This window comes from Pedobacter sp. Leaf176 (assembly GCF_001424305.1).
GTDB lineage: Bacteria > Bacteroidota > Bacteroidia > Sphingobacteriales > Sphingobacteriaceae > Pedobacter.
The window spans coordinates 634,384-688,994 of sequence record NZ_LMPD01000006.1 but is presented as its reverse complement, the minus strand read 5'-3'; the positions used below and the strand labels follow the sequence as shown (position 1 = coordinate 688,994).

The following is a 54,611-nucleotide window of genomic DNA, read 5'->3' as shown; positions in this document are numbered from 1 at the left end:
TAATTAAGACGCAGCTGTCCCTAAAACGTTGCACACAAAAACCCCGTATTATACCAGCAAACATAACCGATAGACCAACGCCAGTAATTCCTAGACGAACTAATGCGAATCTCCAGCCAGATTGGCGTTAATCTATGGAATTAAATCAGGGCAGGCCTGTTTTTACACACAATTTGAAGCAAGTCAACCAGGACCAACGCTTCTGGCATTTGATCAGGTTTTCTTACGCTTCATGAAAAAAAGCTTAGCAAAGCTGGGAAATATTTTAAAATCAATCTTAATTGGTTACCAAAGCCCGAAAGGCGGGGTTTCGTAAGCTGAAGTAGGCTCTGGAGTTAAGAGAACAGTTAATGCTGTAGATGGGTTGATTATAAACCGCGATTTTACTGCGGGTTAGTCTTTGGAGTTAGGTATTCTTTTAGTTTGTAAGAAATTATCTGCTGCCATCCTTGCTCAAACCTATGCGGGGAAAAATGGGGGTCATTTGGGAAAGTTGCCAAGCCGGTATGGGTAAGTTTGAGCATTGTACAATGCCTATCCGGGAAAAGTTCAAAGGTTACCTCTGATAGGCCAGTATAACCTACATAACTCCAGCTGTGCGCGAGCTTTTTGCCGGTCACTACTTGGCTGACCTCCCAACGCTTCTGATAAGCAGACCCATCATGATAAAATTGCATCTCGAAACCAACAACAGGCTGAAAGCTTTTAAGTTGCGGAAAGTACCAGACTTTCATTGCATTAACATCGGTCAATGCTTGCCAAACATGCTCGGCGGGGGTGTGATAATATTCCTCCAATACAAAGGGTTCGTTTATATTCATACTTAAGTCAAGGTAGTAACAAAGAGGTTTCGCTGGGGAGGCGAGCTAATTGAAAGCCTGCCTGAACTCCAACGGCGAAGCCTTAGTCTTGGTTTTGAAAAGCCTGCTAAAGGACTGCGAATGCTCGAAACCAAGTTTGTAGGCTACCTCACTTATGGTAAGGTTGGTTGTGGATAGCAGTTCCTTGGATTTTTCGATCAGCTTTTCGTGGATATGCTGCTGTGCGTTTAGCCCGGTGAGCGAACGCAGCATATCACTTAAATAGTTTGGGGTATAATTCAACTGCTCTGCCAGGAATTGTACACTAGGTAATCCCTGATTGACAGGGCCACTTTCCCTGAAGTAATTGTCAAGCAATGCTTCAAATTGCTGAAGCAGCGCATTGCTGCCCGCCTGCCTGGTAAGGAACTGCCGTTTATAGAAGCGTTTGGCGTAACTCAAAAGTAATTCTATTTGAGCGATTACCACTTCGTGGCTGAAATCGTCTATCCGGCTATTGAGTTCTTCTTGAATGATGGTGAATATGGATGACACGGTCGTGCTTTCCTGCTCAGAAAGATGTAGGGCCTCATTTGAAGCATATGAAAAGAATCCGTATTGTTTTATCTTGCCTGCAAGGGGATAGCCCTGGATGAAATCCTGGTGAAAGACCAGCGAATAGCCTTCGTTACCCTTATAGATAGCTGTGCTGCCGACTATCTGGTTAGGAGCGGTAAAAACCATACTGCCTTCATCAAAATCGTAGAACCCCTGGCCATATCTGAACTGACCGCCTAATTTGCTTACAAAAGATATTTTATAAAGCGTTGTGACATAGCTCACCGGCAGCCTGCTTAGGTTGACCCGTTCTTCCCTGGTATCAAGCAAAGTGATCAGCGGGTGCGTAGGTCCGGGGAGGTCCAGTATGTGGTGTATTTCGGCGATTGATTCAAGCTTGACTACTTTTGGCATGTCTTTTTTCATCTTGATGAAGGTAATAATTATGACCAGCAATTATTTCACTTGCTGGTCATATTGATGGATAGGGTTAATTTGAATCGTTAATCGGAACTACCAGGGCATTTGACCCTCAGGGCCGGTAAAGCCTCCGGTTGGTCCGTCAGTTTCCAGGGCTACCCGAACAGGTTCACGGGAGCCCACTTCTAAGCTATCTGTACCCTGAAAATTATTAAGCGCGGTAGCCGTATAACCTGGACTGGTAGCATTTACTTTGATATTTTCTTTTTCCAGTTCCAGGGCGAAGGCCAGCGTAACTGCGTTTAAGGCCGTTTTAGAAGCTGCGTAAACAATGCCAAAATGTGCTCTTGCCCAGCAAGCCGGATCTGATATCCAGGTAAGCGAACCCAGGCCACTCGATACGTTGACGATGCGTGCAGCGGATGACTTGCGCAGCAAAGGCAAGGCAGCCTGTGTCATAGCAATAACGCCGAATACGTTGGTTTCCCATACGGTGCGTACTTCATCCAATGATACATTTACCGCGCGCCCCGTACGCATAAGTTCCTCAGTGCCTTTTGGCGATGTCCCGCCATGGGAAATTCCAGCATTGTTTACCAGCAGGTCTAGGCGTCCGTGTTCGTTTCCGATATGTTCCATTGCTGCCTGGATGGTCTCTTGCTTTGTTACGTCCAACTGGATGGCTTTGGCGTTCTCACCGATTTTCCCGGCGGCTTGTTCTCCATTTTCCAGTTTACGCGAACCTAGATAAACAATGTATCCATTAGCGGCGAGTGCTTTGGCAATTTCGTTACCTACCCCCTGGTTAGCGCCCGTCACTAATGCAACTGGTTTGTTTGTTGATGCTATTTTGTCTTCCATAAATTTTGAATAACTATTGTTTAGCAAAATTCTTCAATGTATTTCATGTAATTGTAACCAAACCAAGGACCGTTGTAACCGAATCAATTCAAAACACTCGAATGAGTTGAAAAAGTTGCGATTATTAGAAAAGTCGAGGATTGAAGTATATGATGTTGTGCCGCTGCTTTGTTCCTTTGTCTTGGATGTCCCTTTGTCTTTGCTAGCACTTCCGGCCGTATTTTAGTTTGTTAATAGCTTTAGAGATGGCTGCAACAGATTCATCCATGAACCCGGTTACGAAATTGAGCCTGACCTTTATCTAAAACGGGTTATGGTTTTAAGTTGGTTGTCATTAGTTATTATTAGCTAAGGTTTGATTTGATTAACTTTGCCGGATGGAAAATGAAATTCCGGGCGTAAATATGGAGGAGCTGCGGCTGCAAGGCTTTAAGGTGCACCAGCTGCCAACCAATGTTGATGTGCCGACAGTGCATGGGCGGAGGGATTTTTATAAGATGGGCCTGATAACAGGTGAGATGACTATCGGTTATGGCGACCAGGTACTGGAAGTGCAGGATACCGTGCTCTTTTTCGTCAATCCGCGGGTGCCGCGGACCATGCTGCGCCGCTCCCGGGATACCACAGGCTATGCGTGTATTTTCACGGAAGCTTTTATGCCAGCGATCGTCAAGAAATCCCCCTTATTTAACACCATCCAAAACCCGCTTGTCCGGCTAAACATGGAACAGGCCGGCTTAATGAAGGCTATCTTTTTAAAGATGCTCGCCGTTCGGGATGGCGACTATCTTTATAAGAGCGAACTGATCAAAAGCTGCATCGAACTCATTATTCATGAAGCCTTGCTATTGCAACCGCCCGGGGAGCCGGCCTACCAAAACGGCGCGATCCGGATGACTCATTTATTCCTGGATCTGCTGGAAAGACAATTTCCTATCGAGCATACCAGGGAACCGCTTCGGCTGCGAACCGCCCAGGATTTCGCTGGAAAACTGGCCGTGCACGTTAATTACCTGAACCGGGTTGTTAAGGAGGTGACCGGAAAGCCGACCTCGCTACATATCGCTGAACGCATCGCAAATGAGGCCAGAGCCCTGTTGCAGCATACAGATTGGAGCGTAGCGGATATTGCCTATGCGCTCGGTTTTGCCTACCCGACTTATTTCAATAACTTTTTCAAGCGGGTGACAGGCCTGACTCCTAAATCACTACGTAAGGTTTGATAATCATACTTATTGGTTTGATTATCATTTAAAGGCCGGGGGTTTTAGCCGGAACTTTGAGCTATGAAAATATTAGTTACAGGTGCCACCGGAAAGGTGGGCAGCCGCTTTGTTCCGCGGCTATTAATGAAGGGTTATAATGTACGTGTTTTAGTGCGAGATGCTGCTAAAGCCAGCGCATTGGCTGCGCTTGGCGCGGAAGTGGTGACCGGTGATCTGTTTAATGCAGGTAGTTTAATGCCGGCAGTAATGGGCGTAGATGCGGTGATCCATTTGGCAGCTTTGTTCCGCACGTTCACGGATAATGAAGGAATTATTAAAACCAATCATGCCGGTTCGGTCGCCTTGGGGGATGCCGCAGTTGCGGCGGGTGTGAAGCGCTTTGTCTTTGTTAGCACCAGTAATGTATATGGTTCGGGCTACGGGCACCCGGCTCGGGAGGATGATGTCGTAAATATTGATGACCCGCGGGCCTACGCCTCCAGTAAGATTGCGGCCGAGCAGGAATTGTTAAAGAAGGAAATGGATGTGCGCATATTGCGTTTAGGCTTCGTTTATGGAGACAAGGATCCACATATTGAAGAGATTATACCGCTGTTGAGCAAGTGGAAACGCCATTCCGGATCCCGGATGCACATGGTGCACCATCTGGATGTCGCTCAGGCTTTGATCATGCTGCTGGAAAGAGACGGCCTTAATGGGGAAATATTCAATATTGCTGATGATGCACCAATCACCTTGTATGAACTCGCGGAGTCGGTAGGTAAAGCCGCTGAAGCTTTCGGAACAGTTGAAACGCCGCTGGCAGATCCTTTTGAAGGGATTACGGACATTTCCAAGCTTCGCAAGACAGGTTTCCGGTTGATGGTACCAAGTTATTATGTGGCGCGCGATCTGGATATTTTATAACTGTAATATCTACTTATTGATGGAATATACGCAGCCTGACAGCAAATCAATTATTAGAAAAATTACAGTATCAATATATGACCGGATAATGAACATTCCGATTGCGGCAAAATGAACAATTGGAATAAAGAGCGAACACCAAAAACAAGCTAGATTTGTATTGTGAAAGGTGAGAGCGTCACAAGCGATAGATTACCTTTAGTAAAGGTGAGGGGTAGACATTAATTTGTTTACCCTTTTTATTTGGCGACAGTCGGCCGCCGTTTAATCGAACTGGACGCCTTTCACCAGGCGCCCAGTAACGCTATTTATTCTTTATCTAGTGTATCTGGATCTGAGTTGAGCGATTTCCTTTGGTCCGACGGCTAATTCCTGTTGCATAAAGTTTTCTATGCTCCCGTACTGTTGCTTCAGCTGACTAAAAAAATCCCGGAGTAGTTCAGGTCTCAGAGCAAATTCCTTTTCTACCTCCTCTGTGCTCATGCCACTTAATTTTGCCATTGGAGCGAACATTTCTTTATTTGCTTTAGCCAGATAAATATTTGATGCTAAATAATCCGCTTCTATGGTTTGCTGGGGAACCTTTAAAATATACAGCAACAGTGCTGTTGCCATTCCGGTGCGGTCTCTGCCTCCTGTACAATGATATAATACGGCTTCTTTCTGATCAACGGTGAGTAACTTCATAAATAACGAACGGTAACGGTCACCAGCGTACTTTGCCCCGTCTATCCCGTACATTTTCTCCAGGAAGTTACCTTGTTTTAAAAGGCTAACCAGTTGCGCTGCATCAGGAATATTTTCGCTGCCGGCAGGGCTCAGCGTGTAATCGGTATCCTGCGGCAAGCGATCAGCCGCCAGTGCAGCTTCCCTGGTTCCTCTAAAATCGACCACCGTATGTATTCCTTTTTTGTCCAGTAACTTTAAATCAGCATCGGTGAGTTTATTTATTGCAGCACTGCGATAAACCTTCCCCCAGACCACCTCTTTTCCATCAGTAGTTTTATAACCGCCGATATCTCGAAAATTTGCAGCGTTGACCGGTACAATTCTTTTACTGCTGTCCGCGAGTTGTGCCGCAGCTATCGCAGGTATAAAAGCCGCGATTGCAAGGATAATTTTTTTCATAATTTCTAATAATTAGTTTTTATTTAAGTAGCTTGTTTATTTTAAAATATCCAGACGAATTCCGGCTTGTCCCCGGCGGCCATAGGATTCTGATGAAGTTAAACGACGCCTGTCCCCCATGTACATTTCAACGGGTGAATTACTTAGATTATTAAGCTCCACAAAAGCTTTTAATCTTTTGGTTACCGAAAAGGTCGCCGATGCATCGATGGTAAAATTCGCGGCAGACCAGATGTAAAAGTCTGGACCCAACTGCTGATTTATGGTTTCAACCGAACTGCCTCTATAGTTTCCGGCTAAACGAACCATGACGCGGTCGCGTTCATAGAACAAGATGGTATTAAACAGATGTTTGGATTGGTTGGGCAAACTGGTTTTATCCATTAATTGAGCGTTACCTAACCGGGGTACCTGGGTTTTTGAATCAATGAATGAATAATTAACTTCTACACCAAATCCGCTCCAGAACCCTCTTAAAAAATTAAAACGTTTGTTAATTCCAGCTTCAATTCCAAATAGCTTCGCCTTGTTTAAGTTTTTAGCCTGGGTTACCAGAAAGTCACTTCCGCCAACGCTTTGCATATTTACATCGGTGAAGATGATATTTGAGATGTCCTTATAAAATAAACCTCCTGATAGAATGCCAATGTTGCTGAAATAATATTCACCCATTAAATCATAATTATTGCTGAAGGTAGGCTTCAAATCAGGATTACCCTGAGATATGGTCATTGGTACACTTGTGGTATTGGTTGATCCACCAGGAGTCATATCACCAAAATTTGGACGTACAAATGACCGGGTATAAGCAGCACGAAGATTGGATTGCTCACTTAACTTATATTTCAAGTTGAGCATCGGCAGAAATGCATTGTAGTTGTTCTCTACTGTTGAAGGGCTAACGTTAACCACGCTGCCAGAGGTGGTGGACTTCATGCCATCCAAAGTCGTCTTCGTATATTCATTCCTTATTCCTGCTATAATTTTCAATCTTTCTGTGGCGTCCATTTCTGCCATAGCATAACCTGAGCTTACATCCTCATTTCCCGTGTATAATGCGGTTGGATTTGTCTTGGAGGTCGCATCAACAATACCATTGGCCGATTGGAAAGCTGTTCCAAACATATCAAATAGCTGTTCTTTAACTAAAGGATTTACGATGTACTGGTCGTAGTTTCCATTCATATTGCCAAAGAAAGTGGTGCCTTTGGGGAAATTAGTGGTTTGCAGCGAAGACAAAGATCGAAGCGCGGGAGCGTTAGGTACACCTAAAGCGGCGCCGGGCAGGAACACAAAATTAGAACCGAAAGTGCTGATTCTTTCCTTTGTGCGGTATTTACCTCCAAATTTAAAATGCACTTTCGAACTTGCGTCTACCTTTAAATTAAGCTGTGCGATCTGGTCGTGCTCACTATTATCTAATTGAGAGATAACCAGTTGGGAAAGCAATAATTTATCCGCGCTCATGACCTCACCGGCGTCCTTCACCCCGGATTGAAAATCTTCAGATGTCCCACCCACGCCATTCGGGGAATCAAAACTCCAGTAACGTTTTCCATCGCTCGACAGATTACTGAATCCACTGGTAATTCTTTGTCGGAAAGTAGCAATTGGTAAACCTTTACCAGCTGATGTTGGCGGGGTCTCCAGGTAGTATCTTGATTTATGATTGCTATAACTCCAGTCCAGTTTAATGAGCGGTGATAATTGGTTTTCTCCACCAACTTCAAGGCCATTTAGTGCGGTCTGGTAATGAGAGTAGCGGTAATTATATTGATAGCGGCTGTTGGTATAATCAATGTAGGATTCATAAACCGGTCGTATATCGTCAAATTTATTAACCATTCCCCTAAAAAAGATTTTATGCAACGGCGTGATTTTGTATTCCGCGCCAACATTCAATCCTTTTGTTTCACGCTCACCCATGTAGCGCTTAAACAAGACTGTATTGATTGATTTTTTTTGCTGAAGATTTGCCAGCCCTGTATTATACGAGGTTACAAATTCATCAGATCCCCATTGTCTGCTCCAGATAGCACCAGCTACGATAATTCCAAGCTTATCGTTTAGAAACCGGTCACCGTATACTAAAGAGCCGTTATAGGTGCCGTTTTTACTGAAAGTGTTGTATCCGCCGGCTCCGCTGACATTTAATGTTCTTTTAGTAGGTGCCGTTCTGGTGACGAAGTTGATTGACCCGCCAATCGCATCGCCCTCCATATCCGGAGTGATGGCTTTAGCGACCTGCACGTATTGAATTATTTCTGAAGGTACGACATCCAGCACCGAGGACCGGTTGCCCATAACGTTTGAGCTTGGTAGGCGATTTCCATTAAATAATGTTGATGTCCAGGAAAAAGGTGTTCCCCTCACTGCTGCCTGGTCTGCCTCTCCGTGGTAGCGGGCAACCGCCACCCCTTGCATACGCTGAACCGCTTCAGCAGCGTTACGGTCTGGCAGTTTACCAATCGCATCAGCAGCCATTACGTCCATTATCGCGTTTGAATTTTTTTTGATGCTGTAGGCCTTGGCTTGTGAGGGAGCCATGGTTCCCCTGATAACCACGTCGCCAAGAGAGCGCTTCGTATCGGGTACCATGGTTATTAATCCGATATCATTAATGCCTCCGGTTAATTTGAGTGTAACCGTTTTTGATGCGTAGCCTATATAGCTGATCTCAATGGTCACCGACCCCGTATCTGGTGCCAGAAGGGTAAAAACGCCCTGCAAATCCGATGATGCCGCCCTTTTAAAAGTCTTACCATTAATGTTTGCTCCAGGCAATGAACCTGCTTCACTTACTATGGTCCCCTTAATGGTCTGGCTGAAAGCAGGTAAGGTTATAAATAATAATGCTATTACAACGATTAATCTCGTATGATTAAAGTTTGCCCGGGATCTGAAAATAAATTTTGTTAACATGATTATTGGATTGTTTTCGGCAAATGTAAGCCGGTAAAATTGACCAATCGACCGTCTCAACGGACGGTTAGGCCTTTGAGCGTGTCAATAATTTTTTTGGCACTCCCGGTAATTGAAAATCAGCCATTTAACACTTGTCATCATTATGTTACCGGGTATTTGTTCATAAACACTTAACATTCATCTAATAAGCAAAACCTATTTTTGAATTCATAAAGCTGTTATATGAAGTATATTATCGCCATTGGAATATTTCAGGCACTTGCAGCGGCTACATTATTATGGCGTAGCAGAATTCGTGACGATGCCGACGGTTTATTGATTGCATTAGCTGTTTGTATTAGCATACATCTTTCTATAAAATTCATTATCTACAATTTCGTGTCAGATACTGAAATACTGGGAATGATGAATACTTTTATATGGCTCTGCTATCTTCCTATACTTTGCCTCTATACAATAAAAATTTCCCGTCCGGATTTTATACCCGCGTCAAAATGGTGGGTTTTTATTCCCTTTATCGTAGGCGCCATCGGATTTTTCTCAGTAGCCAGTGTATTGGCTACTAATCCGGTTGCGGGTCATCAGGTTTTGTTCTGGTACAACACGATAACATTATGGACAATCATCCCCTTGGATGCTTTTCTCGCATGCTGGATAATTTATTTTGCCAAAAACAATATTGATGAATCAAATAGTGAACGAAACCTGATTATTCAGCTAGCTTATTTATTTCTGGCGACCAGTTTCGTGAGTATAATATTAACCGTTTTCCAACCCTTTGGTCATGACTATAATTACCTGGGCAGGAGCGTGGTGTATACGATTCTTATTGTTATTTGCATTAGAATAATCTCCTATAAATATTATGCCTTGGCTCGGATTACAAAAAAATATGTAGTAAACCTTCACGAAGCCCATAATCAACTTAACTCCGTTCCAGTTCAGTCAGAAGAGCTCGATTACCAATTTTTTGATGAACAGGACAACAGTAAGAGAATTCTTGTAAAGGAGCGGGATGACTTAGAGTCTTTCCCGGATGCGCCTCAGCAAAAGAAAAGAGCGCTATTACAAATCGATGAAATGTTAAGCATCGTTTTAAAGCTTGAGAACGCGATGGCAACAGAGGCTTATTTTAAAGACAGTGAGCTGACCTTAGATAAATTAGCGTCATATACAAAAAATAGCAAGTACCACATTAGTGAAACGCTTAACCATTACCTGCATAAGCCTTTCTACTTATTTGTAAATGAGTACCGCATTGAATATGTCAAAGAACAAATGAACATCCTGGCTACGAAGGATTATGAAATTAATATGCTCTCATTAGCTTATGAAGCCGGTTTCAATTCTAAATCTTCATTCAATAGGTACTTTAAAGAGATAGCAGGGGAAACGCCATCGTCCTATTTCAAGAGGATATCTGATATTGGTAAAGTAGTTATCTGTCACTGAACAAGCATTAAACGAAAAGTAGGCGAAACAGTTAATTCGCTGTAATCCAGTTATAATTGTTCGTTTTCAATGTAGTCCTTTAGGTTAAGATAGTTTAGGTTAAGAAAGTCTTCGGCTTATCGGGGTGCTCATCTTGCCAAAGTCATTTTATGTTCGGAAGATTTTCATTAGGATTGCTCTATTCGCTCTTCTAATTCACGGTTAGTTTTGAATCCGCATGCCTTCGAAGGATTTGATTGCTGAGGAGTATGATCATAAAAGTGCAGCATCTAATTTATTGCACAGCCACCTGTAAGTTGGAAATTTTAAGGTACAATATCCAATTTTGTAGCTAGTAATCCTTAGTTACGTAATCAGTTCGGTCTTCAAAGATTCATAGGCACTTAGCAGTTCTGCAATAATTTTTCTTCTAATTTTTCCCTGCTATTAGGAAATGTGCTGTTGATAAAGGAGTTTTTGCTCCCTTTCAGTCGATGCTAATAGCTTTTAAAGAAATATCTCGGTTTATAGATGATATTGAGCTAACTGTTTTTAGATAATTTTCTTCCTGTTATAGGAAATCAGATGATCTAATTAAGTTTTAATACAATGCATCAATATTGATACATCTTCAAGGATTTAGCTTTTTGATTATTTACTTTATCGCTAAAGAGATATTTCAAGGTGGTTTTGTAAAATTTAAACTCGAAATTTTCCGTTGGTAACCACAAACCAGAATGGTCGTGGAGGTAAAAAATCCATTACGCTTTTGGGATCATTTTTCTTAGCCTGTACTTTTAGCCCACACACAAATAAAATTATGGGTAAATTACTTCAGGCAGTTTTGCTGGCGGCGTTATTGATGGGGTTGAAAACAGAAGTGATGGCACAGGATTTTACGGTTAAAGGAAAAGTAGTGGATACCTCAGGAGTGGGGTTGCCAGGGGCAGTGGTGAGAATTTACGATAACAAAGACAGTTCTGCGGTTTCTACCGATCCTGATGGAAACTTTTTTTTCAGAAACCGATCGGGAAACCCCTTTACGCTCTCTGCGGGTTATATTGGATATAGCGCCTTCAAAGGTTCATTTGAATTCAAAAGGGATAAAGAACTATCAATCCCGTTCATAGAACTCAAGGCTTTGTCAAATACTTTGGATGCAGTAGTCATTTCCGGGACTCCGCCCGTTAAAATTTCTGAGGATACCGTTAGTTTTAATGCAAGAGCTTTTCCTGTAAGGGAAGGCGACGGTGTTGATGAGATGCTTAAAAGACTACCTGGGATAGAGGTTGATAAGGATGGTAACGTAACAAGTCAGGGCACTCCGGTCACTAAAATTCGGGTAAATGGTAAGGACTTCTTCGGAACTGATGTTGCCACGGCCATTAAAAATCTGCCCGCAGATATCATTAAAAACCTACAGTTCATAGATGACTATGGAGATCAGGCGCGTCTTACTGGTATTAAATCTGGCGAACCTGAAAAAGTGCTTAACCTAACGATTCAAGAGGATAAAAAGAAAGGTTATTTCGTGCGCGCTGCTGCAGGAGTGGGAAATTTGGAAAGATATAACCTCAATCTGCGTGGAAATAGCATTAAAGGAGAGCGTCAGCTTTCGCTTGATGCTACCCTCGCAAATGCCAACGTAAGGGGAGGAGGCGGGGATGGTATTACCACCCGAAATAAATTGGGATTGAATTACAAGAATGAATTCAGCAAAAAGCTGTCAGCAGATATAAGTTACAATTTTGATAACACCAAAAATTCGACTATAAGTTCCACCTTTACCCAAAGTTTTTTACAGGATAGCTTATTAAATGCAACCAGTCGCATTGAGGACGCCAGAAGTGATAACACGACCAGGAACAACCGCCACGCGCTTGGCGGTAATCTGGAATACAAAATCGATACGTCTAACTATCTTAAAATTTCGCCCAATCTTTCATTCGAACGAAACTCCGGGAATAATTTCAGCACTTCCCTTACCAGTCAGGATTCGCTAGCCACCGACCGGTTAGGCTCATCTCTTAGCAATGGGGAAAGCATTAATCTTCGCACCAACATCTTTTATAACCACAAATTTAATAAGCATGGTAGAAGTCTTACTGGCTGGAGCAATATTGCCTATTCGAATGATGAAAACAGCAGGACCATCAATAACAGGTATATCAATATTGATAATAACATCATAGATACCCTCATTCAAAATCAGAATAACGGGCAGGCTGGGAGTAACATGCAATTTAATTTCGGTGCATCCTATATGGAGCCACTAAGTAAACATGATTTTGTTGAGATAAATTATAGCTACAACCACTCTGCTAACAAAAGCTCACGCGAAGTATTTGATATTAATCAAGGAGCGCCCATATTTAATGCTGATCTAAGTAATTTATATGATTATCAGTTTACCACCAATAGGTTCGGCCTAAATTTTCGGCATGTTGGAGAAAAATTAAAGTATACGATTGGACTGAGTGCTCAGCCTGTTACCCTCAAAGGAGAAAATTTGAGCAGAAATATAAGTACTTTGAACCAGACGTTCAACTTTATTCCTTCAATGCGATTTAGTTATAAATTTTCACAGCAGCGCTCTTTAGAACTTAACTATCGAGGCAGGAGCAACCAACCTAGCTTTCTGCAATTACAACCCATCAGCGATAACTCAGATCTACAGAATATTGTTACGGGAAATCCTGACCTCTTGCCCGAATTCATCCATGGAGTAGATATGCATTATAAACAGGCCGACTGGAATGCAGGAAAAGTGGTGTTGGCGAATTTGCGGTATGAGCGTATTGATGATAGAATTGTATCAACCAAAAAGCGTTTGCCAGGAAGCGTTTATCAGCAAACCAGCTTTATCAATACGGATGGTTATTATAGCCTTCGGGGAGATTATGATATCAGCCAGCCGCTATTACCGGGAAGAAAACTGAGTCTGGGGCTTTCCGGCTCAGGTCAGCTTAATAACAATATTTCCTTCACAGATGATACCAGAATTGAAGCGGAAAACTTCAACTGGCGCCAGGAAGTGGAATTGCGCGTAGATATAGAGAATGTAGTAAACCTTGAAGCTGAAGCCTCTTATTCGCAAAATATCACTCATTATTCGACAGATTTATTTCCTGAACGAAGAACCAAGCGGCTTGAATATGGTGTGGAAGGACGCACTTTTCTCTTCGATGATCTAACTTTAGGATATGATTTCACCAAACAGGTTAACATGGGCTATGACAATGGATCGGTTCGAAATCCGACGCTGCTTCGTCTTTATACCGAATATAGGTTTTTAAAAAACAATGCTGCAGCAGTGCGGGTGGAAGGATTTGATTTGTTCAATCAGAATGCTGGAATCTCAAGGGATGTTTTTGACAATGTTATTGTTGACAGACAGGTGAACAGGCTAGGAAGATACTTTATGTTTTCGCTGATTTTCAGGGTGCGCAACTTTGGAAGTTGATAAAAGCTATTGAGGATGCAGTACCGATAATAATAGTATGGCACTTGCGATGACTAAAATTATTTTCTCTTGAGATGAAAGCGTTTTGTGGAGAATACTCCTCTGATTTTTGTAATTCTGGATTATAAAGAGCAGTTTGTCTGGTGACTGAAAGAAGCGTCTCAAAATTAAGGTTTCGGAACTAAAGTAGCCATTGGCTTGATAGGATTTATTGAACTGTCTCGTCCTGAATAGGATTGTAAACCTATGCAGGACGAGACACAGCAACAAAATTGATGCTGCGTTGGTCGAATTTTTATTTGATTATTATAAATTAGCAGCGTGAAACAAACAGAGAGCGTCAGCGATTTTTATAACAGGTTACCCAGCCATGCACCTACCGATGTACCGCTAGACAATGCGGGTATTGGACATATCAATGTATTCAGCAGGGAGACCTGTGCCGTTGTAAGCCCTTACAGCCGCCGTGATTTCTACAAGGTGTCGCTGATCATAGGCAAGGGCAAGATCTATTATGCCGATAAGTGGATACAGATCGATCGTCCGGCACTGCTATTTTCTAATCCTATTGTGCCTTATTCCTGGGAGGCAGAATCCGAGCAGCAGTCAGGCTGGTATTGCCTGTTTACTGAAGATTTCATTCAGCACAGTGAGCGGGTCAACAACCTGCGAGATTCACCTTTGTTCAGGATCGGCTGTAATCCAATCTTCTTTCCTGATGAGCAGCAACTGCACGAGCTTTCGTCCATATTTCAAAAAATGCAGGCGGAGATGTGCTCCGTTTACCCGCACAAATATGACGTATTGCGTAGCTATCTACATCTGCTGATCCATGAGGCCATGAAAAATAGCCCGACTACAAATTTTCATACTTATGCCAATGCCTCTTCAAGGGTTTCGGCTCTATTTCTTGAGTTGCTGGAAAGGCAGTTTCCGATTGATTCCCCTGCACTGGTACTTAAACTTAAAAATCCCGCGGATTATGCCACCGCTTTGTCCGTACATATCAACCACCTAAACCGCTCGGTAAAGGAAGTAACCGGCAAGACCACTACCGCTCATATTGCAGCCAGAATCATTAAAGAGGCCAAAGCTTTATTGCAGCACACCGACTGGAACATCTCCGATATCGCCTATAGCCTGGGCTTTGAATATCCTTCTTACTTTACTTTGTTCTTTAAAAAGCACACCGGTTCGGCACCTACTCAAATACGCAAGGCTGTTTGATTATTATAAAAATCTGTTTGATGCCTATAATTCTGTGATGGACTCACTAGCTACATTTGAGGCATAAAATCTAATAGTAATGAAATACAGAAAACTTGGGACAACCGGCGAGCAGCTGTCTGCGCTCGGTCTGGGTTGCATGGGTATGAGCTTTGCTTATGGCCCTACGAATGACAAAGAAAGTTTAGCAACATTGGAGAAAGCACTTGACCTGGGCATCAACTTTTGGGACACGGCGGATATGTATGCCAATGGCGCCAATGAGGAACTCATCTCTAAAATACTGGTACCTAACCGCGACAAGGTATTCATCGCCACTAAATTCGGATTCCGTTTTAAGGATGGAATTGCAGGGCCAAGCAGTGCCCTAGGTACCTATTTTGATGGCTCTCCCGCCTGGATTAAAATAGCTGTCGAACAGAGTCTAAAGCGGTTGAAAATTGACACCATAGATCTGTACTATGCGCATCGGGTTGACCCGAACATCCCGATCGAGGATATGGTGGGCGCAATGGCTGATCTGGTTAAAGAAGGTAAAGTACGTTATCTTGGACTCAGCGAAGCTTCAGCGGCTTCCATCAGAAAAGCGCATGCCGTACATCCAATTGCTGCGCTGCAAAGCGAATATTCACTGCTGACAAGGGATGTGGAAAATGGGATATTGCAAACTACCCGTGAACTTGGGATTTCACTTGTTCCTTATTCTCCTTTGGCGAGGGGCTTGGTCACTAATACCCTTGATGTAAACATTCTTGCTGAAGATGATTTCAGAAGAACACTGCCACGCTACCAACCGGAAAATATAGCCAACAACAATAAGTTGATTACAGAATTTGCCGCGCTTGCAGAGACAAAAAACTGCACACCTGCCCAGCTTGCTTTGGCCTGGGTATTGGCGCAGGGCGATGATGTCATCCCGATTCCCGGAACCAAGAAAAGAAACTACCTGGAAGAAAATGTTGGTGCAATCGAAGTGAACCTGACCAGCAACGATCTTGTAGCGATTGACGGGCTGATTAAACAATACCCAGTAATTGGTGAGCGGTACAGCGAAGGTGCCATGAAAATGGTTAATCATTGATTTATAAAAACGCAATACCAATTGATCCCAAGTAATCATTAGCCTATGAAAGACATAATCACATTGAGAAAACTTGTTACTACCTACTTGGTTAAATAGTAAGTAAATTATCATCTATACATTTCTGAAATCCAATGATGCTTATAGATTAAGATTAACTTAAAAAACTAATAAATCTTGCGGCCGTACAGCAAAGTGGGATTGGAGTGAACTATTATAAAGATAATGTTTCAACTAATGTTGTAACATCCAACTGCAATTACGTCGTAACAGTAAAGGATTGGCCAGCTTTCCTAAATGAATACAATAATTTTAGTAATACTACTTTGGCCGCTTATAATGCTGCTTACCTACAACTAGGTGGCGGTGGCAATGTAGCACCTGGAGTAAGCTTTTTGCTTAAATTTGGTGCATTTCTAAATTTATACAAGGCGGACCCAAGCTCGGATGAATACATGCCGTTGAAATTAAATCAAAATAATGCGTAGAACTCAAACCATGTCAAGATTAAACCTATGAAAACAACACTAATCACATTATTAATCGCAGTTTCCAGCGTATTGAATGCTCAAGAACCCGTAAAGAAAACTGCTACGTTTATAAAACCGAAAAATTTGGTAGCCACTTCGGTGACACATAATAAAACTTTTGCAAAAGACAATTTTAAGTTAGTTGGTGTACCCACTCGTTTCAAAAATTCATATCAGGTTTCAAACATCCTGGTTGGTTTTGAAGATTATGAAAGTCTTGCTGGTGTCACTTTAGAACATGTAATGGAAGGAGAGTTGGGTCATCCCGAGTCTGATCTCCTTAAGAAAATCGAAGTGAAAGGAAAAATCAAAAAATATAAATACCAACAATTTTTTGTGAAGACCGCAAATCGTGGTAACGAAAACTATTTTTATTTTATTTCAGAGTCAAAAGATAAGCACGGCGTAAGAGGTTGCATTGCCTTTAAACAACAAGATGCAGCCCAGGCCAATCAAATACTAAATGATTTGCTAAACAGTATTAAACTTAATTAATCAAGTAGTTCCGAAAGCCCGAATTGGGTTTTCGGAACTTTCCTGCATTTTATTAATAAAATTTAAATAAGCTTCTAAATTATTTATAGGTTATTGGTTATGTATCACAAACTACTTTTGTATGCCCCGGCTAGTCCGAGCGGATTTCAATTCATTGAGTTGTGCTGGTGCGAGTTTTTAACTCGTACCAATATAAAAGGCAAAGTACTTCAACATTTTAATTTATCCTGCGCGATAATACAGCAGTTAGTTTTTGATACATCATTTCTTCTTCAATCGGCTTACTCATGTAATCGTCGGCGCCAATGCTAAAAATACGGTCTTTGGTATCTGTAGTGGTATCAGCAGTGATAACGATAATTGGAATATTTGTTTTATTAATTCCGGTTAAATCATTTCTAATGGCCGCAATGGCTTCGTAACCATCCATCACCGGCATTTGCAGGTCCATTAGAACTAAATCGATGCTATCATCATCCTTCAGTATTTTCAGGCACTCTGCACCATCATTGGCCAAACTTACCCTTGTATTCTTCCAGTCTTCAAGCATCATCTGGATAATCATTTGATTCATTGTATTATCTTCAGCAACCAGAATGTGTTTTCCTAAAAGATTGTATTCATCTTCCGGATACAGATTAATTGTTTTCTCGATTGTTTCCTGAATTGGATACGTTAGTTTGATGTCGCAGCTGGTACCCACATCGACAGCGCTTTCAATATTTATTTTGCCCTGGTGCAAATCAATTAAAACTTTAACAATACTCAGGCCTATGCCGAAGCCCCCGTGCGTTCTTTTATTATCGGATCTGTTTTGAGAAAATAAGCTAAAAATACTACCGAGCTTCTCTTTGGGGATACCAATGCCTGTATCTTTTATGGTAAGCTGCAGGGTTAATAGATTTTGTGCTATTGCGGATTTGGCTTCCATGGTTACATTCCCATGAGCGGTAAATTTTATGGCATTACCAAGTACATTGTGAATGATTTGCTCAAACCTGACCGGATCGCCAATCAAAACAAGGTCTTCATTCATTGATTGTATCAGCTTAAAAGTGAGACCTTTATCTTTACATTGTTTTTCTGCACTTAGGGAAAGTTTATTTAAAATATGAACGGGGTTAAAATCTATTTTTTCGAGTTTCAACTCGCCTTTTTCAACTTTTGAGAAGTCGATAATGTCATTTACCGAAGAAATTAAACCATGCGATGCGTATCGGATTACTTCGCAATTTGCAAGTACCCTGGGGTCGTTACTTTCTTTTTCCATGATTGCAGCAAGACCCAGAATTGCATTTAAAGGGGTTCTCAGCTCATGACTCATATTAGAAAGAAAATAAGATTTTAATTCGCTCATTTCTTCTGCCTTTTGTAGTGCGAGGATTTGAAGTTCGTCTTTGTTATTTCGGAGCATTCGAATTCGATTTGCCAGAGAGAGCGACAGGAAAATGATTTCTAAGCCGATACCAACCTTCGTTATAAAGCTTATGGAAAATCCTTCAGCGGTAACACCAAACCGCATTGCTACGCTTATAACGATGGTTACAAGCAAAATTACGATACCCGTAGTATAGAATAAATCTATAGGTTGTTTTTTGTAAAAAATTATGCTAATGGAAAGGGAAATGATAAGCAACCCGAAGAGTATGATGACATTTATACTTGGATAGGCATATTTTAACAGGGGAGGATATACAATAATTCCTGCAAGCAATAGACCTAAAGATACATAAATGGGGGCAAATAGTTTGTTAATTCTTTGGTTCTTACGTTTCATTTCCAGGAAATTCTGGCTGTATTTTCCAAAGAAAAAACTACAAAGGATAGCGAAAATAATAACTGCATGAAGGCTGAGCCAGGAATTTCCGGTACCAATGTACTGATGGTAAAAACCATCAAGGGCAAATTGACACAGGCCCACGGAAACCACATAAAGCGAGTAATACAGGAAGGATATATCCTTCATGGCGAAGTAAAAAAACAGATAAGTGGTAGCGATTACAGCAAGTATGCCGTAAAAAATGCCCATCATTAATAACTCACCAGCATTGCGTTCCAGGAGCCTTTGCTGGCTGATAAGCAACAGCGGCAGGCTATTCTCCTGGCCGTCGTTTTTAATGTCTATAAATGCGTTTTTCATTTCACCTGGCTCCAGAACGATTTTAAAAAGCGTTTGCCTGTCTTTTACGCTACGCCCTGAAAAGGGTAAATCATCGCCACTTTTTTGAGATTCGATTTTGTTTCCCTTGTCAATTAAATAGAGATTTACCTGATTGGTTACAGGTTCTGCTGTTTGTAAGTAATAAGTTAAGTTTTCTTTAGTCGTGTTTTTTAATTGAAATGTAAGCCAGTAGTTGTCGCCCGTGAAGCCGAGATTACCCAATGTGCCACTTAACTTTTTGAAAGACAGGCTTTCGCTGCCGCTTACGATTTCATTTAGTGTAACTATTTTTGAGCCGGTATTCAGTATCCGTGCATGATTAAGTATGGATAGCTCTTCAGGTAAATTACCTTCACGGAGTTGATATTGAGCCTTAGCGGTTGGTAAACAGAGCAATAAAAGCAAAAAGATAGATAGTCGTCTCAAAATAGGCTGTTCGGGTGAAGATTAGATATTGCTAATCAGGCGTTAAACAAATTCAATTAATGTTTAATTTGAACCTGATGTTTAAGAAAATAAATATGGCGTAAATATAAAATAAATTCGAAAAATAGGCTGGTCTTGTTTACTTTTTATCTTGTGTTATGGGCTTAAATAAATAACTAATGCAGTTTTGCCACCCCCCGTATGGTGTAAGCCTTCTACTTTGTTTTAAGATTTATAATTCGTGTTTATTTTTTTCTGCATATGCATTCTCGTTTTATATGGTTTAATCGTAATGCAAGCTTGGTTATTCAGAGAGGCTCAACCGTGTTGGCCCCGGCGATACTGCGAGCAGCAACTAATTCGAGCTATAGCTTAAGAAGGTGCTGATGATAAATCCATTTGAATGCTGAAGCATTGCCAAAATTATATGATGACTATTTATCCCAGGCATCGGAAGGTTTGCCTGGTGGATTTCTAATCCATATGTAAGTACCTAAGTTACAAAAGTGATTGGCAGGATTTAAAAAATCCTGCTTTATCTTACCTTCTAAATGCCTTTAAAAACATTGTTGAACAGATGGATTCTATTGTTTAACATACATCATTCAATCCATAAGATAGACTTATAGTAGTCTTCATATTCTGCTCCACCTGCTTTTAATGCAGCAATGTAAGCGACACGCCTTGCTCGTTCATCCCTTTCTTCTTCAGGATAAAGATGAATTATTTTATCTTTTGAAAATTTCATTATTTCATAAATAGCGTCTAAAAACTGCTCTGAATTCTCAGCACACAGAAAATCAATTCTATCACCTTCAGGATAATAAGAAACAATTTTTCCGCTAGATTTGTAAATCGCAATTCTATTCGGCAAAGCATCCCAGCCAATAAAGAAGTATTCATCGTCTTCCTGGTAATCAGAATCAAAAGTAATATCGTTAATACGCAAATTGCTCAGGTCATAATTCATAAGCAAATTGACGATTTCGTTATCATGGTTTTTATTGTCGGTTTCAACAACATTGTACTCTTGAAGCTAATGCGCTATCATTCATTTGAAACCGTTTCCCTGAAAATTTCAGGTTTTGGCTTTAATTCTATAATCTTTTTAACAAATTCATTTGCTTTCTTAAAGTGTTAAACTATTTCCAAATCAAATAACAGCTCATTTAATTCGCTCGACCAAAATGAGTTCTTAACTAAACAAGTGTCATCAATAGTATTAAAATCAGATAGCAGCTTATCATAGTCATTTATTGAAATTGGTTTTCTTTTAGGCTCTTCATCCGAATAATCTATAGTCGACTTCATAAACTGCCCATATCGTAGCAGGCAAGGCAAATTTGAAAAGACTTTCATTCATATGAACCCGTTCAAAATGGTTATCATGGTTTAGATAAATAATTTTGTCATCTGCATTTGTATCAATACAAATTGGATCTCCTGTCGGTACAATATACAACAAGAAAGGGGTTTTTTGACTTACAACTTTATTAGTTTTCTGCATCCAATTACAGCGAAAACAATCATGCTTGCAAAAGCATAATCATCGAAATCGCATTGTACGGGGCCTGTAGCCGTGTATAACACGTAATTGTACTCATCATTTAGCGGACCTGATAAAACAAAAAGACATTTGGCACCTGTCTTGGTTCCCAATTGAACTCTGGGACAAGCAGGTGGAGCTGTAGGATATTTATTGCCGAGGAGCTCATAATAACCAAAAACATTCTTCTGGGAGTAAAGCAATCCATCAGATGACCGTAGGCAGCCTATACCAGGTTGAGCCCGTAAGTGAAAGTAGATGGTTAAAAATATTATGAGAAGGGAAAGCTTTTTCATGACTAATATATACCACCTAAGTTACGCAAAGCGATTGTTTAATATTTGGAATGAACAACTTGAATAAATAGCCTTTTGGGCTTGAGGATGAAAAAGAACAATTTTTGGCTTTTTTTCGAATTGACTTGCTCATACCGAAAAGGATGTCCAAATTCGCCATGGATATTAACCCCTTCACCGCAATGAGCCTTAATACGAGTAAAACGACAACATTTGTTCCTGTCAGAATAGCAATTTTTACTTTTTTGTCGCTCTGCCTTGGCCGGTTTGCATCTGCACAGCAAACAACAGTTAAAATAGTTCCCGCGGCAGTCAGCGAAACATCCGGCCTGTTTATCGCCACGGACAACCTGTTTTTTGTACATAACGACAGTGGCGACACCTCGCGCTTCTTTGCCATCGATGCTAAAGGCAATTTGTTGTCTACGTTATATTTCAAGGGAGACCCATCTGTCAAGCATTCTGGCGTAACTGATTGCGAAGATATGGCCGGTGGTCCCGGCCCCCTAAAGGATAAAAGCTACATCTACCTTGGCGACATTGGCGACAATGGTGCTAACCGCCCTTATGTAAAGGTTTATCGTTTCTTAGAGCCGGATAAGCTCTCAGGTAACATGCATATCAAGACTGAAACAGTCAACCTCAAATATCCGAATGGTGCCCAGGATGCCGAGACTTTAATGATAGATCCTGTTTTAAAAGAACTCATTATAATCACGAAACGACAGGATACCGTTGGCATTTATTCGGCATCATTATTTTTTAAAAATGGAGATACCGTTACCATGAAAAAGCAGGGCGGTCTTTTTCTGCCCGGCAAAGGTTTGTTTAAATATGTCGTTTCAGGCGACATATCCCGCGACGGGCGACAGATAATTATAAAGACCTATACTAACGTTTATTATTGGCTGCGAAATGGTAAAGAGCCTATTGCACAAACCTTGAAGCGAATGCCGGCAAAATTGCCCTACACCATGGAGCCTCAGGGCGAAGCTGTTGGTTTCACTCCTGATGGGAAAGCCTACTATTGCATTAGCGAAGGAAAAAATGCCGTGATCTACCGTTACGCTATTCCCAAGCGATAATATACAATATTTACTTTGTAATCGGATTAGCATGATTTAAGAAAATTCTGCCTAATTATAGCGTTAGACATGCCTTTCAAAATAGGTGCCACAGCAAGTTTACGCCTAGCCAAGTTGGGCAAAGGCGTGTTTCGTGGTGCGTGCGTACATACGCTGATGATTCAGGACGCGGCCGGCTGAAGTAATGGTAATTATCATATTTTCTAATGCGGTTTTAATTCTTTTGTTAAATTTTAGCCTTTAAGGGAATAATCTGTAAAATAAAGGATTTTCTTAAAACATAATTGCCTAAATCCTGTTAGCAGTAGGATTTTATGAAAAAAAACCACAACACGCTTAGTCCCACGCCCTGGCAACGGCTCGTCGAAATGCTTCATGTGGAACGCTCGACCATTAATTATATTTTTATTTATGCAGGCCTTATAGGGCTGATTGGGCTTTCTCTGCCCTTGGGCACAGCTGCGGTGTTTAACCTGCTTTCTAATGGTTCGATGTACAGTTCAACCTACATTCTTATTGCAGCAATTCTGATAGGTATTGTTGTGGGAGGGATATTGATTATGGGACAACTCTCGCTGGTTGAATACCTGGAACAAAAAATTTTTATCAAAGCAGCAATCGAGTTTGCCTATCGCCTGCCAAGAATTAAAAAAAAGGAGCTTGAAGGCGAGGACCCAAGAGAATTGGTAAACAGGTTTTTCGATGTTTTAACCATTCAGAAAGGTTTAACCAAGCTACTGATAGACATTGTCGCCGCGGGCGTTCTTATTTTTTTTAGTGCAATTTTGCTCTCTTTTTACCACCCCATTTTTATTGGCTTTGGAATTTTTACAATTGCCTGTATCGCTATTATAATTACCATTTACTACCGTAGGGGCGTGGAAACAAGCATAGAGGAATCGGAGTATAAATACCAGGTGGTTGCCTATCTTGAAACTGTAGCGGAAGATATCGATACTTATCGCGGAAAAGCGCCAGAAATGGAGCAGATTACAAAGATGACAGATGAAATAACAGCAAAATATGTGGAAGCCAGAAATGATCATTTCAGCATTTTGAAAAGGCTATTTGCAAGTGCTGTCGCATTGCGGACCATCCTGATGGGGGCACTTTTGTTACTGGGCTCTTTTTTCGTGGTTCAGCGTGAAATGACCTTTGGCCAGTTTGTTGCCGCGGAAGTAATCATTGTACAAATTTCCTACGCGGTTGAAAAGCTAATGACCAGTCTCAATACCGTATTCGATATGGTAACTGGTAGCGAAAAGCTTGCTGTTGTAACCGATATGGAAATTGAGGAAGGGGCGAACCATGATTAATCAGACAAAGAAGTTAATGGTTAAAAAGGTGGATGAATATTCTACTTTATCTAAAGCACAACTCATTTCATCAAACGGCCCCAGATTGCTCGGAAGAATCATGGTTGGCGTGCTGATTTTATTTATCATTATCCTGCTTCTGCCCTGGAGACAAACCATATCCGGCAGGGGAACAGTAACTGCTTTGAGACCAGAAGACAGGCCACAAACGATTCAGAATCAGATTGGCGGCCGCATAGAATACTGGGCTGTACGAGAGGGTGAACAGGTAAAAAAAGGCGATACGATTCTTGTGCTTTCCGAAACCAGTCAGTCTTATTTCAATCCGGAACTTCCGGAGCGTTTGGATGAACAGCTCAGCGCTAAAAGAGGAAGTGAACTGGCCGCAGATCAAAAAATTTCTGCTACTGATGCCCAGATAAATGCTTTGAGCAATGGGGTTAGGGTTCAGCTTAACGCAGCAACGAACAGCGTCCTTCAGGCTAGGAATACCTTAAGAATTGACAGCGCCGAACTTGTGGCCGTGAAAAATTATTATCAAACCAGCAGGTCCAGGTTGGAACGATACGAAGCAGGTTACAAAAACGGGCTTTTTTCGTTAACAGATATTGAAACAAGAAGATTAAAGCTTGCAGAGGATAAAGCAAAAGAAGTTGCGCAGGAAAATAAACTCAACAGTGCCAGGCAGAGTCTGGCCAATGCGATTATTGAACTTGATAACATCCGGGCAAAATACGGACAATCACTAGCCTCGGCACAGGCAGATCGGAGTGCTGCACTTTCGGGTAAAGCCTCGGTTAAGGAAGAGATATCCAGACTCCGCAATGAAATGAGCAATATCGACATTAGACGTGGTCTTTATGTTGTAAGGGCACCACAAGATGGATATATCGTTAAAACTTTAAAGGCCGGAATAGGAGAAAATATTAAAGAGGGAGAGTCAGTTGCCACGCTTCAGCCGTTGTCTCCGATAGTTGCAGCCGAGATTTACGTAGATGCAATGGACGTTCCTTTAATCCTCGACAGCAGTAATGTACGTCTGCAGTTTGAAGGCTGGCCCTCTGTTCAGTTCTCTGGCTGGCCATCAGTTGCGGTTGGTACCTTTGGTGGTAAAGTATCTGTGATCGACAGGGTTAGCACAGCAGGCAAATACCGGATTTTGGTTAGGCAGCTCGTGCAGGTGCCACGCGGAGACGAGCCCTGGCCAATACAACTCCGTCAAGGTTCAGGTGTTTATGGTAGGGTCATCCTGCAGTCGGTACCGGTTTGGTATGAGATATGGAGGCAGCTTAACGGTTTTCCTCCTAGTCTGGATAAGGCTCCAACAGCCGAAAACATCAACAACAGGTAATGATTACTTATTTTAAAAAATTCGCGTACATGCCACGAAGTTTTGAGACGGTATCCAAAACGGGTGTTTTTCTTCTTGTATTATTGCTTTTAACAGGAAGTGCATCCGGTCAGCAGAATCGCAGTTCGGATACAACGATTTTTTCTCTTCGAGACCTGCAGGAAATTGTATTGGCAGCCCATCCGATTGTAAAGCAGGCTGGATTATTAAGCAAAAGTGCACAGGCAAAAGTGCTTCAGTCTCTAGGGAACTTCGATCCAGAGATTATGGCTGCTTTCGGGAGAAAAATTTTTGGGGGTACCGAATATTATAACCACTGGGATAGCCAACTTCAGGTACCGCTATGGCTGGCCGGCGCTGATTTAAATATTGGATACGATCGTAATGTTGGGGTTTACAACAACCCCGAAACCAGGACAAGCAACACTGGTTTGTCTGCAATCGGCCTAAATATCCCCCTGGGAAGAGGTCTACTTATTGACTCCCGCAGAAGCACCCTTCGCCAGGCCAAAATAATGGTTGGTTATGCAGAAGCCGATCAGGTGGCTCAGATTAATTCGGTTTGGTTAGCTGCAATTAAGGATTACTGGAACTGGTATTTTGCCTACCAGCAGCAACGCTATATGAGCGACGGCGTAGCACTTGCCGAAAAAAGATTCCTGGCACTGAAGGCGCAGGTTCTTATTGGCGATAAACCCCCCATTGATTCCGTTGAGGCATCTATAACACTCGAGGATAGGAAAGTTCAGTTGCAGGAAAGTAGCGTAAAGCTGAACAATGCCCGGCTCTTGCTCTCTAACAACCTTTGGGACGAGGGGGGCATGCCAAAGGAACTTCCTTCGCGGGCCATTCCCGAACCGGAAGGAAATAGCCAGAAGCAAATGGCCGGTTTCCGGTTGGATTCACTTGTAGTGGAGGCTGCTCAGCAACACCCCGAGCTGCTCAAAATTAAAAGCCAGCAGGCGCAGCTAGGTGTAGAAGAGAAGTATCGCCTTGAGCAGCTTAAACCCAAGCTGGATGTAAAGGGCGCTTTCCTTGCCGGAAGGAGAGATTTTTCATTCGTGCCGGATGATTACGATTTTCGTCTTGCCAACTATAAGGTGGGTATTGATTTTTCTTTTCCATTATTCCTGAGGGAGGCGCGCGGTCGACTTCGAGAGGTCAGAATTAAGCAGGCTGAAATGAATTATGGCTTGAAGCAAACCGGTCGCGAGATACAGACCGGGGTATTGGCTGCATTTAACGAATTCAAAGGCTACCAAGGGCAGCTGGAACTGCAAACCAAAAATGTGGCCAGCCAAAAAACACTCGTTAATGGTGAACTCCAAAAGTTTGAGCTCGGCGAGAGCAATCTCTTTTTGATTAATACGAGGGAAACCAAACTTATTGAAATGCAAATTAAGCGTGCTGGGATAGTTGCAGATTTACAGAAAGCAATGGCGGAAATTTATTACCGGGCAGGAAAGCGAATTGAGTTTTAGATGGCTATCTGATGGCGTTGCAGTTCATCCCGAATGAACGATAAAGCTGATTTAAGGATTTAAAGATCCCTTCTTTACCTCATATTCGACAGCCTTTCAAAATATGTCCGACAGCGTCGGTTGTGGCCTACATGCGAAGGTAATTAATGCCTACTTGTATCCGTATTCTTTGTTTGTGTGTTACGTACAAATTCTTATACTCCCTTTATTAACACGTGTTTTAATCTAATCAGCAACTAAAATTGCCGGCTGGTGTTAAATCAACTAAATATGGCCGAAGAAAAGCAAACAGCATAGACGGTTCATTATACAAATAAAACTTTTATTGAAAAAACATTGGGTTAATTTTTTTGATTATGGCAAAAGGAAAGAATGGGTTCATCGCTCCAAAGGGGAAGCCCACAGGAAATGGAAAAGAAACACATCCGCTAAAAGATGCATTTGCAGTAAATAGTTTGGAAACGGACAACGCATTGGCTGAAAAATATACTAAAGATGGCTCAGATGAGCTTGCTGAGGGGGTGCATGTTAGACACATCAACAGGAATCTACATAAAGGAGAAGATCTAACACCTGAGGATACAAATAACTAGCAAAAATGGACATCATAACAAAAGAGGACTTCAATGAACTTCTGATTAAACCATCGCCCTGCATCTCTATTTTTATGCCGACGCATCGCTTCGGGCACCAGGTGAACGAAAAGCAAGATTCAATTGTTTTTAAGAACCATCTACAGTCGCTGGAGAAGCAACTTAAAGAAAAATTGTTAAGTACCAGGGAAATAGAACAGTTATTGGCACCGGCATACGCGTTATACAAGGATGAAGCGTTTTGGAATTATCAGAATGTGGGTCTGGCTATTTATTTGGCAAAAGACTTTATCAAAACCATTCATTTGCCTTATGTGATAGAGGACGCGTTGTACTTGAATGATACTTTCAACATCGCTCCTTTGATTGAGGCAATTTCCAACAAAGAAAATTACTACGTGCTTACGCTGAGCAAGCACGATGCAAAGTTTTATCAGGGAAACGCTTTTGCATTGTCTCGTTATGAAGTAGTTGGGTTGCCAAACGGGATGGATGATGTGGTTCAATTCGAGGAAAAAGAAGGTAAGCAGCTTTTTCGGCAAGGTAGCAAGGGCGGTTCTGGAAGTGCAAACTTTCATGGACATGGAGAAGGCACATCAACTGATAAAGACGCTATCATCACGTATCTCCAGGAAGTAGACCGTACACTGTTTGCAGAAGTATTGCACGATAAAAATTCACCATTATTGTTGGCCGGCGTAGAATACCTTTTACCTATTTACAAAAGCATAAGCAAATACGCCCATATTGTTGATGAGGTATTGACCGGGAATCATGATTTCGATAGGGAACACCTGTTATTTGATCAGGTAAAAGAATTGATGACCCCTCATTTTACCAGGCTAAAAATGATGGCGTTAAATAATTACCACAATCAAATTGCTACTGCGCTCACGGCTTCGATGCCTGAAACCATTTTACCGGCCAGCAGGTATGCACGGGTCGACACCTTATTCGTAAGCAAAGGACAGCACATATGGGGAAAATTTAATGAAACGGACGGAGGAATAGAAATCCATAAGGAAAGACAACCGGGCGACGAATGTTTAATTAACAGAGCCATTGTAAATACATTTACGCATGGGGGCGAGGTATACTGTTTACCGCAAGAGGAAATGCCATACGATAGTGTGATAGCGGCAAGTTTACGCTTCTAATAAAGAGGGGATTCAAAACCTGGACAAAAGAGAAGTAATATCTTTCCAGAATTAATGATGATTGTGGTTCGCATGGAGCTCCTACTTAATTGCCGGTTCATGGGAAAAAACGATGTAACGGTCTGGATTTTAAAATTAATATTACGTTCAAAAAGGTGTTAAATAACCAACCGTAAACACATTTACATGAATGGGCATTAACAGTAGTCGGTATATGCAGCCAGTCATAACCCTTAAACACGGCTTATTATCCGACTCGATGGCGGAATTATAATTTTGAAATTTTTAGTGTATACGTATCTATAGCTGATGATTTAAGTTTTGCACGAAATTCAGCATCGTTTCGGAACTTAAGTTTTTTTATTGTTCTTGCTTCAAATAAAACAGAAAAATGGTCTGTAGCAAAAGGCCAGGGCTCTACCCGGATCACCTCTTCTTTTTGATAGAGCACATAAGGTGTTCCATCGGGCCCTGAGCTGATTTCTACCCGACGGCCCTCAGGCGGTATCTGTGACTGACAGATCAATAAGGAAAAGGCATCGCAGAACTCCAGCAGCTCGTAGGCCATGTCAAGAGATTTTTCTGTTACTCCGGCTTCCTTTAGCCATTTTGGCTCTTGCTTTTTAAGGTTGGCAATAAACTGTTTGGCAAGGGGATCGCTGCCATGGGTAAATTGAATGTGCCTGCCAATAAGCAATGCGATGAAACGGCTTTTAGTTAAGGCCATATTTATTAATTTCGTCGAGCAATCGAGGTCGAACCTGGTCTCCTTAAAATTAATGGGCGCTCCGTTATCATCAATCAGCGGATTGCGTTCGAATTCGTTAAATACATCATCATGCTCGGTTGTGGCAACCAGGGTTTCTACCCATCTTTCGGGCTGGTCTGTCAATTTCCATTGAGCACATATCTGCCCGGCGAGCAGACCATGTGCCCGCTGGGTAATAACTTTCCAGCCTTGCTCCTCATACGCTACGATCATGATATTTATCCGGTTTATTCTTTAACACATCAACAAAAAAATTTTCAATAAGTTTTTGCAGCTTTGTGGCAGGCAATAGGCCGTTTTCAGCACAGTTATCAGCTTATAAAGGCTTAAATGTCTGATAGTGTACCGTTAACATCTGTAACATTCCTGTTAATTTGTGGTTAATACGTGTTAATATCAATGTTAAATTTGGTTTTTGATAAGACTAGCTTTGGTTAAACCAATAACTAAATTGAATACAATGACCAAACTAAAAATTATTTTATCCACACTGGCTATGCTCTGTTTTATGCAGGTTTATGGCCAGACACCAATAATTACTGGAAAAATTACAGATGAACTAGGAAAACCGATTCCTGGAATATCGGTAAAAATAAAAGGTACATCAACCGGCGTTTCTTCCGACAGCCAGGGTGTTTTCTCAATTAAAAATGTAAATCCTTCTACTTTGGTTTTTAGCGGTATTGGCTATAAAACAATGGAAGTTAGTAACAGGGGGCAAAGCAGTATTTCGGTTACATTAACTGAAGATCAGCAAAACCTGAATGAGATTGTGGTTACGGCGCTAGGGGTAAAGCGCGATAAGCGAAATTTAACCTATAGTTCTCAGGAAGTAAAAGGTGACCAGATTACGCAGGCCAAAGAACCTAACCTGGTAAATGCATTAGCCGGTAAAGTGTCGGGTGTGCAGATTACCAGTTCATCGGGTGCGCCGGGAAGTTCATCAAGAATTGTTATAAGGGGTGCTAATTCGCTTTATGGAAACAACGAGGCCTTGATGGTAATTGATGGTATCCCGGTGAATAACGATGAGACCGGCAATTTAAACTCCGGCCCAGGTACCAACCGGATTGCTGATTTGGATCCGAATATTATAGAAAGCATCAACGTATTGAAAGGCGGAGCTGCAACGGCTTTATATGGATCGGATGGTGCAAAAGGCGTTATCATTATTACAACTAAAGCAGGCAGTCAGAATAAAAAGCCCACACTAAGCTTTTCCTCGTCTTTTTCAATGGAAAAGCCTTTATTGCCAGAGATTCAGAATAAATATTCATTGGGGTCTAACGGAGTCTATTTTGATGGTGTAAATCAAAAAACAAGTACATCCTGGGGTGCTTTAATGGATACGCTGAAAATTGGCGGACAAGCCGCTAAGGTCTATGACCAGTCCGATCTATTTTTCAAAACAGGGAAAACCTATACCAATACAATTGGCTTAAACGGTGGCGGTGCTTTCAGCTCCTATTTCCTTTCTTACACCAACCTTGCCCAGGAGGGTACCGTTCCCTCTACATCATTTGATAGAAATACACTGTTTGGAAAATTTAGTACCCAGGTTGTAAAAGATTTGAATATTACTTTTTCCCTGAATTACGCAAATACAAAAAATAAAAAAGTGCCGGAGGGTTACGCCCTGGAAAGCCCGGTGTGGACCATCTTTTCAGCGCCGGTATCTTACGATTTACAGCCTGCCACAAATGCCGACGGCACACAGCGCTTATACCGGTTCTCCAGGAATAATCCTTACTGGGTAACAGAAAATATCAGTCAAACTTCTATCGTAAATCGCTTCTTACCAACCTTTACTGCAGACTATAAACCATTAGACTGGTTAACGATTACCGAACGATTCGGTGCCGATGTTTACACTGAACAGGGTAAATACACGGAATCACTGTTATCAGTTTCCAATCCGAATGGACGAATTGTTAATAGTAATAGCAATTTCAGGCAATACAACAACGATTTTATAGTTAATGCCAACAAAAGCTTTGGTGATTTCAACGTGGAAGCTTTATTAGGTAATAACATCATCTCTACTTATTATGAAAATGCTTATGCAAACGGCGTGGGCATCACCATCCCGGGGTTTAACAATATTGCTTCTGCTTCAACAGTTAAATTTACGGAAACGAGTTACCTGACAAGGAAAATTGGTTTTTACCTGCAATCGAATATCGATTACAAAAAATTTATCATCTTATCCTTAACGGGTAGGTACGATGGTACTTCGGTTTTGGCCAAAAATAATCGTTTCTATCCTTATGGATCGGCCGCGACCAGCTTTATTTTCTCCAACTTCTTTTCAAAAGGCTTAGCTGACGTGATGAACTTCGGAAAACTGAGGGTATCATACAGTACCGTTGGTAATGCAAGTATAGGTCCGTACAGTTTGCTAACGCCCTATGAATCACAAACCATCAGGAACATCACATTCCCTTACCAGGGGCAATCAGGCTTCCTGATCAGCGGAACGTTAAGCGATCCCAATTTAAAGAATGAACGGATCAATGAATTTGAAGTAGGTTTGGAAACAGGTTTCTTCAAAAACCGCCTGGGCCTGGAAGTTACTTATTTTGATAAAAAAACCAAAAACGGGATCATTCCGTCGGTTGCCATGGCACCTTCCACAGGTTTCAATTCCACAAGTGTGAACTCGGCATCGATGGAGAATAAGGGTATAGAGGTATTATTAAATGCGAAACCTATTGTTACCGAAAATTTTAGCTGGGACTTAACCTTTAATTATAGTAGAATCAGAAATAAGGTCTTATCCATCTATAAGGACCTTAACCAGGTTGGTAATGGATTTACCTTTATTTTTGTCGGACAACCTTATGGCGTAATTTATGGCACCAGGTATGCCAGAAACGCTGCTGGTAAATTGTTAACAGATAATGGGGGACTTCCTTTTGCCGCTGACGAGCAAGGCATTGTGGGTGATATAAATCCAGATTGGATGGCTGGCATTGTAAATAACTTTAAATACAAGCAGTTTTCAATGAGTTTTTCTTTTGATATGAAAAAAGGAGGGGATATCCAGAATAACGTGGACGGTTATGGTTATTTCTACGGAACACCTAAAATTACCGAAGATAGAGGTCCGCGTGTTGTTGATGGCGTTAATGCTACAACCGGCCAACCGAACACGGTTTCTGTGTCGGGCCAGGCGTATTACCAGCGTGCCAATAGTGTGCTCGAATCCGTAATTCAGGATGGTACCTATGTTAAGTTGAGGAATGTAAGCCTGGGTTATAATGTGAAACCAGACTGGTTAAAGAAAACACCTTTTAAAAGCCTTGGAATTCAGCTAACAGGAAGAAACCTTTGGATCTATGCGCCACACTTCACAGGCGGCGATCCTGAAGTAAGTTCTTTTGGCTCGTCGAATGGCTCGCAGGGGATTTACTCCTTCTCTACGCCAACCTCGAGATCCATCGACTTTAGTTTGAAATTAACTTTATAGGTATTACAATAAAAAAAGAATAACATGAAAAAGATATATTTTATTTTAGGTTTTGCCTTTATGGTTGTTCTTGCGGGATGCAAGAAATACATTGATGTAAACGATGATCCCAACCGGCCCATAGATGTGAAAGAATCGTTAATGCTTCCGCCGATCCAAATGCTGATTTCGCAGAACATTAACGCAGCGGGTGACGGGAATTTAAGCTTAGTATTGCAGCAATATATGCAGGTTATCGCGCTTAACCAGGTTGCACCGAATGCCGGTACCTACCTGATGTACAACATAGATATGGATGGCGACTGGAACAATGTTTATGTAAGAACGCTGAACAACCTTAATTTGTTAAAGAATAAAGCGGCTGCCAACGGCAATTCCAAATACTCCGCCATTGCTAAAATACTAACCGCCTATACACTGGGTTATGCAACCGATGCATGGGGCGATCTTCCCTATAGTAAAGCGTTCTTAGGCGTTGAGGTGGCCAACCCATCTTACGATAGTCAGCAACAAATTTACGTCCAGATTCAATCTTTACTGGATGACGGGATTGCAGACATCGGACGTAATACAGGTTTGGCCCCAGGAAGCGATGATTACATTTATGCCGGTGACATGACAAAATGGAGGAAGCTTGCCTATACCTTAAAAGCGCGTTATTATATGCATTTATCCAAAGCGCCAGGTAACACAGCTGCCGCCCAGGCACAACTTGCGCTAACTGCACTAAATAACGGCATGCAGAATAATGGCGACGATGCTAAAGTAGCTTTCAGCGGTGCTGCGGGCGCTGAAAACCCATGGCAGCAAAACTTTCTACCCGGTACCACTTTTGTGCTTGCCAATACCTTCGTTGATAACTTTACCACCAGAAATGACCCAAGGTTATCAAAAATGGTTAGCCCGGCCAAACAAACCGGTTTATATAACGGCCGGCAAATTGGACTGGAAGATATAGGTAGTTTGGAATCTTATTCCATACCTTCAGATTTTTATGCAGGTGCAGGTGCAAACAATTATCTTGTAAATTATACCGAAGCCTTATTTATTAAAGCGGAAGCTACCCTTGTTGCTTCCGGTTTTGCTGCGGCACAACCTTTCTACCAGGAAGGGGTAAGACAGCACATGGCAAAGGTGGGCGTAGGTACTGCAGATGCGAATGCCTACCTGGCTTCCAGGGGGACGCTAACAGCGGCCAATGCGTTGCGATTGATTATGGAAGAAAAGTCGGTATCCAATTTCCTTAACCCGGAAAACTATACAGATTGGCGCCGTACCGGATTTCCGGCGCTGGTAAAAGTTAAAAACGCACTTTCTGAAATCCCAAGAAGGGTGCTTTACCCCAATACAGAAATTACCGCAAACCCTCAACCACAACAAAAAGCTAAACTGACCGATAGGTTATGGTGGGATGTGAATTAGAATAGTCTAGGATTGGTTATGGTAGGATGCCCTTAAGCGGGCATCCTTTTTTAGTTACAAAAAAAAAAATGACCTATCGATTCCACTGGTTTTAAATATTGAATTATCCCCGTGATAGGGATACATTTATGAATCGGTGCCTTCCATCATTTTTGATTTATAAGAAGATGATTTTTTAACTTATCGCCAGCAATAGAGATCCCTCCCGAACTTAATAGCCATTATGAGGTCTTATTTACTTTCTCCCACGATGTGTTCTTTGTGCTCCTTAAGCCTGCCTTACCATGGAATGATATTTAAATTTGGCCAGACCTTTATCCAGTTTTCGACCTTTTGCTGATAAACTGGTTTGGAAATTAAGATTTTGTTAGCCCTTACGGTAAGGCTAAATAAATCCTCCAGGCCATAGGGAGCATATATTTTTACTGCTTCATCAGTTGCCATTGTAATTCCGATACTGGTGGCGGTTGTTGGTCACGTATCAATTGCAGATTCTGTTGAGGTGTAAGGGGTAATGTCTTTTCCAAACTGTTCCTTATACCAGAGGTGTACTCTGGCTTCGTTCACGATATCAACCGGTATGCCTCCGAACAGCTTTTTTGCCTTTCTTAGAAACTTGTTTTGTTTTTCCACAGTAATGTCGATATCAAAATACGCCAGGTCATAATCTTTGATGCCATGGTCTAAATCGAAGCCATTTTTATAGTTCCATACGGTTTGGGCGATTGCGCCGGCCCCGAGATACCAGTTAGGTAGATTTAATTCTGCAGCCTTTTCAAAAACGGATTTAAGTACCTCGTTTTGAAAAAGAATCGCTTTCAGTTCTTGTTCGTGATCCATGTGGTTGTTATGCCGTAAAATTGATGTTTGTACCAGTTTATTTGAACCCCTCCGGTGCACGCAAATCAATAGTTTATTGAAAGCACCGTTGGCTATAAAAGATAGTATCTACTACCAATACTCATGCGGTGAAATTATAAATAATCTTTATAAGTTGTTCAGGGTTTTGTTAGGTTCTATTTCATCTGTTAGATAAGAATGATGATGCTGTATTGGCTTGAGTTTATAGCGTTAAATTTTATTTCTTCAAGCAGTCCATGTCATAGTTTTGATGAGGAATATTAGGGTTTATAAGACCAATCTGTGGTCAGATAGCAGGATCAATACTACAATTGCTTGCTATGCTGAGGTAGATTTCCATGACATCGATATTCAAGTCAACTAATAGCCTACAAATTGCAGAAACTTGATCCTCATTTTCATATTTGACAAGAATGTGCCTGCTTATTTGGGACACCTCGATATGGAAAAAGTCGATTGCACTAGCAGCCTTCTGGTTATGGCTGGTTCTAACGACTATCCAACAAGGTTTCTTTTCTTTATTTTCCTGCATATTTTAACTACTTATTTCAAGAAAAAAATCTGTTCCATACCTGTTTCTGACTGCGTGTACTACTATTACACGTCTGTTCTTCACCTTTGACGCCATTGGTCTATAAAGCATGTGCTTGACTGGCTTTTACTTCAATAGGTGTCGTCCCTACCATTCTGATGTCTGAAAAAAGAATTGTAGGGCCACCGCAAACTACAGCTTCAATTCCCGAGATCATTTACCTTATGAATAAAGCAACAAATTATGGAAACATGGCGTTAACACCGGTTGAATTAATAAAGAACGAGTTTTTTGTTTTTTAAAATCCAGTAAATCAACAACAGGTGGTGACTGAACATTATCTTGTTATTCTGGGCCATTAATTCAATCGGCATGCCAACATTAATAGCGCATTATGGGCAGCTAAGCGAACCCAACAGGTTTTTGCTGTTCGATTTCGGGCAAATGATGTTCGTATCCGCACAATAACCCTGATTTGGCACAATAGCTAATCTACAGGAAGTTGTAATCTGCCAGCGCGATGTTCACCTATCTTAGCCCGTTAGGCAACATTGTAACTTTGGTATCGAAACAACGAATTGGTAATAACAAATCCGGTGTTTATAGCGTTGCTTGAACACTCATCCCATTTCTAGCACGGCTGGTCACATTTATAAATTAAGAAACGCCGCTTAACGTATCTTCCATTTTGATAAGAAAAATTGACATTCATGGCATATTGATCTGAATTATGAAACCATATTTATTTATTTTATTCTGTTGCATAAGCGGCAATGTTTTCGCACAAAAATCATCTGATGCGGTGCGGACCTTCGATTATACGATCAAAAATGTCAGCTTGAAAAGTGCTGGTGTTAGCCTTTCAGCAAGCATTTTTACGCCAAAAAAACCTAGGGCGGGCATCGTACTCGTGCATGGTTCGGGGAAGGAACCTCGTATGACAAAGATGGCGATACTATTGGCTCAACAGGGTATTGCGGTAATAACCTACGATAAACGTGGCGTCGGCGAATCCGGTGGTATTTATATGGGGCCTGAAGCCGGAACAAACAACATCGATTCTACAAACCTGAATCTATTGGCATCGGATGCAAGTGAAGCGTTAAATGCCTTGCTTCAGTGCCTGCCTTCTAAACGGGTCCCCATTGGTCTTATGGGCTTTAGTCAGGCAGGATGGGTAATCCCTCTTGCAGCTTTCAGGAACCAAAAGGTTAAATATATGGTGCTATTTAGTGGGCCTGTGGTTTCGACACTCGAACAGCTTCGGTTTCAGTTTTTTACCCAGGGGAATACGAAATTCTGGGATAACCATACAGAAGCGGAAGCCCGACAACATATACGCAGCGACCCCGATAAATACAAATTTGAACCTACCGACCCAGGGGTTGCATTATCTAGCTTATCCATCCCGGGATTATGGATTTTTGGAGGAAGGGATATACAGGTCCCGGTAAACATATCAATAGAACACCTCGATACACTCAAGGCACAAGGCAAACCTTACGTTTATAAGTTGTATCCGGATCTGGGACATAATACTGCTGTTTCCAGCGCACCCGATCCTGTCAGCTTTGCGATTCGATGGATAAAATCTTCGGCTGTTTTAAAAAACCGGAAATAATCCATTAAGAAACTAAATAGAAATGTATTTAACTAGGATTCGCTATTGTCTTATTTTTTTTTGTCGATATAGTGATCTTTGTAGTGGCGATTGGGCTTGAGGTAAACCTGGTTTTCTTGAAGGTCTAAAAAAATGTTAAACCGCTTGAGTACCTCGTTTCCTAAAATATGGATGTTTTTGTCTCTCAATGGTTTATTGGCAGTTGTTCGTTGTACCGGTATATTTTTTAACTGAAACCCGCCGATTGTAAGTTCCTGTAATGTTGATGTTATCACTGGAATTTCATTTCCCTGTGCGCCCTTCATGATGACTTTTTTGATGACCTCCATTTTTTCTGATGGAAATCCACCGCTGGCTAGCAGGTCTTGATCCAACATGACGGTGCGCTGGTAGCCTGTATCAAAAAGGAATAAATCTCTATTTATGGTTTCTCCCTGCCTGATTTCGCCGCTGATAAGCAGCAGGTCTTGGTAAAACTTCAAGTCTGATTTGCTAAAGCCCTTGTCGGCTTTAATATAGTCAGGCAGGTTGGAATGTATCACCAGCAGTTCCCTGTCGTAATTCAGTTCAACAGTCTTGCCCTTAAATAAATCCCATCCAAACCGGCCATCTGTACCGTGTCCGGTTAATTCGGCATCGTATACTTTCGTTTTGTATACAGAATTTCCAAGCTTTAGTTCGTATGGGGTGTTATAGAGTTTGACCAGTGTTTTAAGCCTGCTCTTCATAAGATCATTGGTCAATACCAGCTCCGTTGTACCGGTGTCAAAATTCAGCGTAAGGGTGTCTATTTTATTGAATACAGCTTTAACGTAAATGGTATTTTGTTCATTAACTTTCATGGTCATACTGTCACTTTGTAGTGTGAAATTTTGTGCAAATACATTAACTGAGGACAACAGAAGTGCAGTAAGTAATAGTTTATTGATCATTTGAGTTATTTTTTTTACTAACCGAACAAAGTACAATTTTTGAAACTTGACCTGTATATCATATTTGTCGATGGGCAACTCGTGAAGTTTATCATTCTCCTCTTCCTGTTTAAATTAAATTCACTGGGATAATTTAGGATTTAGAGTTTGTGTTAAAATTTAGACTTAAAGGTAAGAATTATCAAGTTCTGATATATAAATAATTTTGTTTCTGGTTTTTTTAACCGATTAAAAATGGCTTAGGATATTTCGGTTGAAATGGAGATTTTCCCAATGTTATTTTTTCCGGTTAAATGATATATTTACATTTGATCGCTGATAACTCACCGACCAAATAAATTAATAACTCAGATGAATTGTAGAAATTGTAATAGCCCGGTAAATTCAAAATACTGTCCCGATTGTGGCCATCCTTCAAAGATGAAGAGAATAGATGGTCATTATCTTATGCACGAAATAGAGCATGTGCTACATTTCGAACGCGGATTTTTGTATACGGTAAGAGAATTGATTACCAATCCGGGCAAAAACGTTAAAAATTACCTTTCCGAAAATAGAAGCAGGTTAGTGAAGCCCATCATCTTTATTATCCTCACCTCTCTTTTTTATTCTGTAGTGGTCGGTTTCTTTCATTTAGAGGATGGCTATATAAATTACATGGACGATAATTTGCAGTCTACCGCCAGTGCGATGTTTAAATGGATACAGGCACATTATGGTTATGCAAATATTATAATGGGGATATTTATTGCGCTTTGGATGAAACTTTTTTTCAGAAAGTATGATTACAATATCTTTGAATTGCTCATTCTTCTTTGCTTTGTTGTTGGCATGTCTATGCTGATACTAGCGATTTTTGGCTTCATTGAAGGAATAACGCATATTAAAACGTTACAAATAGGGGGCATTGTAGCGGTTATATACCTAACATGGGCAATAGGTCAGTTTTATGACGGAAAAAAAATAGCCTCTTATGTGAAGGTTTTTGTTGCCTATTTGCTCGGCACACTGGTTGTTAGTTTGCTCGTATTAATCACTGGCGGTATAATTGATAATCTGTTGAAACATTAAGCTGTTAAATTACAGGGTATATTTTTTTAGGTGTCCCAAGGTTTACAACTAAACGACTGTCGTGGATCAGCTAAGTGATAAAATTTGGCGGTCAGAGATTGCGGTTAATAGTTGTTTATAGGAATGCCCATCGAGATTTGCTTGTTTTTAACACATTTTAATGCAGGCGCCATATCGATCCGCAAAATCCGGACCCGATGCCGCCAAAACAACTGGTTCCTGAGCGATGGAGCTGCATACCTTTTGAACAGCATATACGTTATCTCCCAAATCGCTCGCCAAACTTACTATGGATGATGGATCTGATTTTTGTCGTTTGGGAAACGGTTCTTCAGAATTGAACCTGTCAATTTGTTGCCAAGGATTGTAATCAACATTAATGTGATGAGGGTCTTCAATGGACAAATATCCGGTGTTAACCGTACATTATTTCTTAGGTCTTCAATCTATTTCATATTTTAGATCATGACATTCACCAGATTAGAACCTGATCCCAGCATTTCGCACCTGATCGAGTGCTATTGGATGATGCAAAGTGAGAATAGAACCCCCAAAATAGAAAAAATAATTCCTGATGGATTTACAGAACTTATTTTCAATTACAGAGACGTCTACAAAGCGAAAACTGATGGAAACTGGTACCTCCAGAGCCCGAATTTATTGGCTGGGCAGATCAGTAGCTATTTTTACCTGGAGAATACGGGTTTAACCGGTTCTTGCGCCATCAAACTTAAGCCTGCTGCATTGACACAGTTATATGGCCTCAATATGGAACTGTACCTCGATAAGATAGTCGACCTTGATACAATTCCTAACGCTATATTTAGTGGGTTAAAAAATATTGTATTGCCATTTCAGGGCATTGCGCAGCTTAAAATGACATTGGACAACCACTTTATCCAGCTTTCCAAAGCAGCAGGTCAAAATCCGTTAGAACAGGTATTGGAACTTGTTTTTAATTCAAATGGGATGTCGCCAGTATCTGAACTGGTAGCTACCGCCGGAGTAAGTGAGCGACAACTGGAAAGGCTATTCAAAAAGTACGTTGGCCTTTCCCCGAAATATTATTCGCGCATCATCAAATTCAACTACATTTTCGAATTGATAAAATCTGGAAAAAACAGCTGGACAGAAATCATTTATAAATCAGGTTATTATGACCAGTCTCATTTTATTCGCAATTTCAAAGCTTTTACAGGAGAAGATCCTTCTTCTTATTTTTTTGAAGAAGCGAATATGGCTAATTTTTTTCTAATGAAGAAAAGTTAGCCTGTCGGTTTTGTACAATCCAGCGTCCCCTCCACTGGTTATATTTGGAAAAAAAAACATATGAAAGTTCACATATTATTTCTTTTGATTCCCGTATTCTTTCTAGCTTCAGTGGCTTCTGCTCAAGAGACTGCCACGCAAAAATTCAAAAAATTAAACTGGCTTTCTGGTAAATGGAACCGTGCCAACGCCAAGCAAGGAGAGTCTGGATATGAAACCTGGTCGAAAATGGCTGATAACAAGTTGGTTGGAAAAGGTGTCACGCTTAAAGGAAAAGAAACGATCTTTGTAGAAAACCTCGAATTCATTATAAAGGATAATGAAATATATTATACGGTAATGATTCCTACTGATAAAAAACCGGTATATTTCAAGCTCACAGCATTAACCAATAAAAGCTTTACCTGCGAAAATGCTCAACATGATTTTCCAAAGAAAATAACCTACACAAAGAAGGGTAATAACGTTAAAGCGGTCATTTCCGGCGGCGGTCAAAGTATCGATTATGATTTCGTAAAAACGGGTTTAAAGTAATAGTCGCTTTGTCCGTATGTTCATCTCGGAATTAAGAATACGCTTAATTAATCTAGCTTGCAGAGCCCTATTTACGAACGAAACGTAAGGCTGAATATTGGAAAGCTGTTAAAAGACAAAAAGGCCTATTTTACGATAATCTGCTTTGGTTCTGTAACAATTATCTGAAATTTTCCTTTGAATTCAGAAACGGTTCCTGTTACGCAAATTTTATTTCCAATGTACATGCTCGCCGGTTCCGAAGAAAATTTGCTAATGTCTTCTTTATTGATAACAACAGTCAATAGTTCTTTTGGATAATTTCCGCCCAGATTGATAAGGTTTATCTTTTCTAATGATTTCGTACCATAGACAGAATCGCAAATTGTAACTGATTTTCCAATATAGGAGGGTGCATCTTTTGCTAATATTAAAGTCTGACTTTTTGCAAAAAAGCTTGTAACAGCAAAGCAGGTTAAAAGAAATATTTTTTTCATTTAGGGATAACTAATGAAACTTAAACGTTGACTAAGTCGATTCAATACAAAGATAAATGTTAGGTGGTATTTTTACGAAATAATTGTAACAAAATTCATTTACCAACAATAATATTACCCTAACTTTTAGCCGGAAATTTAGTCCGATTTAAAACATTAGTTATATTTATCCGATAAATTACCTGGCCAAAATGAAAATCTCCTCAATGTTCTTTTCCGGAATTGCGTTTACCTTTGTCTTGTCGACGCTGTTCAGTAATAATTCTGTAAGTGATAAATTTCCCGAAAACCAAAATAGCAAACTGAAAATAGATACACCCGCCCAAAATAGGTTTGTAAAGGTTAATCTACTTCAGGGCCAATTTACAGAACCAACAGAAATGGCTGTTTTACCAAATCTAGACATACTGGTTGCGCAGCGCAGAGGGGAGCTCATGTTATACAAAAACCAATCAAAAAAGCTGATTGAGGCAGCCAAATTGGATGTGTATTTCAAAACAAGCAATCCAAATGTTAACGCTGAAGAAGGGCTGTTAGGCTTAACAATCGATCCAAAATACGCTTCGAATCAATATGTGTATATTTTTTATAGTCCAGTTGGTAAATCTGTTAACAGATTGTCGAGATTTAAAATGGTAAATGATATGCTAAGCATGTCGTCCGAGAAAGTTATTCTGGAGTTTTATTCGCAGCGAGAAATCTGTTGCCACACCGGTGGTTCTTTGGCATTTGGACCGGATGGTTTATTGTACATTTCTACGGGTGACAATTCAACACCATTTGACGTGCCAAAAAAGGAATTCGTTAATAAAGGTTATGCACCCCTGGATAACAGGCCGGGCTTGGAGCAATATGATGCGAGAAGATCAGCCGGAAATACCAACGACCTAAGAGGAAAGATACTTAGAATAAAGGTGGAAGACAATGGCACATATACAATTCCGGAAGGAAATTTGTTTCCAAAAGGAACTGAAAAAACTCGGCCGGAAATTTATGTAATGGGAAATCGAAACCCATATCGTATTTCAGTGGATCAAAAAAACGGTTTTTTATACTGGGGGGAAGTTGGCCCCGACGCCGCCAAAGATGATGCATTACGTGGTCCGAAAGGATATGACGAAGTAAACCAGGCGAGGAAGGCGGGTAACTTTGGCTGGCCTTATGTTATCGGCAATAACTACCCCTACAAAGCATATGATTATACAGATGGGAAAAATGGTGCGGCTTTCGATCCCCAAAATCCAATAAACAATTCCCCTAATAATACGGGCCTAGGAAAGATTCCGGCGGCTAATCCGGCATTTATATGGTATCCTTATGATGAATCAAAAGAATTTCCTCAGGTAGGTTCTGGCGGCAGAACTGCGATGACGGGACCAGTTTTATACAATAAACCGGGGGTGTCGCCGTATCCAGATTATTATAATGGGAAACTTATAATTTACGAATGGGTCAGGGGGTGGGTCAAAGCGGTTACGATGTCGCCAAACGGCGATTATATAGCGATGGAATCGATTTTGTCTAATTTGTCTTTTTCTGCGCCCATTGATATGGAGTTGGGGCCTGATGGTAAAATTTATGTTCTGGAATATGGCAAAGGTTGGTTTTCTAAGAACCCTGATGCTGGAATTTCAAGAGTTGATTATTTAAAAGGGAACCGCCCTCCGATGATTACCGATTTAAAAATCGATAAACCTAGTGGCCGGCTTCCTTATAAAATGACGGCTAAAGTCAAAGCCATCGATTCGGATGGCGATAAACTAACTTATATATGGAACCTAGGAAATGGCATAAAGAAAACAACAACTGTTCCGGAAATACAATATACATTTTCAAAAACCGGCGCTTACCCTGTCAGTGTACAAGTTGTTGATGCGGATAGAGCAAGTGCAAAAAGTGCTGCGGTAACTGTTTTTGCTGGCAATGAACACCCTAAAATCGATATTTTGATTGCAGGTAACAAGTCCTTTTATTTTCCCGGAAAACCAGTTAATTACCAGGTTTTGGTGTCAGATAAAGGTGCTAAAGTAGATAAAGAGAGAATTTATGTATCAAACACTTATACCACAGGCAGAGATTTGGCAGGTGCGCAAATGGGTCACCAACAAGTTGCGCAAACATTAACCGGTAAGTCATTAATGATGAAATCTGATTGCAGTACTTGTCATAAAGTTTCGGAAGCTTCCATCGGCCCCGCATTTGAAAAGGTATCTGCAAAATATAAGAATGTACCCAAGGCGACTGAATACCTGGCATCAAAGATTATCAAAGGCAGCAGCGGGGTTTGGGGAGAAGTACCTATGCCGGCACATCCGGCAATGAAAGATTATGAAGTTAAGCAGATTGTTGAATGGGTAATGAGCTTATCCGGAAAAGAGAATTCAATTCCATCATTACCTAGCGCTGGTAAAATTATCCCCCCAAATACCGTTAATCAAAATAAACCTGTTTTAACTTTGAAAGCGAGTTATTCTGATTTGGGTGCAAAAGGTTTGTCGCCTTTAACCACCACCACTACATATAATTTAAAAAGTAACCTGGTTAACGTTGCTGATATAAAAGAATTTTCTGGCTTTAAGCTCCAAAACGAAGGTCAGCTTAAACTTGTAGATAATGTCGGTTGGTTAAAATTAGAGTCAATTGATTTAACTTCTATAACATCCATCAAGATTGATGCATCAGTGTTGCCCACTCAAAATGATTACAAAATCGAAATCAGATTAGATAATATTAACGGTAAATTATTGGGAAAAGAGATGACAGGAAAATCAATTTTTACAATTGAAAACATCTCCGATGGTAAATTTCATAACGTGTTTATTATTTTTAAATCAGGCAAACAGCATGACCAAAGTGGCATTTTACTTAATGCCATCATCATGGAATCAAAATGAGCGCAAGGAATTGTTGCTCATTTTGAAAGACCTTAGTTGTTAAAATTGTTTTTTAAAAGGTTTTCTTTTAGAAATGAAAGGAACGACTCCTTGTATTTATTGGCAAGATGAACGGATATTCCATCTGTCAGAACAATTTGGTCGCCTGAGAAACTTTTGATGTGCAATTTTGAAATAATTGCATTTGTATTTACCTGAATGAACAGCGTATGGTTTCTAAGCAAACTAAGCATTTTACGAAAGTTTACCTTAAAACTGATATAATTGTGATTTAGAACTCTAAAGCAAACCATATCATTTATCTGCTCCATGACAATTAGATTGTCATATGCTACATTAGCCAGTTTTTCAGGCTCATCATGTAGTAAAACCGATAAAAAATCACTTTCAGCAGGAATAATGTTTGATTTCTCGTTCGGATAAAGATTGTTGATTGTTTCTGTAAAATGAAGCATGGTATAAGGCTTCAGCAAATAAGCATCTGCATTAACGCCGAAAGCATCGAGTGCGTATTTGGAATGCGCAGTAGTGAAAATTAAATGTTTCGTTTTTTGCCTTAATAACGTGGCAAGCTCTATACCGGAAAGCGTCGGCATTTCTATATCCATAAAGATTATATCTACTTTGTCTGAATCAGATATGTCAGTCAAAGCACGGATAGGATCTGTAAAGCTTTTAATTAATTGTAAATCAGGTAAAACTGATAAATAGGAATTAAGGCCTTCCAGGGAAATTAGATCATCATCTATCGCAATACAATTAATAGGCATTTTTTTTGGTTTCGAGGGTTTAATTTAAATTTTTATCTAAATAACATATATTGAAAGGGTGTTTTTCAAATAAAATATATCATTCATTTATATAAAAGTAAAATTAATTTAAATATTATCCTTTTAATGGAACGCTTTTATGCAATAATTTGACAATTCTTTTCTATAAAATCGATTTACCATGTCATTATAACGATTTTGTCTGTTAGTTATTATTTATGACGAAACTGTCTGTTTAATGTTAAACCCTCCTTAATTTTCTTTACACGTTAAGTGTTCTTTTTTGTAATAAACAGCACTCAAAGGAATAAATTATCTGATTCTGTCACAAACTTATTGAATCTAGTTTTGTTTAAATTTTAATTTGATATATTTAGACAAATGTTTTACTCCATAGCTAAGCTTGAGCAACTTTCAGGGATTCATTCGCATACGATACGCATGTGGGAGCAAAGGTATAATGCATTAAAACCGGTTAGAACGGAAGGGAACACACGTCTTTATGACGATGATGATTTGAAGAAACTTTTAAATATTGTAAGCCTGAATCAATCCGGATTAAAAATATCAAAAATTTGTAGTTTATCTGAATCTGAATTTGAATTATTGTTAGATAAACAGTTGGCTGTTGATGCAGTTTTTTCTAAATTTGATTACTACATTACACAACTTGTCAAGTTTGGTATCAGCTACAATGAATACAACTTCGATAAATTATTGACCTCATGCATTAATCGATTTGGTATTTCAGAGTGCTATCGTAACGTTATTTATCCGCTTTTAGTCAGGCTCGGTTTAATGTGGCGTAAAGACGATATATGCCCCGCTCAGGAACATTTTTTGACCAATATTTTAAGAAGAAAAATCTTCGCCTCAATCGACAAGCTTCCCTTAATAAAAAAGGGGAAAGAAACCTGGTTGCTTTTCTTACCTGAAGATGAAGACCATGATGTTGGATTATTGTTCGCCCATTATCTTTTGAGAGCCAACAATAGAGATGTAATTTTTTTAGGGTCAAAAGTTCCCTTAAAATCAATTGAAAGAGCTTTGCAAGAAAATAAAATAGATAATGTGCTTTTATTTTTAATTAACCTGAGGCCAAAAAAGGCCACTCAAAAATATATAGATGATTTGCAAAAAGCCTGTTCTACTTTAAAAGTAAATCTTGCTGGCAACAGGTATTTAATCGAACAATTATCGCTACCCTCAAATTTCAACTGTTTTTATTCTCTGGAAGAATTTGAACAAATAATCCAAAATCCAATTACTTCATGAAAGAGATATTTGACAATTTATCAGCAGAATGTAGCAAAATAACGACGAAAAGGTATAGTACCAGCTTTTCCTTTGGAATCTATTTTCTCAACAAAGAATTGCGCCTACCTATCTATGCTATATACGGTTTCGTTCGCCTGGCTGATGAAATTGTGGATAGCTTCCATAATTTCAACAAAGAATATCTTTTAAGAAAGTTTAAAGAAGATACATTTGAGGCAATTAATTCGGGTATTAGCTTAAACCCAATATTAAATTCATTTCAAAATATAGTAAACAAATATCAGATAGACCAGCGGTTAATCCATTTGTTTTTGAACAGTATGGAAATGGATTTGGAGCATAAACATTATACACCGGAATTGTACGATACTTATATTTTAGGCTCTGCGGAAGTTGTTGGTTTGATGTGTTTAAAAGTGTTTGCAAATGGTGATTCGATCGAGTACGAACGGTTGAAACCTTTTGCAATGAAGTTAGGCTCTGCATTTCAGAAGGTTAATTTTCTACGTGATTTGAAAGCAGATAATCAGGCGCTCAACAGAAGTTATTTTCCAAATGTAAACCTTAATGCATTTTGCGACCGCCAAAAGAAGGAAATCGAAATTGAAATAGAGCTTGAGTTTGAGCAGGCACTCGTTGGCATTAAGATGTTGCCTCGATCTTCCCGAAATGGGGTTTATCTTTCATATATATATTATAAAAAACTGTTTACTAAAATTAAAAGTTTAACTGCCGAAAGAATTATGAATGAACGGATTCGAATTCCAAATCACCGTAAAATCGGACTTATGTTCGATTCAATGATCCGGCACAAATTAAATTCAATATAGGTTAGCTATTTTATACGATGATTGAACAAGTTATCCTTGTGGATGAAAATGACAAGCCCATCGGGCAGATGGAAAAAATGGAAGCACATAGGAAAGGGAGACTACATCGTGCGTTTTCGGTTTTTGTATTTAATTCTGAAAATGAACTGTTGTTGCAGCAAAGGTCGATAAGCAAATACCACTCCGGCGGCTTGTGGACGAATACCTGTTGCAGTCATCCCCGGTCTGGAGAAAGTAACGAGGCAGCGGCTAAACGCAGGCTAAATGAGGAAATGGGAATGAACTGTCTTTTATCGTATGGGTTTAATTTTATTTATAAAGCAGAGTTTCCTGATGGTTTAATTGAACATGAATTGGACCATGTTTTTTTCGGTACTTCTGATCAGCTGCCTGAAATAAATAAAGAAGAAGTTGAATCTTATAGATATATGAATTTAACCCTATTGGAGGAAGATATAAAGCGGAACCCACACCTCTATACGCCCTGGCTTAAAATATGTATTGAAAAGGTTATAGAGGCAAAAAAACCATCTAAATAAAAAACGGGCATACAACTTTCGTCGTACACCCGCATCTAAATTAACGCTCTCGAGACAAATATAAAGTTCATTTTGATAAAAAAAGAATTTTTTGAATTTTCATGACCTTTATTTGATTTATGCGTATTTATTCTGACAATGTTCACAATAGAAACATGATCTTTTTAATCTTCCAAAATTTTGTTTCTCAAGCCTGTGCTTCAACGGGCATTCTTTTTTTGAGTATACTTGCCAATGCTTTTTAAGCGTTCCTGCTTTTTTCCATTTTAAAAAATCAAAACCGTAACGTCTAACTTCTTCAACGAGGAATTTAAGCTTGATTAGGGGAATATCTTTTATCTTGTTAAGCGGGTGGATGTTTGACCGGTATAAAACTTCGTTTTTTATAATATTGCCAGATCCTGCAAATATTTCCTGGTTCAGTAACTCATCACAGATAAGCGCATCGGGCAGGTCGGCCAGTTTTTTTAAGGCCTTAGATGGCTTCCATTCATCTGCCATAATATCGGCTGTAAAATCATATGCCTTATTAATGCTGCCCTCGATTAATCTGATATCGCAGGTGTAAAAATTAACCTGATGGTTCTTAAAAGTTAATCCGAGTTTTAAGGGCGTCGACTTTTCCCCATCAAATAGATAGGTGCCAAACATTAATAAATGGATCCTAACCGTAAAATCATCAAAAAGAATAAGGAAGTGTTTTCCCCAGGTTTTAAAATCCTTTATTTTCTTGTGAAGCAGCACATCTTTATCAATGGTTTTGACATTTCCGGAAACTTCCAAAATTTCTTCATTTTTCAAGTGAAGTTCTTGTATCAGCTCTTTTAAAATAACTATCGATGGACCTTCTGGCATTTAAACTTCTTCTACTTTTTCGAATGAATATTTATCTTTTATGTAATAGTTGAAATATCTTCCCTTAGAGCCGGCAGCCTTGAGCATTTCAAATGTTTTTTTAGGTACTTTATTGTATTTGTAAACCATACCCGTAACGAAAGTTATCTTTAAAGATCCGGACGCTTCATCATAGCTAAAATGTTTTATAACTGTAGATGGCATAGCAATCGTTTATTTCTTTAACTCAGATTCTTCTTTTTCAGCTCTTATCTTTTCTTTCTTCAAATCGATTCTGATAATATTATACAAACTCATATAAATATTGGCAATCCACACCATCGAAAAGCCGGCGATCAGGTATCCTCTCCAATCCGGATATATCAAAGTATACTTTGTAATAATTAAAAGCAACACAGTAACGTAATGGCTGAAACAGTATTCGCATGTAAAAACATAAAAAAACTTTCTTTTAATCAGTCTGTTACAGTTTTTTGATTTTTCGACGCAAAATTCCCTCGCCTCCCGAAAGATTTCTTCTTTAGTAACCGTCCACGCGATGCAAGCTACAGGTATTGCCAGGATAAACAAATAATAAACGTGTGCATTCATTTTTAAGATGATGGATTACAGTTATAACCGAAAAAATAGGCAAAGGTTTTTTCTGATATATGTAATCGAATTGCTAACTGCCTTTCAAAAACTTTATTCACTAATACTTGTTCTTACAAAAAAGAATTTAGTTATGGAACGAGAGGAAATAAAATCGCTACTAGAGGTTATTAACCAACAAGTAAATTCCGCTATACTGGGTGGAATGGATGAGCAATATGAAGAGCTCGAAAATTTAGGTTATATTAAAATCAATCGTGAGTCGGTCCAGTGGTCTTCATCAATCACGCCCGAAGGAATGAATTTTTTGCATAACTACGAATCATTTTAATATCCTGCTATTTACTCGCGATTTATTATAAATTTGATTAAATCTAATAATATGTCGCCTCGTAGTTTATTTTCAATTATTCTTAAAGTTATTGGAATATTTCTTGTAAAGGATATTTTTACAGTACTATTTAAAGTTTATAGCGGACTCGCCATCTCCTTTAATAGCGGGTTCTCTGATCTGTCAACCGCTTATATTTCTTACCTCGTTATTATTTTTATCAATTTTTTAGTGCCTTATTTATTACTTTTTAAAACACAGGCTATCATTGGTATTTTCAACCTCGACAGCGGTTTCGAAGAAGAAGAGTTTTCTATGACCCTGCACCGCTCAAGCATTTTGAGTATTGGGATAATCGTTACAGGCGGATTTTTATTTGTTTCAGAAATTCCAAATCTATGTAACCATGTTTTCAATTACATACAATTGGAGCGGATGATGTCAGCTGGACAGATAAATCAGAATCAAGGCTTTATTATTCTTAGTATCGGAAAGATATTAATTGGATTATTCTTAATTTATTTTCAAAGGGCCATAGTAAATTTTATTGAATTGAAGCGAAAAGCTTAGTTCATTATTCTCTTCAGATTATATGGCATAATTCTTTTAAATTTGCCCTCACAACTTATGAATGATATTCAACTGAGAACCGTTAACGTAACCCGCTACGTTACACCTTTGAGAGAGGGCGGATCCATGCCAGCCATTGCTGAAGCTGATGATGGGTTCTTATATGTATTGAAGTTTCGCGGGGCGGGGCAGGGCCCAAGGGCGCTGATTGCCGAGCTAATTGGCGGTGAAATAGCACGAATTTTAGGTTTAAGGGTTCCTGAACTTGTTTTTGCAAATTTGGATGAAGCTTTTGGCAGAACAGAACCTGATGAAGAAATTCAGGATTTGTTGAAAGCCAGTGTCGGCTTAAACCTGGCACTACATTATCTATCCGGCGCAATAACTTTTGATGCTACGGTAACTAAAGTTGATTCTAAACTGGCATCACAGATTGTTTGGTTAGATTGTTTTCTGACGAATATGGACAGGACCTGTCGCAATACAAACATGCTTTTATGGTATAAAGAATTGTGGTTGATAGACCATGGTGCATCTTTGTATTTCCATCATTCATGGCAAAATTGGGAGGAGCAAGCCAAACGACCTTTTGTTTTGATCAAAGATCATGTGTTGTTGCCCTGGGCAGGTGATTTAGAAGAGGTAGACCAAGCGTTTCGTTCCATTTTAAAGCCCGAACACATTCATTCAATTGTTTCCTTAATTCCTGACGTTTGGTTAGAAGGAGAAAATGTTTTTAAAACAAATGAAGAACACCGTCAGGCCTATATAAAGTTTTTGGAAACAAGATTGGCACATTCAGCTATTTTTTTAAAAGAAGCACAGCATGCAAGAGAAACACTTATTTGAATATGCTGTAATTCGCATTATGCCAAGGGTAGAACGTGAAGAATTTCTTAATGTTGGTATTGTACTTTATTGCGCCAAACAAAAATTTTTACGCAGTATTTTTTCACTTGATATAAACAGGATAACTGCTTTTGCTGCTACATTGGATATTGAAGAAATCAAAGAAAATCTTCTGGCTTTTGAGCGAATTAGCGCTGGTACTGAAGGTTCGGGGACAATCGGTCAGTACGACATGGCCTCGCGATTTCGCTGGTTAACGGCAACCAGGAGTACGGTTGTTCAATGCTCAAAAGTTCACCCCGGGTTTTGCATTGATGCAGAAGAAACCCTCTTAAAGCTACACCAACAACTGGTGTTGTAATCATTTATATTCCAATCACCTATACTTTGCCAAAAGATTATTTTAGAAGACTTCAGGAACTGCTCAATATGGAGCGGAAGACTGATCATGAATTATTTATCAAATTAACCGAAAACACTTCAGCCGCCGAAAGGCGAAGTTTAGGTTTAACCTGGTATCCCATCGCTATTCGAAACACCGAGGTAGGCCGGGGCGATTACCTGACTATCGAAGTCGAGCGCACAACACATCAGGATTTATCACAGCAATTTCGATTTGGGTCGGCCGTGGTTTTGTTTTCCAATCACGATGCTAAAACAGATAGGATAGATGGTACGATAACTCACTTGAGTCGTAATAAAATGAAAATTAGTTTGCGATTGGATGAATTGCCGGATTGGAGCAAAGACGGTAAGCTTGGTGTTGATTTACTTTTCGATAACAACAGTTATGACGAAATGCAAAATGCACTGAAACAGGCAACTTTGCTGGCAGATGATGATTCGAAAAATAGATTAATAAACGTTTTAACTAAAGGAGAAAAAGCTGATTTTGAACGTGTTTTCTATGAGTTTACATCTGATAAATTAAATAATTCTCAGCAGGAAGCAGTTAATAAAATTTTATCAGCAAAAGACCTGGCTGTTGTTCACGGTCCACCGGGAACAGGTAAAACCACAACCTTGGTGCAGGCAATTAAAGCGTTAAGCAAGCAGGAGAAGAAGATACTGGTTGTCGCTCCGAGTAATACTGCAGTTGATTTACTTACGGAAAAGTTATCAGAAGAGGGATTAAATGTCATTCGTGTTGGCAATCCTGCCCGTGTTTCAGAAAATTTAATTCATGCTACACTGGATTATAAAATGGCTGAACATCCTGAAATGAAGTCCATAAAAGCTTTGAAGAAGCAGGCGAATGAGTACAAAAATATGGCTCACAAATACAAACGCAGCTTTGGAAAAGCAGAACGCGATCAAAGAAAAGCTTTATTTGATGAAGCTCATAAAATTGGCCGTGAGATTGAAAATTCCGAAAAGTACATCATGGATAATCTCTTCAATAATGCCCAGATTATTACGGCCACACTGGTCGGTTCGAACCATTACACCGTTAAAAATTTAAAATATAACACTGTAGTAATCGATGAAGCCGGCCAAGCGCTTGAGCCGGCTTGCTGGATTCCCATATTAAAGGCCGGAAAAGTGATTTTCGCGGGCGATCATTTTCAGTTATCGCCAACAATAAAATCAAATCAAGCAGCAAAAAACGGACTTAGTACAACATTACTTGAAAAATCTGTTTTGATGCATCCTGAATGTGTTGTGTTGCTGAATGAGCAGTATCGGATGAATACCCGGATAATGGGTTACTCATCTAAAATTTTTTATCAGGATAAGTTGAGGGCAAACCCTGCTGTTGCAAACCGAACTTTGTTTCCGGAAGATAGTCCTTTAATGTTTATTGATACCGCAGGCTGTAGTTTCGATGAAAAAGCGGATGGTACAAGTACAACAAATCCGGATGAAGCCTCCTTCCTTTTGAAGCATTTAACAAAACTTGTTGAGCAATCAGAACGGCTGGTATCATCCGATTTCCCTTCTATTGCCGTTATTTCCCCATACAAACAGCAGGTTCATTTGCTTAAAGAGCTGATGCTGTCGAATCCGGTTTTAATGGCCCACGCAGATAAAATCTCGATTAATACGATAGATAGTTTTCAGGGACAGGAACGCGATGCGGTTTACATAAGCTTAACCAGAAGCAACTCAGACGGCTCAATCGGTTTTTTGTCTGACATTAGACGAATGAATGTTGCCATGACCAGAGCAAGAAAGAAACTGGTTGTTATCGGCGACGGGGCAACGTTATCAAGATCGGTATTTTACGATGATTTTATAAAATATTGCGAAGCTTTGAACGCTTACCACAGTGCATGGGAATTTGTAGGAACGTAATATTTTCTGGCCACTCATCGTTGCGCGAAGATTTGTCAGTACCCTGGAAATGTTATGCGTTTTAGTTACCCAGTATTTTTTAGGTAGACTCTTGCAGTTTAGCTGATATCGTGGTGCCGGCGATTAACAATTCGTTCGTGATGTTTTTTGTATATTCTGTTATTTCAGCCTTAAAGTCTTTTACAGATGCTCCTGTCCTGATTTCCTCTAGTCGTTTTTCCCATTGCCCGGTTAATTCAGCTTGTGCGATTTGTTTATCCTTAACGACTTCGTAAACAGCTAATCCTTTGTTCGTAGGTATTAAATTTCGTTTCTCTCGACTTATGTATTCCCGGGTAATCAGGGTTTCAATTATCGATGCACGGGTAGCAGGTGTTCCTAAACCACTGTCTTTCATGGCATAACGCAACTCTTCATCTTCAATTTCCTTTCCTGATGTTTCCAGGGCTTTTAATAAAGAAGCCTCATTGTACATCGCCTTTGGCTTGGTTTGTTTTTCCAGCAAAGCCTTTTCTGTTATGGGTAACTGTTCACCAACAGCGACCTTTGGTAAGGCTGCATTATCTTCGTCTTTTTTATCATCGTCGGTTTCATTAAAAACAGAACGCCAGCCCGCAGAGCGGATTACCGTTCCATTTGCAACAAATGAAGTTCCGGATTGGACGGTAATTTTAGTTAATTCTTTCAGGCATTCCTGATGAAAGGCTTCGATCATCCTGCCAACAACCATGTCGTAAACGGCTTGTTTATCAGTACTTAAACCGTAGGCTTCTACACCGGTAGGAAGCACTGCATGGTGATCGGTTACTTTTTTAGCATTTACGCTCCTTTTATTTAAGCTGATGGTTTGTAAAAACTGGGCCTGTTTTCCGAAATCAGGATGATTTGTAAATTTCTCAATCAAAGCAGGTACTTCCGCAAAAACATCATCACCGATATAGCGGCTCCCGGTACGGGGATAAGAAACCAGTTTACTTTCGTAAAGATTTTGCAGAATGTTAAGCGTTTGGTCTGCCGTAAAGCCTTTTTTCTTATTCGCTTCCTGTTGTAAAGAGCTTAAATCATGTAAAAGCGGTGGCGGTTCTTTTCTTGGCTTTGCTTCTACGGCCGTAATATTACCACCATTGTTACATCCTGAAGGTACATCTTCTACAAGTTTAAAAATCGCTTCAACCTCTTCCTTATTTTTATAATTACTTATCGAAACAGCTTTAAAAGTCTGCTCATCTTTGGTAAGCAAAATGCTGATTTGATAATAAGTTTGCGGTACAAAATTTTTTATTTCAAGAAACCTGGCGCAAATCATAACGAGGGTAGGTGTCTGCACGCGACCTAATGAAAGTACCGTTCGGTTACCTGCAGATATGCTCAGTGCTTGTGTAGCGTTCAT

46 protein-coding genes and 1 pseudogene (1 of these 47 running past the window's edge) are annotated in these 54,611 nt (G+C 40.1%); 29 read left to right on the top strand and 18 right to left on the bottom strand.

The window, feature by feature from the left end:
* Nucleotides 1–383 precede the first annotated feature (383 nt).
* The 3 genes from ASF92_RS18945 to ASF92_RS18935 form a co-directional block, all read right to left on the bottom strand.
* Nucleotides 384–821 carry an SRPBCC domain-containing protein gene (locus ASF92_RS18945; protein WP_056097072.1) on the bottom strand — a complete coding sequence of 146 codons (438 nt, stop codon included), beginning with the start codon at nucleotides 819–821 and terminating at the stop codon, nucleotides 384–386.
* A gap of 45 nt (nucleotides 822–866) precedes the next feature.
* Nucleotides 867–1,772 carry an AraC family transcriptional regulator gene (locus ASF92_RS18940; protein ID WP_231729865.1) on the bottom strand — a complete coding sequence of 302 codons (906 nt, stop codon included), beginning with the start codon at nucleotides 1,770–1,772 and terminating at the stop codon, nucleotides 867–869.
* A 99-nt stretch (nucleotides 1,773–1,871) separates the two neighbouring features.
* Nucleotides 1,872–2,639, bottom strand: a complete 768-nt coding sequence (locus tag ASF92_RS18935; RefSeq protein WP_056097066.1) for an SDR family NAD(P)-dependent oxidoreductase — start codon at nucleotides 2,637–2,639, stop codon at nucleotides 1,872–1,874.
* A 377-nt stretch (nucleotides 2,640–3,016) separates the two neighbouring features.
* Here ASF92_RS18935 and ASF92_RS18930 point away from each other — a divergent pair, with 377 nt between their 5' ends.
* Entirely contained in the window at nucleotides 3,017–3,862 is an 846-nt protein-coding gene (locus ASF92_RS18930) for an AraC family transcriptional regulator (RefSeq protein ID WP_056097063.1), read from the top strand.
* Nucleotides 3,863–3,925: 63 nt separating this feature from the next.
* Entirely contained in the window at nucleotides 3,926–4,771 is an 846-nt protein-coding gene (locus ASF92_RS18925) for an NAD(P)-dependent oxidoreductase (RefSeq protein WP_056097060.1), read from the top strand.
* Between the two features lie 315 nt (nucleotides 4,772–5,086).
* Here ASF92_RS18925 and ASF92_RS18920 read toward each other — a convergent pair whose 3' ends face one another.
* Together ASF92_RS18920 and ASF92_RS18915 are read right to left on the bottom strand one after the other, a co-directional pair.
* Nucleotides 5,087–5,899: a tyrosine-protein phosphatase gene (locus ASF92_RS18920; RefSeq protein WP_056097057.1), complete on the bottom strand. Its 813-nt coding sequence runs from the start codon at nucleotides 5,897–5,899 to the stop codon at nucleotides 5,087–5,089.
* Nucleotides 5,900–5,935: 36 nt separating this feature from the next.
* Entirely contained in the window at nucleotides 5,936–8,821 is a 2,886-nt protein-coding gene (locus ASF92_RS18915) for a TonB-dependent receptor (RefSeq protein WP_056097051.1), read from the bottom strand.
* Nucleotides 8,822–9,046: 225 nt separating this feature from the next.
* Here ASF92_RS18915 and ASF92_RS18910 point away from each other — a divergent pair, with 225 nt between their 5' ends.
* From ASF92_RS18910 to ASF92_RS18885, 6 genes are all read left to right on the top strand, one after another.
* A complete protein-coding gene (locus ASF92_RS18910) occupies nucleotides 9,047–10,276 on the top strand; it encodes an AraC family transcriptional regulator (RefSeq protein ID WP_056097048.1) in 1,230 nt (409 codons plus the stop codon).
* Between the two features lie 799 nt (nucleotides 10,277–11,075).
* The gene (locus ASF92_RS18905; protein ID WP_157263976.1) at nucleotides 11,076–13,718 is read left to right on the top strand and encodes an outer membrane beta-barrel protein; all 2,643 of its coding nucleotides are present in this window, start codon (nucleotides 11,076–11,078) and stop codon (nucleotides 13,716–13,718) included.
* A gap of 321 nt (nucleotides 13,719–14,039) precedes the next feature.
* Nucleotides 14,040–14,945 carry an AraC family transcriptional regulator gene (locus ASF92_RS18900; protein WP_056097042.1) on the top strand — a complete coding sequence of 302 codons (906 nt, stop codon included), beginning with the start codon at nucleotides 14,040–14,042 and terminating at the stop codon, nucleotides 14,943–14,945.
* 79 nt (nucleotides 14,946–15,024) lie between these two features.
* Nucleotides 15,025–16,026 carry an aldo/keto reductase gene (locus ASF92_RS18895; RefSeq protein WP_056097038.1) on the top strand — a complete coding sequence of 334 codons (1,002 nt, stop codon included), beginning with the start codon at nucleotides 15,025–15,027 and terminating at the stop codon, nucleotides 16,024–16,026.
* Between the two features lie 206 nt (nucleotides 16,027–16,232).
* Nucleotides 16,233–16,514, top strand: coding sequence for a hypothetical protein (locus ASF92_RS18890; protein ID WP_056097035.1), 282 nt, complete (start codon nucleotides 16,233–16,235; stop codon nucleotides 16,512–16,514).
* 27 nt (nucleotides 16,515–16,541) lie between these two features.
* The gene (locus ASF92_RS18885) at nucleotides 16,542–17,051 is read left to right on the top strand and encodes a hypothetical protein (RefSeq protein ID WP_056097032.1); all 510 of its coding nucleotides are present in this window, start codon (nucleotides 16,542–16,544) and stop codon (nucleotides 17,049–17,051) included.
* Nucleotides 17,052–17,268: 217 nt separating this feature from the next.
* On the opposite strand, the gene ASF92_RS18880 is transcribed toward ASF92_RS18885, so the two are convergent.
* The 3 genes from ASF92_RS18880 to ASF92_RS18870 all read right to left on the bottom strand — a co-directional run bounded on the left by ASF92_RS18880 (nucleotide 17,269) and on the right by ASF92_RS18870 (nucleotide 21,145).
* A complete protein-coding gene (locus ASF92_RS18880; protein WP_082489624.1) occupies nucleotides 17,269–19,638 on the bottom strand; it encodes a hybrid sensor histidine kinase/response regulator in 2,370 nt (789 codons plus the stop codon).
* Nucleotides 19,639–20,239: 601 nt separating this feature from the next.
* On the bottom strand, nucleotides 20,240–20,608 hold the full coding sequence (locus tag ASF92_RS18875) for a hypothetical protein (protein WP_056097028.1): 369 nt from the start codon (nucleotides 20,606–20,608) through the stop codon (nucleotides 20,240–20,242).
* Between the two features lie 312 nt (nucleotides 20,609–20,920).
* Nucleotides 20,921–21,145, bottom strand: coding sequence for a hypothetical protein (locus tag ASF92_RS18870; protein ID WP_056097024.1), 225 nt, complete (start codon nucleotides 21,143–21,145; stop codon nucleotides 20,921–20,923).
* 478 nt (nucleotides 21,146–21,623) lie between these two features.
* Between ASF92_RS18870 and ASF92_RS18860 the strand changes: the two genes are divergently transcribed.
* The 6 genes from ASF92_RS18860 (at nucleotide 21,624) to ASF92_RS18835 (ending at nucleotide 28,463) form a co-directional block, all read left to right on the top strand.
* Nucleotides 21,624–22,565, top strand: coding sequence for a hypothetical protein (locus ASF92_RS18860; protein ID WP_056097018.1), 942 nt, complete (start codon nucleotides 21,624–21,626; stop codon nucleotides 22,563–22,565).
* Nucleotides 22,566–22,879: 314 nt separating this feature from the next.
* Complete coding sequence (locus ASF92_RS18855) at nucleotides 22,880–23,881, top strand: ABC transporter transmembrane domain-containing protein (protein WP_056097015.1); 1,002 nt, start codon at nucleotides 22,880–22,882, stop codon at nucleotides 23,879–23,881.
* Complete coding sequence (locus ASF92_RS18850; protein WP_056097012.1) at nucleotides 23,874–25,232, top strand: HlyD family secretion protein; 1,359 nt, start codon at nucleotides 23,874–23,876, stop codon at nucleotides 25,230–25,232. The genes ASF92_RS18855 and ASF92_RS18850 overlap by 8 nt, the downstream gene beginning before the upstream one ends.
* A gap of 29 nt (nucleotides 25,233–25,261) precedes the next feature.
* Nucleotides 25,262–26,713 carry a TolC family protein gene (locus ASF92_RS18845; RefSeq protein WP_056097009.1) on the top strand — a complete coding sequence of 484 codons (1,452 nt, stop codon included), beginning with the start codon at nucleotides 25,262–25,264 and terminating at the stop codon, nucleotides 26,711–26,713.
* A gap of 356 nt (nucleotides 26,714–27,069) precedes the next feature.
* The gene (locus tag ASF92_RS18840; RefSeq protein ID WP_056097007.1) at nucleotides 27,070–27,306 is read left to right on the top strand and encodes a hypothetical protein; all 237 of its coding nucleotides are present in this window, start codon (nucleotides 27,070–27,072) and stop codon (nucleotides 27,304–27,306) included.
* 5 nt (nucleotides 27,307–27,311) lie between these two features.
* A complete protein-coding gene (locus ASF92_RS18835) occupies nucleotides 27,312–28,463 on the top strand; it encodes a hypothetical protein (protein WP_056097004.1) in 1,152 nt (383 codons plus the stop codon).
* A gap of 268 nt (nucleotides 28,464–28,731) precedes the next feature.
* Here the strand turns inward: ASF92_RS18835 and ASF92_RS18830 are convergent, their stop codons facing one another.
* Entirely contained in the window at nucleotides 28,732–29,445 is a 714-nt protein-coding gene (locus tag ASF92_RS18830) for a DUF3891 family protein (protein ID WP_056097002.1), read from the bottom strand.
* Between the two features lie 247 nt (nucleotides 29,446–29,692).
* On the opposite strand from ASF92_RS18830, the gene ASF92_RS18825 reads away from it, so the two are divergent.
* Together ASF92_RS18825 and ASF92_RS18820 are read left to right on the top strand one after the other, a co-directional pair.
* The gene (locus ASF92_RS18825) at nucleotides 29,693–32,701 is read left to right on the top strand and encodes a SusC/RagA family TonB-linked outer membrane protein (RefSeq protein WP_056096998.1); all 3,009 of its coding nucleotides are present in this window, start codon (nucleotides 29,693–29,695) and stop codon (nucleotides 32,699–32,701) included.
* Nucleotides 32,702–32,725: 24 nt separating this feature from the next.
* The gene (locus ASF92_RS18820; RefSeq protein WP_056096994.1) at nucleotides 32,726–34,123 is read left to right on the top strand and encodes a SusD/RagB family nutrient-binding outer membrane lipoprotein; all 1,398 of its coding nucleotides are present in this window, start codon (nucleotides 32,726–32,728) and stop codon (nucleotides 34,121–34,123) included.
* 279 nt (nucleotides 34,124–34,402) lie between these two features.
* Here the strand turns inward: ASF92_RS18820 and ASF92_RS18815 are convergent.
* Nucleotides 34,403–34,963: pseudogene (locus tag ASF92_RS18815) on the bottom strand (nucleotidyltransferase family protein).
* Nucleotides 34,964–36,246: 1,283 nt separating this feature from the next.
* On the opposite strand from ASF92_RS18815, the gene ASF92_RS18805 reads away from it, so the two are divergent.
* Complete coding sequence (locus ASF92_RS18805; RefSeq protein ID WP_056096983.1) at nucleotides 36,247–37,137, top strand: S9 family peptidase; 891 nt, start codon at nucleotides 36,247–36,249, stop codon at nucleotides 37,135–37,137.
* 50 nt (nucleotides 37,138–37,187) lie between these two features.
* Here the strand turns inward: ASF92_RS18805 and ASF92_RS18800 are convergent, their stop codons facing one another.
* The gene (locus ASF92_RS18800) at nucleotides 37,188–38,069 is read right to left on the bottom strand and encodes an aspartyl protease family protein (RefSeq protein ID WP_056096980.1); all 882 of its coding nucleotides are present in this window, start codon (nucleotides 38,067–38,069) and stop codon (nucleotides 37,188–37,190) included.
* A 420-nt stretch (nucleotides 38,070–38,489) separates the two neighbouring features.
* Here ASF92_RS18800 and ASF92_RS18795 point away from each other — a divergent pair, with 420 nt between their 5' ends.
* A complete protein-coding gene (locus ASF92_RS18795) occupies nucleotides 38,490–39,140 on the top strand; it encodes a DUF3667 domain-containing protein (protein ID WP_231729863.1) in 651 nt (216 codons plus the stop codon).
* A gap of 147 nt (nucleotides 39,141–39,287) precedes the next feature.
* Here ASF92_RS18795 and ASF92_RS18790 read toward each other — a convergent pair whose 3' ends face one another.
* Entirely contained in the window at nucleotides 39,288–39,545 is a 258-nt protein-coding gene (locus ASF92_RS18790) for a hypothetical protein (RefSeq protein WP_056096973.1), read from the bottom strand.
* A gap of 60 nt (nucleotides 39,546–39,605) precedes the next feature.
* On the opposite strand from ASF92_RS18790, the gene ASF92_RS18785 reads away from it, so the two are divergent.
* Together ASF92_RS18785 and ASF92_RS18780 are read left to right on the top strand one after the other, a co-directional pair.
* Nucleotides 39,606–40,409 (top strand): helix-turn-helix domain-containing protein, encoded by an 804-nt coding sequence (locus ASF92_RS18785; protein ID WP_056096970.1) that lies wholly within the window; start codon nucleotides 39,606–39,608, stop codon nucleotides 40,407–40,409.
* A gap of 60 nt (nucleotides 40,410–40,469) precedes the next feature.
* On the top strand, nucleotides 40,470–40,943 hold the full coding sequence (locus ASF92_RS18780; protein WP_056096967.1) for a DUF6265 family protein: 474 nt from the start codon (nucleotides 40,470–40,472) through the stop codon (nucleotides 40,941–40,943).
* Between the two features lie 125 nt (nucleotides 40,944–41,068).
* On the opposite strand, the gene ASF92_RS18775 is transcribed toward ASF92_RS18780, so the two are convergent.
* A complete protein-coding gene (locus tag ASF92_RS18775; RefSeq protein ID WP_056096964.1) occupies nucleotides 41,069–41,419 on the bottom strand; it encodes a hypothetical protein in 351 nt (116 codons plus the stop codon).
* 191 nt (nucleotides 41,420–41,610) lie between these two features.
* Here ASF92_RS18775 and ASF92_RS18770 point away from each other — a divergent pair, with 191 nt between their 5' ends.
* The gene (locus ASF92_RS18770) at nucleotides 41,611–44,313 is read left to right on the top strand and encodes a PQQ-dependent sugar dehydrogenase (protein WP_056096960.1); all 2,703 of its coding nucleotides are present in this window, start codon (nucleotides 41,611–41,613) and stop codon (nucleotides 44,311–44,313) included.
* Nucleotides 44,314–44,345: 32 nt separating this feature from the next.
* Here the strand turns inward: ASF92_RS18770 and ASF92_RS18765 are convergent, their stop codons facing one another.
* Nucleotides 44,346–45,083 (bottom strand): LytTR family DNA-binding domain-containing protein, encoded by a 738-nt coding sequence (locus tag ASF92_RS18765; protein ID WP_056096957.1) that lies wholly within the window; start codon nucleotides 45,081–45,083, stop codon nucleotides 44,346–44,348.
* A gap of 381 nt (nucleotides 45,084–45,464) precedes the next feature.
* Here ASF92_RS18765 and ASF92_RS18760 point away from each other — a divergent pair, with 381 nt between their 5' ends.
* From ASF92_RS18760 to idi, 3 genes are read left to right on the top strand one after another with little or no spacing between them, the layout of a single operon-like run.
* Nucleotides 45,465–46,358, top strand: coding sequence for a MerR family transcriptional regulator (locus ASF92_RS18760; RefSeq protein WP_056096953.1), 894 nt, complete (start codon nucleotides 45,465–45,467; stop codon nucleotides 46,356–46,358).
* Entirely contained in the window at nucleotides 46,355–47,191 is an 837-nt protein-coding gene (locus ASF92_RS18755) for a phytoene/squalene synthase family protein (protein ID WP_056096950.1), read from the top strand. Before ASF92_RS18760 ends, ASF92_RS18755 begins: the two co-directional genes overlap by 4 nt.
* Nucleotides 47,192–47,208: 17 nt before the next feature.
* Entirely contained in the window at nucleotides 47,209–47,730 is a 522-nt protein-coding gene (gene idi, locus ASF92_RS18750; protein ID WP_056096946.1) for an isopentenyl-diphosphate Delta-isomerase, read from the top strand.
* 117 nt (nucleotides 47,731–47,847) lie between these two features.
* On the opposite strand, the gene ASF92_RS18745 is transcribed toward idi, so the two are convergent.
* From ASF92_RS18745 to ASF92_RS18735, 3 genes are read right to left on the bottom strand one after another with little or no spacing between them, the layout of a single operon-like run.
* Nucleotides 47,848–48,585, bottom strand: a complete 738-nt coding sequence (locus ASF92_RS18745) for a DNA-formamidopyrimidine glycosylase family protein (protein ID WP_056096943.1) — start codon at nucleotides 48,583–48,585, stop codon at nucleotides 47,848–47,850.
* The gene (locus tag ASF92_RS18740; protein WP_056096938.1) at nucleotides 48,586–48,789 is read right to left on the bottom strand and encodes a KTSC domain-containing protein; all 204 of its coding nucleotides are present in this window, start codon (nucleotides 48,787–48,789) and stop codon (nucleotides 48,586–48,588) included.
* A 9-nt stretch (nucleotides 48,790–48,798) separates the two neighbouring features.
* Nucleotides 48,799–49,176, bottom strand: coding sequence for a hypothetical protein (locus ASF92_RS18735; RefSeq protein ID WP_056096934.1), 378 nt, complete (start codon nucleotides 49,174–49,176; stop codon nucleotides 48,799–48,801).
* A 133-nt stretch (nucleotides 49,177–49,309) separates the two neighbouring features.
* Between ASF92_RS18735 and ASF92_RS18730 the strand changes: the two genes are divergently transcribed.
* From ASF92_RS18730 to ASF92_RS18710, 5 genes are read left to right on the top strand one after another with little or no spacing between them, the layout of a single operon-like run.
* Complete coding sequence (locus tag ASF92_RS18730; protein WP_056097163.1) at nucleotides 49,310–49,507, top strand: hypothetical protein; 198 nt, start codon at nucleotides 49,310–49,312, stop codon at nucleotides 49,505–49,507.
* Between the two features lie 51 nt (nucleotides 49,508–49,558).
* Nucleotides 49,559–50,077 (top strand): hypothetical protein, encoded by a 519-nt coding sequence (locus tag ASF92_RS18725; RefSeq protein WP_056096931.1) that lies wholly within the window; start codon nucleotides 49,559–49,561, stop codon nucleotides 50,075–50,077.
* 57 nt (nucleotides 50,078–50,134) lie between these two features.
* Nucleotides 50,135–50,926 (top strand): HipA family kinase, encoded by a 792-nt coding sequence (locus ASF92_RS18720; RefSeq protein WP_056096928.1) that lies wholly within the window; start codon nucleotides 50,135–50,137, stop codon nucleotides 50,924–50,926.
* On the top strand, nucleotides 50,904–51,287 hold the full coding sequence (locus ASF92_RS18715) for a DUF3037 domain-containing protein (protein WP_056096925.1): 384 nt from the start codon (nucleotides 50,904–50,906) through the stop codon (nucleotides 51,285–51,287). Before ASF92_RS18720 ends, ASF92_RS18715 begins: the two co-directional genes overlap by 23 nt.
* Nucleotides 51,288–51,313: 26 nt before the next feature.
* Nucleotides 51,314–53,221, top strand: coding sequence for an AAA domain-containing protein (locus tag ASF92_RS18710; protein WP_369817118.1), 1,908 nt, complete (start codon nucleotides 51,314–51,316; stop codon nucleotides 53,219–53,221).
* Nucleotides 53,222–53,300: 79 nt separating this feature from the next.
* On the opposite strand, the gene ASF92_RS18705 is transcribed toward ASF92_RS18710, so the two are convergent.
* On the bottom strand, nucleotides 53,301–54,611 hold the 3' portion of the coding sequence (locus ASF92_RS18705; protein ID WP_056096919.1) for a DNA topoisomerase 3. Its footprint extends 528 nt past the window's final position; the window shows 1,311 of its 1,839 coding nt (coding positions 529–1,839); the start codon falls outside the window, past its right edge; its stop codon occupies nucleotides 53,301–53,303.

Coding starts and splice junctions, on each gene's coding strand:
- ASF92_RS18855 (WP_056097015.1), top strand. CDS start 22,880: ATGAAAAAAAACCACAACACGCTTAGTCCCACGCCCTGGCAACGGCTC.
- ASF92_RS18830 (WP_056097002.1), bottom strand. CDS start 29,445: ATGATCGTAGCGTATGAGGAGCAAGGCTGGAAAGTTATTACCCAGCGG.
- ASF92_RS18730 (WP_056097163.1), top strand. CDS start 49,310: ATGGAACGAGAGGAAATAAAATCGCTACTAGAGGTTATTAACCAACAA.
- ASF92_RS18770 (WP_056096960.1), top strand. CDS start 41,611: ATGAAAATCTCCTCAATGTTCTTTTCCGGAATTGCGTTTACCTTTGTC.
- ASF92_RS18720 (WP_056096928.1), top strand. CDS start 50,135: ATGAATGATATTCAACTGAGAACCGTTAACGTAACCCGCTACGTTACA.
- ASF92_RS18945 (WP_056097072.1), bottom strand. CDS start 821: ATGAATATAAACGAACCCTTTGTATTGGAGGAATATTATCACACCCCC.
- ASF92_RS18745 (WP_056096943.1), bottom strand. CDS start 48,585: ATGCCAGAAGGTCCATCGATAGTTATTTTAAAAGAGCTGATACAAGAA.
- ASF92_RS18895 (WP_056097038.1), top strand. CDS start 15,025: ATGAAATACAGAAAACTTGGGACAACCGGCGAGCAGCTGTCTGCGCTC.
- ASF92_RS18795 (WP_231729863.1), top strand. CDS start 38,490: ATGAAGAGAATAGATGGTCATTATCTTATGCACGAAATAGAGCATGTG.
- ASF92_RS18920 (WP_056097057.1), bottom strand. CDS start 5,899: ATGAAAAAAATTATCCTTGCAATCGCGGCTTTTATACCTGCGATAGCT.
- ASF92_RS18785 (WP_056096970.1), top strand. CDS start 39,606: ATGACATTCACCAGATTAGAACCTGATCCCAGCATTTCGCACCTGATC.
- ASF92_RS18835 (WP_056097004.1), top strand. CDS start 27,312: ATGGACATCATAACAAAAGAGGACTTCAATGAACTTCTGATTAAACCA.
- ASF92_RS18780 (WP_056096967.1), top strand. CDS start 40,470: ATGAAAGTTCACATATTATTTCTTTTGATTCCCGTATTCTTTCTAGCT.
- ASF92_RS18860 (WP_056097018.1), top strand. CDS start 21,624: ATGTCCAAATTCGCCATGGATATTAACCCCTTCACCGCAATGAGCCTT.
- ASF92_RS18925 (WP_056097060.1), top strand. CDS start 3,926: ATGAAAATATTAGTTACAGGTGCCACCGGAAAGGTGGGCAGCCGCTTT.
- ASF92_RS18930 (WP_056097063.1), top strand. CDS start 3,017: ATGGAAAATGAAATTCCGGGCGTAAATATGGAGGAGCTGCGGCTGCAA.
- ASF92_RS18870 (WP_056097024.1), bottom strand. CDS start 21,145: ATGCAGAAAACTAATAAAGTTGTAAGTCAAAAAACCCCTTTCTTGTTG.
- ASF92_RS18820 (WP_056096994.1), top strand. CDS start 32,726: ATGAAAAAGATATATTTTATTTTAGGTTTTGCCTTTATGGTTGTTCTT.
- ASF92_RS18935 (WP_056097066.1), bottom strand. CDS start 2,639: ATGGAAGACAAAATAGCATCAACAAACAAACCAGTTGCATTAGTGACG.
- ASF92_RS18725 (WP_056096931.1), top strand. CDS start 49,559: ATGTCGCCTCGTAGTTTATTTTCAATTATTCTTAAAGTTATTGGAATA.
- ASF92_RS18910 (WP_056097048.1), top strand. CDS start 9,047: ATGAAGTATATTATCGCCATTGGAATATTTCAGGCACTTGCAGCGGCT.
- ASF92_RS18905 (WP_157263976.1), top strand. CDS start 11,076: ATGGGTAAATTACTTCAGGCAGTTTTGCTGGCGGCGTTATTGATGGGG.
- ASF92_RS18845 (WP_056097009.1), top strand. CDS start 25,262: ATGCCACGAAGTTTTGAGACGGTATCCAAAACGGGTGTTTTTCTTCTT.
- ASF92_RS18885 (WP_056097032.1), top strand. CDS start 16,542: ATGAAAACAACACTAATCACATTATTAATCGCAGTTTCCAGCGTATTG.
- ASF92_RS18760 (WP_056096953.1), top strand. CDS start 45,465: ATGTTTTACTCCATAGCTAAGCTTGAGCAACTTTCAGGGATTCATTCG.
- ASF92_RS18800 (WP_056096980.1), bottom strand. CDS start 38,069: ATGATCAATAAACTATTACTTACTGCACTTCTGTTGTCCTCAGTTAAT.
- ASF92_RS18740 (WP_056096938.1), bottom strand. CDS start 48,789: ATGCCATCTACAGTTATAAAACATTTTAGCTATGATGAAGCGTCCGGA.
- ASF92_RS18775 (WP_056096964.1), bottom strand. CDS start 41,419: ATGAAAAAAATATTTCTTTTAACCTGCTTTGCTGTTACAAGCTTTTTT.
- ASF92_RS18875 (WP_056097028.1), bottom strand. CDS start 20,608: ATGAATTATGACCTGAGCAATTTGCGTATTAACGATATTACTTTTGAT.
- ASF92_RS18850 (WP_056097012.1), top strand. CDS start 23,874: ATGATTAATCAGACAAAGAAGTTAATGGTTAAAAAGGTGGATGAATAT.
- ASF92_RS18715 (WP_056096925.1), top strand. CDS start 50,904: ATGCAAGAGAAACACTTATTTGAATATGCTGTAATTCGCATTATGCCA.
- ASF92_RS18915 (WP_056097051.1), bottom strand. CDS start 8,821: ATGTTAACAAAATTTATTTTCAGATCCCGGGCAAACTTTAATCATACG.
- ASF92_RS18765 (WP_056096957.1), bottom strand. CDS start 45,083: ATGCCTATTAATTGTATTGCGATAGATGATGATCTAATTTCCCTGGAA.
- ASF92_RS18805 (WP_056096983.1), top strand. CDS start 36,247: ATGAAACCATATTTATTTATTTTATTCTGTTGCATAAGCGGCAATGTT.
- ASF92_RS18735 (WP_056096934.1), bottom strand. CDS start 49,176: ATGAATGCACACGTTTATTATTTGTTTATCCTGGCAATACCTGTAGCT.
- ASF92_RS18755 (WP_056096950.1), top strand. CDS start 46,355: ATGAAAGAGATATTTGACAATTTATCAGCAGAATGTAGCAAAATAACG.
- idi (WP_056096946.1), top strand. CDS start 47,209: ATGATTGAACAAGTTATCCTTGTGGATGAAAATGACAAGCCCATCGGG.
- ASF92_RS18840 (WP_056097007.1), top strand. CDS start 27,070: ATGGCAAAAGGAAAGAATGGGTTCATCGCTCCAAAGGGGAAGCCCACA.
- ASF92_RS18825 (WP_056096998.1), top strand. CDS start 29,693: ATGACCAAACTAAAAATTATTTTATCCACACTGGCTATGCTCTGTTTT.
- ASF92_RS18940 (WP_231729865.1), bottom strand. CDS start 1,772: ATGCCAAAAGTAGTCAAGCTTGAATCAATCGCCGAAATACACCACATA.